Annotated in this window: 47 protein-coding genes and 1 pseudogene (2 of these 48 only partly in view); 23 read left to right on the top strand and 25 right to left on the bottom strand. The window is 70.6% G+C overall.

Features of this window, described 5'->3' with window-relative positions:
- A protein-coding gene (locus M4V62_RS24315; RefSeq protein ID WP_344646337.1) for a tetratricopeptide repeat protein crosses the window boundary here: on the bottom strand, positions 1–682 show its 5' portion. 2,711 nt of this gene lie to the left of the window's left edge; the window shows 682 of its 3,393 coding nt (coding positions 1–682); the start codon lies at positions 680–682; the stop codon falls past the left edge of the window.
- Positions 683–865: 183 nt separating this feature from the next.
- On the opposite strand from M4V62_RS24315, the gene M4V62_RS24310 reads away from it, so the two are divergent.
- Both M4V62_RS24310 and M4V62_RS24305 read left to right on the top strand, forming a co-directional pair.
- Positions 866–1,966: a tyrosine-protein phosphatase gene (locus M4V62_RS24310; RefSeq protein ID WP_249589342.1), complete on the top strand. Its 1,101-nt coding sequence runs from the start codon at positions 866–868 to the stop codon at positions 1,964–1,966.
- A gap of 170 nt (positions 1,967–2,136) precedes the next feature.
- On the top strand, positions 2,137–3,543 hold the full coding sequence (locus M4V62_RS24305; protein WP_249589341.1) for an FG-GAP-like repeat-containing protein: 1,407 nt from the start codon (positions 2,137–2,139) through the stop codon (positions 3,541–3,543).
- Positions 3,544–3,604: 61 nt separating this feature from the next.
- Here the strand turns inward: M4V62_RS24305 and M4V62_RS24300 are convergent, their stop codons facing one another.
- From M4V62_RS24300 to M4V62_RS24290, 3 genes are all read right to left on the bottom strand, one after another.
- Positions 3,605–6,238, bottom strand: coding sequence for a bifunctional FO biosynthesis protein CofGH (locus M4V62_RS24300; RefSeq protein ID WP_249589340.1), 2,634 nt, complete (start codon positions 6,236–6,238; stop codon positions 3,605–3,607).
- A 36-nt stretch (positions 6,239–6,274) separates the two neighbouring features.
- Positions 6,275–7,177, bottom strand: coding sequence for an LLM class F420-dependent oxidoreductase (locus M4V62_RS24295; protein ID WP_249589339.1), 903 nt, complete (start codon positions 7,175–7,177; stop codon positions 6,275–6,277).
- A gap of 72 nt (positions 7,178–7,249) precedes the next feature.
- On the bottom strand, positions 7,250–7,807 hold the full coding sequence (locus tag M4V62_RS24290; RefSeq protein WP_249589338.1) for a hypothetical protein: 558 nt from the start codon (positions 7,805–7,807) through the stop codon (positions 7,250–7,252).
- 132 nt (positions 7,808–7,939) lie between these two features.
- Here M4V62_RS24290 and M4V62_RS24285 point away from each other — a divergent pair, with 132 nt between their 5' ends.
- The 3 genes from M4V62_RS24285 (at position 7,940) to M4V62_RS24275 (ending at position 10,411) form a co-directional block, all read left to right on the top strand.
- Positions 7,940–8,356 (top strand): ankyrin repeat domain-containing protein, encoded by a 417-nt coding sequence (locus M4V62_RS24285; RefSeq protein ID WP_249589337.1) that lies wholly within the window; start codon positions 7,940–7,942, stop codon positions 8,354–8,356.
- A gap of 59 nt (positions 8,357–8,415) precedes the next feature.
- Positions 8,416–8,763: a hypothetical protein gene (locus M4V62_RS24280; protein ID WP_249589336.1), complete on the top strand. Its 348-nt coding sequence runs from the start codon at positions 8,416–8,418 to the stop codon at positions 8,761–8,763.
- Positions 8,764–8,869: 106 nt separating this feature from the next.
- Positions 8,870–10,411, top strand: a complete 1,542-nt coding sequence (locus M4V62_RS24275; RefSeq protein ID WP_249589335.1) for a CehA/McbA family metallohydrolase — start codon at positions 8,870–8,872, stop codon at positions 10,409–10,411.
- Between the two features lie 198 nt (positions 10,412–10,609).
- Here the strand turns inward: M4V62_RS24275 and M4V62_RS24270 are convergent, their stop codons facing one another.
- The 7 genes from M4V62_RS24270 to M4V62_RS24240 form a co-directional block, all read right to left on the bottom strand.
- The gene (locus tag M4V62_RS24270) at positions 10,610–12,169 is read right to left on the bottom strand and encodes an APC family permease (protein WP_249589334.1); all 1,560 of its coding nucleotides are present in this window, start codon (positions 12,167–12,169) and stop codon (positions 10,610–10,612) included.
- A 266-nt stretch (positions 12,170–12,435) separates the two neighbouring features.
- Complete coding sequence (locus M4V62_RS24265; RefSeq protein WP_249589333.1) at positions 12,436–13,917, bottom strand: aldehyde dehydrogenase family protein; 1,482 nt, start codon at positions 13,915–13,917, stop codon at positions 12,436–12,438.
- Positions 13,914–15,653: an N-acyl-D-amino-acid deacylase family protein gene (locus M4V62_RS24260; RefSeq protein ID WP_249589332.1), complete on the bottom strand. Its 1,740-nt coding sequence runs from the start codon at positions 15,651–15,653 to the stop codon at positions 13,914–13,916. Before M4V62_RS24260 ends, M4V62_RS24265 begins: the two co-directional genes overlap by 4 nt.
- Positions 15,654–15,794: 141 nt before the next feature.
- Positions 15,795–16,922 carry an LLM class flavin-dependent oxidoreductase gene (locus tag M4V62_RS24255; RefSeq protein WP_249589331.1) on the bottom strand — a complete coding sequence of 376 codons (1,128 nt, stop codon included), beginning with the start codon at positions 16,920–16,922 and terminating at the stop codon, positions 15,795–15,797.
- Positions 16,923–17,049: 127 nt separating this feature from the next.
- On the bottom strand, positions 17,050–17,835 hold the full coding sequence (locus M4V62_RS24250; RefSeq protein WP_249589330.1) for an SDR family NAD(P)-dependent oxidoreductase: 786 nt from the start codon (positions 17,833–17,835) through the stop codon (positions 17,050–17,052).
- A 129-nt stretch (positions 17,836–17,964) separates the two neighbouring features.
- The gene (locus M4V62_RS24245) at positions 17,965–18,924 is read right to left on the bottom strand and encodes an LLM class F420-dependent oxidoreductase (protein ID WP_249589329.1); all 960 of its coding nucleotides are present in this window, start codon (positions 18,922–18,924) and stop codon (positions 17,965–17,967) included.
- Positions 18,925–19,102: 178 nt separating this feature from the next.
- Complete coding sequence (locus M4V62_RS24240; RefSeq protein ID WP_249592966.1) at positions 19,103–20,329, bottom strand: amidohydrolase family protein; 1,227 nt, start codon at positions 20,327–20,329, stop codon at positions 19,103–19,105.
- Positions 20,330–20,635: 306 nt separating this feature from the next.
- Here M4V62_RS24240 and afsR point away from each other — a divergent pair, with 306 nt between their 5' ends.
- From afsR to M4V62_RS24225, 3 genes are all read left to right on the top strand, one after another.
- Complete coding sequence (gene afsR, locus M4V62_RS24235) at positions 20,636–23,587, top strand: SARP-family global regulator AfsR (protein WP_249589328.1); 2,952 nt, start codon at positions 20,636–20,638, stop codon at positions 23,585–23,587.
- A 209-nt stretch (positions 23,588–23,796) separates the two neighbouring features.
- Entirely contained in the window at positions 23,797–23,973 is a 177-nt protein-coding gene (locus tag M4V62_RS24230) for a hypothetical protein (RefSeq protein ID WP_249589327.1), read from the top strand.
- A 228-nt stretch (positions 23,974–24,201) separates the two neighbouring features.
- Complete coding sequence (locus M4V62_RS24225; RefSeq protein ID WP_249589326.1) at positions 24,202–24,828, top strand: DJ-1/PfpI family protein; 627 nt, start codon at positions 24,202–24,204, stop codon at positions 24,826–24,828.
- Here the strand turns inward: M4V62_RS24225 and M4V62_RS24220 are convergent, their stop codons facing one another.
- Positions 24,829–25,182, bottom strand: a complete 354-nt coding sequence (locus tag M4V62_RS24220) for a Uma2 family endonuclease (protein WP_249589325.1) — start codon at positions 25,180–25,182, stop codon at positions 24,829–24,831.
- 23 nt (positions 25,183–25,205) lie between these two features.
- On the opposite strand from M4V62_RS24220, the gene M4V62_RS24215 reads away from it, so the two are divergent.
- Positions 25,206–25,817, top strand: coding sequence for a hypothetical protein (locus tag M4V62_RS24215; RefSeq protein WP_249589324.1), 612 nt, complete (start codon positions 25,206–25,208; stop codon positions 25,815–25,817).
- 24 nt (positions 25,818–25,841) lie between these two features.
- Here the strand turns inward: M4V62_RS24215 and M4V62_RS24210 are convergent, their stop codons facing one another.
- From M4V62_RS24210 to M4V62_RS24200, 3 genes are all read right to left on the bottom strand, one after another.
- Positions 25,842–26,825 (bottom strand): alpha/beta fold hydrolase, encoded by a 984-nt coding sequence (locus M4V62_RS24210; RefSeq protein ID WP_249589323.1) that lies wholly within the window; start codon positions 26,823–26,825, stop codon positions 25,842–25,844.
- 198 nt (positions 26,826–27,023) lie between these two features.
- Positions 27,024–30,587 (bottom strand): DNA polymerase III subunit alpha, encoded by a 3,564-nt coding sequence (gene dnaE / locus M4V62_RS24205; protein ID WP_249589322.1) that lies wholly within the window; start codon positions 30,585–30,587, stop codon positions 27,024–27,026.
- Positions 30,588–30,626: 39 nt separating this feature from the next.
- Positions 30,627–31,226, bottom strand: coding sequence for a TetR/AcrR family transcriptional regulator (locus M4V62_RS24200; protein ID WP_249589321.1), 600 nt, complete (start codon positions 31,224–31,226; stop codon positions 30,627–30,629).
- A 147-nt stretch (positions 31,227–31,373) separates the two neighbouring features.
- On the opposite strand from M4V62_RS24200, the gene M4V62_RS24195 reads away from it, so the two are divergent.
- Positions 31,374–31,754 carry a VOC family protein gene (locus M4V62_RS24195; protein WP_249589320.1) on the top strand — a complete coding sequence of 127 codons (381 nt, stop codon included), beginning with the start codon at positions 31,374–31,376 and terminating at the stop codon, positions 31,752–31,754.
- Here the strand turns inward: M4V62_RS24195 and M4V62_RS24190 are convergent.
- Positions 31,751–33,355 carry a FadD3 family acyl-CoA ligase gene (locus tag M4V62_RS24190; protein ID WP_249589319.1) on the bottom strand — a complete coding sequence of 535 codons (1,605 nt, stop codon included), beginning with the start codon at positions 33,353–33,355 and terminating at the stop codon, positions 31,751–31,753. The two genes, M4V62_RS24195 and M4V62_RS24190, sit on opposite strands and share 4 nt — an antisense overlap.
- Before the next feature lie 126 nt (positions 33,356–33,481).
- On the opposite strand from M4V62_RS24190, the gene M4V62_RS24185 reads away from it, so the two are divergent.
- The 3 genes from M4V62_RS24185 to M4V62_RS24175 are packed head-to-tail and all read left to right on the top strand — an operon-like array spanning position 33,482 to position 35,915.
- The gene (locus tag M4V62_RS24185) at positions 33,482–34,633 is read left to right on the top strand and encodes a lipid-transfer protein (RefSeq protein WP_249589318.1); all 1,152 of its coding nucleotides are present in this window, start codon (positions 33,482–33,484) and stop codon (positions 34,631–34,633) included.
- A 59-nt stretch (positions 34,634–34,692) separates the two neighbouring features.
- Positions 34,693–35,142: a Zn-ribbon domain-containing OB-fold protein gene (locus M4V62_RS24180; RefSeq protein WP_249589317.1), complete on the top strand. Its 450-nt coding sequence runs from the start codon at positions 34,693–34,695 to the stop codon at positions 35,140–35,142.
- Complete coding sequence (locus tag M4V62_RS24175) at positions 35,139–35,915, top strand: enoyl-CoA hydratase/isomerase family protein (RefSeq protein ID WP_249589316.1); 777 nt, start codon at positions 35,139–35,141, stop codon at positions 35,913–35,915. Before M4V62_RS24180 ends, M4V62_RS24175 begins: the two co-directional genes overlap by 4 nt.
- Before the next feature lie 147 nt (positions 35,916–36,062).
- On the opposite strand, the gene afsK is transcribed toward M4V62_RS24175, so the two are convergent.
- Complete coding sequence (afsK, locus tag M4V62_RS24170; RefSeq protein ID WP_344646338.1) at positions 36,063–38,423, bottom strand: protein serine/threonine kinase AfsK; 2,361 nt, start codon at positions 38,421–38,423, stop codon at positions 36,063–36,065.
- 327 nt (positions 38,424–38,750) lie between these two features.
- Between afsK and M4V62_RS24165 the strand changes: the two genes are divergently transcribed.
- Positions 38,751–39,398 (top strand): TetR family transcriptional regulator, encoded by a 648-nt coding sequence (locus M4V62_RS24165; RefSeq protein WP_249589315.1) that lies wholly within the window; start codon positions 38,751–38,753, stop codon positions 39,396–39,398.
- A gap of 115 nt (positions 39,399–39,513) precedes the next feature.
- On the opposite strand, the gene M4V62_RS24160 is transcribed toward M4V62_RS24165, so the two are convergent.
- Both M4V62_RS24160 and M4V62_RS24155 read right to left on the bottom strand, forming a co-directional pair.
- Positions 39,514–39,990, bottom strand: coding sequence for a nitroreductase family deazaflavin-dependent oxidoreductase (locus tag M4V62_RS24160; RefSeq protein WP_249589314.1), 477 nt, complete (start codon positions 39,988–39,990; stop codon positions 39,514–39,516).
- Complete coding sequence (locus tag M4V62_RS24155; RefSeq protein WP_249589313.1) at positions 39,990–41,207, bottom strand: acyl-CoA dehydrogenase family protein; 1,218 nt, start codon at positions 41,205–41,207, stop codon at positions 39,990–39,992. Before M4V62_RS24155 ends, M4V62_RS24160 begins: the two co-directional genes overlap by 1 nt.
- Positions 41,208–41,402: 195 nt before the next feature.
- Here M4V62_RS24155 and M4V62_RS24150 point away from each other — a divergent pair, with 195 nt between their 5' ends.
- Complete coding sequence (locus M4V62_RS24150; RefSeq protein WP_249589312.1) at positions 41,403–42,647, top strand: thiolase C-terminal domain-containing protein; 1,245 nt, start codon at positions 41,403–41,405, stop codon at positions 42,645–42,647.
- A gap of 53 nt (positions 42,648–42,700) precedes the next feature.
- Positions 42,701–43,432: a pyridoxine/pyridoxamine 5'-phosphate oxidase gene (locus M4V62_RS24145; RefSeq protein WP_249589311.1), complete on the top strand. Its 732-nt coding sequence runs from the start codon at positions 42,701–42,703 to the stop codon at positions 43,430–43,432.
- A gap of 26 nt (positions 43,433–43,458) precedes the next feature.
- On the opposite strand, the gene M4V62_RS24140 is transcribed toward M4V62_RS24145, so the two are convergent.
- Positions 43,459–44,133 (bottom strand): GNAT family N-acetyltransferase, encoded by a 675-nt coding sequence (locus M4V62_RS24140; RefSeq protein ID WP_249589310.1) that lies wholly within the window; start codon positions 44,131–44,133, stop codon positions 43,459–43,461.
- On the opposite strand from M4V62_RS24140, the gene M4V62_RS44075 reads away from it, so the two are divergent.
- Positions 44,101–44,610: a hypothetical protein gene (locus M4V62_RS44075; protein ID WP_488212578.1), complete on the top strand. Its 510-nt coding sequence runs from the start codon at positions 44,101–44,103 to the stop codon at positions 44,608–44,610. The two genes, M4V62_RS24140 and M4V62_RS44075, sit on opposite strands and share 33 nt — an antisense overlap.
- A gap of 30 nt (positions 44,611–44,640) precedes the next feature.
- On the opposite strand, the gene M4V62_RS24135 is transcribed toward M4V62_RS44075, so the two are convergent.
- Complete coding sequence (locus M4V62_RS24135; protein WP_249589309.1) at positions 44,641–45,087, bottom strand: Zn-ribbon domain-containing OB-fold protein; 447 nt, start codon at positions 45,085–45,087, stop codon at positions 44,641–44,643.
- Between the two features lie 232 nt (positions 45,088–45,319).
- Between M4V62_RS24135 and M4V62_RS24130 the strand changes: the two genes are divergently transcribed.
- The 4 genes from M4V62_RS24130 (at position 45,320) to M4V62_RS24115 (ending at position 50,618) form a co-directional block, all read left to right on the top strand.
- The gene (locus M4V62_RS24130; protein WP_249589308.1) at positions 45,320–46,495 is read left to right on the top strand and encodes a flavin-containing monooxygenase; all 1,176 of its coding nucleotides are present in this window, start codon (positions 45,320–45,322) and stop codon (positions 46,493–46,495) included.
- 297 nt (positions 46,496–46,792) lie between these two features.
- Positions 46,793–49,018: an acetate--CoA ligase family protein gene (locus M4V62_RS24125; protein ID WP_249589307.1), complete on the top strand. Its 2,226-nt coding sequence runs from the start codon at positions 46,793–46,795 to the stop codon at positions 49,016–49,018.
- A gap of 85 nt (positions 49,019–49,103) precedes the next feature.
- Positions 49,104–49,925, top strand: a complete 822-nt coding sequence (locus tag M4V62_RS24120; protein ID WP_249589306.1) for an enoyl-CoA hydratase/isomerase family protein — start codon at positions 49,104–49,106, stop codon at positions 49,923–49,925.
- 69 nt (positions 49,926–49,994) lie between these two features.
- The gene (locus M4V62_RS24115; protein WP_249589305.1) at positions 49,995–50,618 is read left to right on the top strand and encodes a flavin reductase family protein; all 624 of its coding nucleotides are present in this window, start codon (positions 49,995–49,997) and stop codon (positions 50,616–50,618) included.
- Here the strand turns inward: M4V62_RS24115 and M4V62_RS24110 are convergent.
- Positions 50,611–51,981, bottom strand: coding sequence for an MFS transporter (locus tag M4V62_RS24110; RefSeq protein WP_425575126.1), 1,371 nt, complete (start codon positions 51,979–51,981; stop codon positions 50,611–50,613). The genes M4V62_RS24115 and M4V62_RS24110 overlap by 8 nt on opposite strands.
- A gap of 16 nt (positions 51,982–51,997) precedes the next feature.
- On the opposite strand from M4V62_RS24110, the gene M4V62_RS24105 reads away from it, so the two are divergent.
- Positions 51,998–53,035, top strand: coding sequence for a GlxA family transcriptional regulator (locus M4V62_RS24105; protein ID WP_249589304.1), 1,038 nt, complete (start codon positions 51,998–52,000; stop codon positions 53,033–53,035).
- Positions 53,036–53,663: 628 nt separating this feature from the next.
- On the opposite strand, the gene M4V62_RS24100 is transcribed toward M4V62_RS24105, so the two are convergent.
- From M4V62_RS24100 to M4V62_RS24090, 3 genes and pseudogenes are all read right to left on the bottom strand, one after another.
- Positions 53,664–54,734, bottom strand: coding sequence for a Zn-dependent alcohol dehydrogenase (locus tag M4V62_RS24100; protein ID WP_249589303.1), 1,071 nt, complete (start codon positions 54,732–54,734; stop codon positions 53,664–53,666).
- Positions 54,731–55,992 (bottom strand): annotated as a pseudogene (locus M4V62_RS24095) (acyl-CoA dehydrogenase family protein). Before M4V62_RS24095 ends, M4V62_RS24100 begins: the two are co-directional and overlap by 4 nt.
- A gap of 11 nt (positions 55,993–56,003) precedes the next feature.
- Entirely contained in the window at positions 56,004–56,915 is a 912-nt protein-coding gene (locus tag M4V62_RS24090) for an SDR family oxidoreductase (RefSeq protein ID WP_249589302.1), read from the bottom strand.
- An 84-nt stretch (positions 56,916–56,999) separates the two neighbouring features.
- Here M4V62_RS24090 and M4V62_RS24085 point away from each other — a divergent pair, with 84 nt between their 5' ends.
- Positions 57,000–57,313, top strand: the 5' end (the start) of a protein-coding gene (locus M4V62_RS24085; RefSeq protein WP_249589301.1) for a cyclase family protein. Its footprint extends 649 nt past the window's final position; only the first 314 of its 963 coding nucleotides appear in the window; its start codon is at positions 57,000–57,002; the stop codon falls past the right edge of the window.

Below are 57,313 nucleotides of genomic sequence, written 5' to 3'. Positions count from 1 at the left end.
ACGGTGCGGCCTTCGCGGCATCCGACAGCTCGGTCAGGAGGACCGGCGTGAGGACCCGCTCCGGAGACAGGACCAGTTGGACGTCCTCCTGGTTACCGAGGCGCGCGCTGAGGCCGGCACGCAGCCGGTCGGCACCCTGTGCCAGTTGGGCCGGGTCCATCGCGCCTGCGAGGGCTCCGACGCCCGGCAGCATCCCCAGACCGACCAGGCTCGCGCGGGCCGCCGTCATGCTGCCTGCCGAGGGAGGACTGGGCATGGCCGGAGCAGGTTCCTGCTGCGGATCGAGCGCCGCAGCCAGGGACGCCGATTCCGCCTCGTGGCGTCGCTCCCGGTGAGCCGCGAGGAGCCGGTTGAGTTCCTTGCAGCGGCGCCCCTGCAGCGCGAACTGCGCACTGATCGCCGCCATCGCCTCGGGCACGCTGCCGACCGCCTCGTCGACGTACGCCGTCAGAGCATCCCGCTCGCGCGACACCTGCTCCAACTCCCGTACCAGGGAGGTCTTTCCGACCCCACCGATCCCGTGGATGTGGAACAGGAAGCTGTGGCGCTCATCGCCCGGCGGCAGGTCGAAGTTGTCGCGGAACGCGTCCAGTTCGCTACGGCGCCCGACGAACCCGGCTCGCCTTCGGCGACGTATCAGCTCCTGCATGGACGGCTGCTCCGAGCCTGCCGACGCCGCCACCGGCCCCACCTCCCCGCTGCCCTGCGCCCAGTCTTCCACCGGCCGCCCTCCGGCGGGTGAGTTCCTCGACGCCGCTGAAGGCTGAGCCCTTCCAGCGGCCAAGGGCCACCCTTCAGATCGCCTTCGGCCTGCGTTCACCGAGCCGTTCCGCGCAACCCCCCGTAACCGCCAACCATCCGTCCCATGACTCACGTGACTCGTGTAAGGGCCGCCGCGTACACCCTCTCCGCGGCCCTCCTGGCCGCCGCCGCGGCGGCCCCCGCGGCGACCGCCGCCCCGCACCACTCCTCGCACCGCCCCTCGCACCACTCCACGCACCGGATCCCCTTCACCCAGGCCGTCGTCACCGCGACCGGCACCCCGGGTACGTACACGCTGAAGTGGTCCGCCCCCGGCGTCCGGCACGTCGCCGTCCGGACCGAGGACGGCCGCACCGTCGCCGCCGGTGGCTCCTCCGGTGACGTCACCGTTCGCGGGCTCTCCGCCGGCGTCGACCGGCAGTGGTTCGACTTCGTGCCCTCGCGGGGTGGCTCCCTGCGGCTCGCCGATCGGCTCGTCAAGCTGGACGGAGCGGTCAACTTCCGTGACGCGGGCGGCTATCGCACCCGTACCGGGCAGTGGGTGAAGATGGGCGAGATATACCGCTCCGACTCGCTCGACAAGCTCACCGCCGCCGACCAGGCCAAGCTCCGGCGTCTCGGCCTCGGCACGGACTTCGATCTCCGGATGACGTCCGAGCGGGAGGCGGCTCCGGACAAGGTGCCTTCCGGCGTCGACTACCGCGTCGCCGACGTGCTCGCCGGGTCGGACACCTTCACCGGGATGCCGAAGACGGCGGACGAGGCCGCCACCATGATGGCCGACGGCGAGCGGTTCATGGTCAGCGGCGGCAGTGCTAGGACCGCTTACGCCGACGTCTTTTCCGGCATGACGGACGACGACGACCGCGGTCTCCTCTTCCACTGCACCGCGGGCAAGGACCGCACCGGCTGGGCCAACGCCGCGCTCCTGACCGCGATCGGCGTCCCGCGCGAGACCGTCATGGCGGACTACCTCGCGTCGAACCACTACCGCGCCGAGGCCAACGCCGCCGCGCTCGCGGCGATGCCGCCGGAGCAGGCGAAGGTGTACAAGCCCATGCTCGACGTACGCGCCGAGTACCTGAACGCCGGGTTCGACGAGGTGCGGGACGAGTTCGGATCGTTCCGGGCCTATGAGGCACAGGCGTTGAAGATCAGCGGGCGTGAACTCCAGCAGCTGAAAGCGGAGTTGCTGGTCGGGTAGCTGCGCCGTCCGCCGCGCCCTCCCGGCGCCGGGGCCTGTGGCACGAGGGAAACGGCAGGCCCTGTAACGGAAATGTCCGGGCGTCGTAACGATGAACCTGTGGTGTACAACCGCTTGCCTCAGGCGCCCGTCTCCTCTGGTGTCACAGCAATTTCCCCACAGGAGGACCAGTGCGCCGCTCCCTTATGGCAGCCGTCGCGGTTGCCGCGCTCGCGACCCCGTTCGCCGTCGTCGCCACGGCCGGTTCCGCCGCCGCCGCGCCCGCCGCAGCCGCGGCGAGCAAGCCCGTGACCGACTTCAACCACGACGGATATGCCGACCTCGCCGTCTCCGCGTACCGCGGCGCCGTCGACGGCGTGTCCGGCGCGGGCTACGTCTCGATCGTGTACGGCTCGGCGTCCGGCGCCGACACCGCGCACGCCAAGCAGATCAGCCGCACCACCGCCGGCGTACCCGGCGACCCCGAGGTGGACGGCGGCTTCGGCGCGAGCACCGAGGCGGCCGACCTGGACGGCGACGGATACACCGACCTCACCGTGAACAACGGCTCCAAGGACGTCGTGATCTGGGGCTCCGCGAACGGCCTGACCCAGGGCAGCGAGCTGCCGGGCGAGTACGTGCAGACGCTGAAGGCCGGTGACTTCAACGGCGACGGCAAGACCGACCTCGTCGCCAACTCCTCGTCCACCATGGAAGTTCGCTACGGCCCGTTCACCCGCGACGGGAAGCCCGCCTCCACCTCCTCCGTCGAGAACGGCGACGACGGCCCCAAGGAGCTCATGGTGGGCGACGTGACCGGTGACGGCGCCGACGACCTCGTCACCAGCCACGACTTCGAGGAGATGCAGTACTCCTCGCGCCTGTGGAAGGGCAGCAAGGACGGCCTCGCCAAGACGTCGACGGCGACCAAGAAGTTCACGACGAACGGCGTCATCGCCGACGTGGACAAGGACGGCTACGGCGACCTGGTCGCCCGCGAGGTCGACGAGGTCTCCGAGACCCAGGTCTACGACGCGGGCGCCGTCCGGGTCATCTACGGCTCCGCGTCCGGCTTCTCCAGCCGCACCGCGAAGATCGACCAGGACACCGCGGGCGTCCCCGGCGCCAGTGAGGCGGCGGAGATCAACGGGCCCGAGCGAGGCGACCAGTTCGGCTACTCCGTGTCCGCGGGCGACGTCACCGGCGACGGTTACGCGGACATCGTTGTCGGCGTGCCCGGCGAGAACCTCGGCAACGTCGCGGACACCGGCGCGGTCGTCCTGCTCAAGGGCGGCGCGAACGGCCTGACCGGCACCGGCGCCCAGGCGTTCAACCAGGACACGGCAGCCGTCCCCGGCGTCTCGGAGAAGGGCGACAACTTCGGTGAGGAGGTCAAGCTCACCGACGTGAACAAGGACGGCCTCGCCGACCTGACCGTGGGCGTGCCCCAGGAGGACGGCACCACCAAGGACTCGGGCGCCGCCTGGCTGTTCCGTGGCACCAAGACGGGCCTGACGACGACCGGCATCACGTCGTTCAGCCCGTCCTCGCTCGGCACCCCGGAGGCGGGGGCCCGCTTCGGCGGCGAGCTCGCCTGACCCGCCGTCGGGCGAACTCGCCCGACGGCCCCGCCCCCGCCGGACTGACCTTTCCCCCGAGTCAGTCCAGGACGGGAAGCAGCTCCGGGAGGTGGCCGTCCGAAGCGGCGGCCGCCTCCTGGCGCTCCAGAGGCACCTCTCCGTACAACGTCGTCCGCGGTTTCGCCGGACGCCCCGCCTCCTCCGCGATCGCGATCAGGTCCTTGACCGAGCGGTACGAGCCGTAACTGGAGCCCGCCATCCGGGAGATGGTCTCCTCCATCAGCGTCCCGCCCAGGTCGTTCGCGCCCGAGCGCAGCATCTCCGCCGCACCCTCCGTGCCCAGCTTCACCCAACTGGTCTGGATGTTCGGGATGTGGGGGTGGAGCAGGAGCCGCGCCATCGCGACCACCGCGCGGTTGTCGCGGGTCGTCGGTCCCGGGCGGGCGATGCCCGCCAGATACACCGGGGCGTTCGTGTGGATGAAGGGCAGCGTCACGAACTCCGTGAAGCCCTCCACCCCCTTGGCCAGCGCCTCCTGCTGGATCGCGGCCAGCGTGCGGAAGTGCCCGAGCCAGTGCCGCGGCTGGTCCACATGTCCGTACATCATCGTGGACGAGGAGCGGATGCCCAGCTCGTGGGCCGTCTTGACCACCTCGATCCACGTAGCCGTCGGCAGCTTGCCCTTGGTCAGGACCCAGCGCACCTCGTCGTCGAGAATCTCCGCTGCCGTGCCGGGGATGGAGTCCAGGCCCGCTTCCTTCGCGGTGCTGAGCCAGTCCCGTATCGAAAGACCCGTGCGCGTCGCGCCGTTCACGACCTCCATCGGCGAGAACGCGTGCACATGCATGCCCGGCACGCGCTCCTTCACAGCCCGCGCGATGTCGAAGTACGCGGTGCCCGGCAGGTCCGGGTGGATGCCGCCCTGCATGCACACCTCGGTCGCGCCCACCTCCCACGCCTGCGCGGCCCGGTCCGCGACCTGGTCCAGGGAGAGCGTGTACGCGTCGGCGTCCGTGCGGCGCTGGGCGAACGCGCAGAAGCGGCAGCCGGTGTAACAGACGTTCGTGAAGTTGATGTTGCGCGTGACGATGTACGTGACGTCGTCGCCGACCATGGACTTGCGTACGTCGTCCGCGATGCCGCACAGCGCGTCCAGCGCGGGCCCGTCCGCGTGCAGCAGGGCAAGGGCCTGCTCGTCCGTCAGGCGCGTCGGGTCGTCGGCGGCCGTCTTCAGGGCCGCGCGCACGTCGCCGTCGATGCGCGAGGGGACCATGCCGGGCGCGGCCTGCTCGCGCAGGGCCTCCCAGTCGCCGTACACCTCGTCGAAGTCGTCGCGGCGGTCGGAGGTGCGGCCGGTCGTGTCGATGGTGCGGTGCAGGTCCGTGCGGCCGGACGAGGCGACGTACCCCTCGTCCGGTTCCTGCCAGGGCAGTCCGCTCGGCCGTGCGTCCTCGTTCGCCAGGCCCGTCTCCGGGTCGACGAGCGCGCGCACGTGCGGCAGCAGGCGCGGGTCGAGCCAGGGCTCGCCGCGCTCGATGAACTCCGGGTAGATCGTGAGCCGTTCGCGCAGCGTGAAGCCCGCCTCCGCGGTCTTGGCCGCCAGCTCGTCGATGTGCGGCCAGGGGCGCTCGGGGTTCACGTGGTCGGGCGTGAGGGGCGATACGCCGCCCCAGTCGTCGATGCCCGCGCCGATGAGCAGCGCGTACTCCGCGTCCACCAGGTTCGGCGGCGCCTGGATGCGGGCGCTCGGGCCGAGGATGTGCCGGGCCACCGCGATGCACGCGGCGAGCTCCTCCAGCTCGGCGTCCGGCATGCCGCGCATGGCCGTGTCCGGCTTGGCGCGGAAGTTCTGGACGATGACTTCCTGGATGCCGTGGTACGAACGCTGCGTCGAGCGGAGGCGGAAGAGCGCGTCCGCCCGCTCCTCGTACGACTCGCCGATCCCGATCAGGACCCCGGTGGTGAAGGGGACGTTCGAGCGCCCCGCGTCCTCCAGGACCCGCAGCCTGACCGCGGGCTCCTTGTCGGGCGACCCGTGGTGCGGACCGCCCGGCTCGCTCCACAGCCGCGTCGCCGTCGTCTCCAGCATCATGCCCATGGACGGCGCGACGGGCTTGAGCCGCTGGAGGTCGGTCCAGGTCATGACGCCGGGGTTGAGGTGCGGGAGCAGGCCCGTCTCCTCCAGGACCCGGATCGCCATCGCGCGGACGTAGGCGAGCGTGTCGTCGTAGCCCTCCGCCTCCAGCCACTCGCGCGCCTCGGGCCAGCGGTCCTCGGGCCGGTCGCCGAGCGTGAACAGGGCTTCCTTGCAGCCCATTTCCGCCCCGCGCCGTGCGATGTCGACGACCTCGTCCGGCGAGAGGAACATCCCGTGCCCCTCGCGCCGCAGCTTGCCGGGGACGGTCACGAAGGTGCAGTAGTGGCACTTGTCCCGGCACAGCCGGGTCAGCGGGATGAAGACCTTCTTCGAGTACGTGATGACGCCCGGCCGCCCCACCGCCGCGAGCCCCGCGTCACGCACCCGCGCGGCGGACGTGGCGAGGTCCTTCAGGTCGTCGCCGCGCGCCTGGAGCAGCACGGCGGCCTCGGCGGTGTCGAGCGCGACGCCGTCCCTGGCCCGTTTGAGGGCGCGGCGCATGGCGTTGGCGGTGGGTCGGGCCGGCGCGGGGGCCGACTCCTGATGGCCTGGGTCCTGCGGCGCGCTGTTGGTCATGCGTCCGAGCATACGAGCGACCTCCCGGAGAAACAGCTACAGGTCAGTGCTGGTTCGGTCCTGCCCGGCGGGGGCGGGTGTGAGGTGCACGTATCGCTCGAACCCGTCGAGCACCCGGAGCACCTCCGTTTCCCCGCCCGCCGGAAGCTGCACGACGACCTCGTCCACGCCGAGCTCCTCGTAGTGCGCGAGCTTGCCCTCGGTCGGCTCGACGGCGGACAGCGCCACGTACAGGCCGGCGGGGTCGCGGCCCGCGTCCGCCCAGGCGGTGCGCAGCGCGGGGAGCGTCTCGCGCAGTCCGCCGCCCCCGATGGGCAGCCAGCCGTCGGCGTACTCCGCGATGTGCGCGAACAGCTTGGGGCCCGCGGCTCCGCCGATGAGGGTGCGGGGGCCGTGGAGCGGGCCCTCCTTGCGCGGGCGGGGCGCACGCACCGGCTTCGGGTGGGCCTCACTGGCCCGCACACTCCCGAACTCACCCTCGTACGAGGTCGGTTGCTCGGCCCACAGCGCCCTCATGACCGCCATCCGGTCGCGCACGAGCGCGCGCCGCGTGCGCCACTCGACGCCGTGGTCGGCGGCCTCCTCCTTGTTCCAGCCGTAGCCGATGCCGAGGGTGAGACGGCCGCCGGAGAGGTGGTCGAGGGTCGCGATCTGCTTGGCGAGGTCGATCGGGTCGTGCTGCCCGACGAGCGTGATGTTCGTGCCGAGTCCGAGCCGGTCGGTGACGGCGGCGGCCTGGGCGAGGGCGACGAAGGGGCTCAGCATGCGGGCGCACTCGGGCGGGAGTTCACCGCCGGGGTAGGGCGTCTCGCGGGAGACGGGGATGTGGGAGTGCTCGGGGAGGTAGAGCGCCGCGAACCCTCGCTGCTCCAGCTCACGGGCCAGGCGGATCGGGGCGATGGTCTCGTCGGTGAGGTAGAGGGTGGCGGCAACTCGCATGTGGTGGCCTCCGGTCACGTCGTCGTACGTCGCCGTGCCGCTCGCGCACGGACTCCCGTACGCGAGCGGGGCTCACTTACTAGCCGCCGGCGCCGCAGGAGTCCATGCCGCGCCCGCACCTCCCCTCCGCCTCCGGTAGTACGCGGCCGTCACCGCGACGAGCAGCGGGGCCCACAGGACGAGCGGCGCATAACAGGCCACGAGGACCGCCTCCTTGGCCGCGCTGCCGGTGACACCCGGACCCAGGCCCGCGTACTGGGCGTAGGCGAACCAGCCCATGATCGCGAAGAGACCGGCCGCCCCGAGCAGGGCCGGGACCACCGCGGCGAGCGGCCGCACCCTGCGCCCGCCGAGCAGCGGTATCCACCCCGGCACGACCTCGCCCCACCCCCGCACCAGGCCGAGCGTCAGCAGGGCCAGGCCCTCGGACACGACGCTGAGCCCCAGGACGTAGAGCACCGCCGCCCAGCCCCTGACGGGCTCGTCGGCCACCGGGAGCCCGGCGACGAGGGCGATCCGCCACAACGCGGAGGGGAGGGTGGCCAGGGGGACGGCATGGGCGGCGAGCACGGCCCAGCGGGGCACGTCGGGCAGCGCGGTCGTCTTCAGCACGTTCAGCACGTTCAGCATGCGGGCCATGCTGGCCGCGGGCCCGTGCCTCTCACATCGGCGTACGGGCCGAGCGCGGGCCGCGGTCCTCCGCCGCACGGGGGAGCGGAAAATCCGACCACCTCGCACACCCGCCGAACTACCCTGCCCCTCATGAGCAGACGGCGCCACAAGAAGCAGACGAAGAAGCTGGTCCTGGCAGCGCAGCTGGGCTGCACGACCCAGGCGAAGGCTCTGCTGCGAGCGGGCGCGGACCCGCGGGCCGCCGACCCCGACGGCACGACCCCGCTGTACGGAGCGTCCGTCCACGGCACGGCGCCCATCGTCCGGGCGCTCCTGGCGGCAGGCGCCGACCCCGACACCGAGAGCGGCCACGGCGACCAGGGGACACCGCTGTGTGCGGCGGCCTGCTGGGGCCACACCGAAGCCGTGCGCGAACTCCTCGCCCACGGCGCGGACCCCAACCTCCGCGAGGACGGCGGCACGGGCAACACCCCGCTGTACTGGGCGACGCAGGGATCGCACGAGGAGACGGCCGCCGTGCTTCGTGCGGCGGGCGCGAGCACCTAGGCGCGGGGCTCCGCATGCCCTAGGATCCGCCGGAATCGAAGGAATCGGGGGGTTTCCTCATGCGACTTCGCTTCGCGACCGTACTGCTGCTGCTCGGCGCGCTACTGGGCGGCACGGCGTCGGCGGGGGCCTACGCGGCCACTCCACGGACGGCGGCGGCATCGGCATCGGCATCGGCATCGGCAGCCGCTTCGACGACGCTCGCGACAGGTGCCGCTGCCGCGAGGACGGACACCAGGGCGGCGGACGAGTCACCGACCAAGCCCAAGGCCAAGCCCAAGAAGAAGAAAAAGAAGAAGTCCAAGGGCGGGGCCGGGCTGATCATCGGGATCATCGCCGTCATCGCGATCGTCGTCATCGTCCTGTACGCCCTGCGCCGCGTGCGCAAGGCCCGCCGTAACGGCTGAGCGACACCGGGCGTAAGTCTGTCAATTGCCTTCCCTTGCCGGAGAGTTCACGGCTCAATACCAGGGTTGCCCTGCAGTCCCTTCCGACACCCTGGGGAGCCGACACATGTGCGAGGACGAACACCACCGGGCCAGACCCGCCAACACACCCCTCAACCGGCGCGGTCTGCTCGTGACGGGAGCCGCCGCCGCGCTTACGTTGAACAGCGTGAGCTTCGCGAGCGCCTCGGGGCGCGCATCCGGAAGTGACGACGAGACCAAGGTGGTGCGCGGCACGCTGCCCACCGGGTCACCCGACTTCGTGTATCTGCCGGTCGAAGTCCCGGACGGCGTACGGGAGATCCACGTCGCGTACACCTACGAGAAGGTCACGGTCCCGGCGGGCACCCAGGGCAACGCGCTCGACATCGGCATCTTCGACCAGCGCGGCACCGCACTCGGCGGCAAGGGATTCCGCGGCTGGTCGGGCGGCGCGCGCACGGAGTTCTTCATCCGCGCCGACGACGCGACCCCCGGCTACATCCCGGGACCGGTCAAGGCGGGCACCTGGAACATCGCGCTCGGCCCGTACACGGTCGCCCCGCAGGGCCTGCCCTACGAGGTCACGATCACCCTCAAGTACGGGGCGCCCGGCAAGACGGTCCGGCCCATCTATCCGCCGGAGCGGGCGAAGGGGCGGGGCCGCGCCTGGTACCGCGGCGACTGCCACCTGCACTCCTGGTACTCCGACGGCAGGCGCACCCCGGCCGAGATCGCGGCCCTCGCGCGCGCGGCGGGCCTCGACTTCATCAACTCCTCCGACCACAACACGCACTCCGCGCACGCCCATTGGGCCGACGAGGCGGGCGACGACCTGCTCGTCATGCTGGGCGAGGAGGTCACCACGCGCAACGGCCACGTGGTCGCGCTCGGCACGGACCCCGGCACGTTCATCGACTGGCGCTACCGCGCCCGCGACAACCGCTTCGGCAAGTACGCCCGCGAGGTCCGCGACGCGGGCGGCCTCGTGGTCCCCGCCCACCCGCACGCCACCTGCATCGGCTGCAACTGGAAGTTCGGCTTCGGGGAAGCGGACGCGGTGGAGGTGTGGAACGGCACCTACACCCCGGACGACGAGATCTCCCTCGCCGACTGGGACAGCACCCTGGTCGCCTCCGTCCGGGGCCGCAAGCCGTGGATCCCGGCCATGGGCAACAGCGACGCCCACCGCGACCCCGACCCCATCGGCACCCCGCAGACGGTGGTCCTCGCGGACGACCTGACCCGCGACGCCATCCAGGCGGGCATCCGCGCGGGCCACAGCTACGTCGCCGAGAACAAGAACGTCACCCTCAAGTTCACGGCCACGGGCGGCAAGGGCAAACAAGCAGGCATCGGCGAGCGCCTCTACGTCGAGCAGGACGCCCCGGTGACGATCCGCCTGGACGTCACGGGCGCCCCCGGCTGCACGATCCGCTTCGTGACGGACCAGGGCGTCCTGTTCACGTCACCGGCACTGCCCGCCTCCGGATCGGGCACGGCGGAGTGGCGGACGACGCCGTCGTACTCAGCCTACGTACGAGCCGAGGTCCGCCACGCCCCGACGGTGCCGAGCCTCCCGGGCCCCCTGACGGCGTTCACGAACCCGGTGTTCCTGGGCCGGAGCTAGCAGGGCGACGACGGCTTCCCCTACCCCTTCGGTTCGGGTGCGCCGCCGACCGCGGGTGCGTCGTGGTTGCTCGCGCAGTTCCCCGCGCCCCTGAAAGGCGCACTGCGTGCGCCTTCATGAGGCGCGGCGAAGCCGCTGCCTCAGGGGCGCGGGGAACTGCGCCGCCAGCCCCCACCGGCGGTCAGGCGGGGCCAGGGCTCAGTCCGCGACGACCAGCGCCGGCGTGTCCCGCTTCAGGACCTCGCCCCGGAAGAACGCCGGGCTCTTGCGGCCCATCACCAGCATGATCACCACGCCGAGCAGCAGCAGGCCCACGCCGATCACGAAGACCGAGCCGACGCCGAAGACGGAGGAGCCGCTGCCGTAGGCGGGGTTCCACATGTCCACAAGGGTCTTGACGAAGACCGCGGTCAACAGGATGCCGCCGAACACCGGGAAGAAGCCCTTGAAGGCGAAGTCGCGCGCGGACGAGAACAGCTCGCGGCGGAAGTACCAGGCGCAGGCGAAGGCCGTCAGCGCGTAGTAGAAGCAGATCATGAGGCCGAGCGCGTAGATCGTGTCGACCAGGACGTGCTCGGAGACCAGCGTCATGACTGTGTAGAAGACGCCGGTCGCGACGCCCGCGACGACGGTCGCGCGGCCCGGGGTCTTGAACCGGGGGTGCACGCGCGCGTAGGACGGCGGCAGTGCCTCGTACGTCGACATCGCGAGGACCGTGCGGGCCACCGGGATGAACGTGGTCTGCAGGCTCGCGGCGGCCGAGGCGAGGACGGCGACGAAGAGCAGGATGCCCAGGCCGCTGCCCATGATGGGCCCGGCGAGCGCGGCGAAGACGTTGTCGGAGGTGTCCGGGTTGGCGAGGCCGAGGCCCTTGTCGCCGGAGCCGACGGCCATCTGGGCGGCGATTCCGGTGGCGAGGTAGGAGCCGATCAGGACGACCATCGAGATGAGCGCCGCGCGGCCCGGGGTCTTCTCGCTGCCGGTGGTCTCCTCATTGGCGGTCAGGCACGCGTCCCATCCCCAGAACATGAAGATCGACAGGGAGAGACCGGCCGTGAAGGCGCCGAAGGACTGGACGGAGAACGGGTTCAGCCAGGACCAGGAGAAGTCCATGGATCCGGCGATGTCCCCGCTGCGGGCCTTGCCCAGGGCCATCACGACGAAGAGCGCGAGGACCACCAGCTGAAGGCCGACCAGGAGGTACTGCACCCCCTTCGTGGCCGTCATCCCCCGATAACTGATCGCCGTCGCCGCGGCGATCAGGGCCAGGCACGTGAGGATGTGCACGGCCTTGTTGTCGTCCAGGGCCGCCACCGAGTCGTTGCCCGTGATCTCGCCCGCCAGGAGCCAGAAGTACGAGGTCGCCACGCCCGCCAGGTTCGACAGGACGATGATCGTGGCGATGACCAGGCCCCAGCCGCACATCCAGCCGATCCGGGGGCCGAAGGCCTTGACCGTCCAGGTGAAGGACGTGCCGCAGTCCGGCATGGCCTTGTTGAGCTCGCGGTAGGCGAAGGCCACCAGGAGCATCGGCAGGAAGCCCGCGAGGAAGACCGCGGGCATGGCCAGGCCGACCTCGCCGGCCGTGGAGCCGAGGGTCGACGTCAGGCAGTAGACGGGGGCGACGGTGGAGATGCCGATGACGGCGCTGCCCATGAGCCCGACGGAGTTCCCGCCGAGGCCTTTGGCGCGTACGCCCCCGTCGGGGGCGCCGTTTACCGTGTCTCCGGCCTGGGGCCGTACGTCCAACTGGGTCATGAACAGGACGTTAAGGGCTGCGGTTTCCACATGCGGAGGATGAACATCCGGATCTACCGGCTTGCAATCCATGGGCGAATCGGGGCATGACCCATTGATTGCTTCACCAGTCAACCGAATCGGTTACTCATTGCCAGGCAAAAGCCAGACCGTCCGGTATGCGGGAACCGCAGCACTGTCCGTTTTGCCCCACTTCAAAATTTTCCCGAGCATCCCTCCAGGGTCCACATACCGGACATCAGCCGGACCGCATCACCCGGGCCGCATCACCCGGGCCACACGATCGACTGCAGCTCGCTGTACGCGTGCAGCGCGTACGAGCCCACGTCCCGGCCCACCCCGCTCTTCTTGAACCCTCCGAACGGCGCCTCCATGTTCCTGCCGATCGTGTTCACGCCGACCCCGCCCGCCCGCAGCCGCCGCGCGACGCGGAAGGCGCGGGCCACGTCGCCCGACCAGACGTAGTCGAGAAGGCCGTAGTCGCTGTCGTTGGCCAGGGCGATGCCCTCCTCCTCGTCCTCGAAGGGGACCACCACCACGACCGGGCCGAAGATCTCCTCCCGGACCACCCTCATGTCGTTCGTGCAGTCCGCGAGCAGCGTCGGGGCGACGTAGAAGCCCTTCTCGAACGAGGCCGGGCGCTCGCCGCCCGCGACGACCCGCGCGCCTTCCTTGCGGCCGAGCTCCACGTACGACTCGATGCGGTCCCGGTGCGCCGCCGAGATCACCGGGCCGACGACCGTCCCCTTCTCCCGGGGGTCGCCGACCTTCATGTAGCCGATGTAGCCCGTCAACTTCTCGATCAGGGCGTCGTAGATCGCGCGGTGCGCGATGACCCTCGTCGGGGCCGTGCAGATCTGTCCGCTGTAGAAGGAGAACGTCGTGCCGATCCCCGCCACCGCCGAGTCCAGGTCCGCGTCCTCGAAGACGAGCGCCGCGCCCTTGCCGCCCAGCTCCATCAGCTGCCGCTTCATGTCGCGGCCGCACACCTCGGCGATCCGCTGCCCCACCGACGTCGAGCCGGTGAAGCTCACCATGTCGACGTCCCGAGAGTCCACGGCCGCCTCGCCCACCTCCGGGCGCGCGCCGCTCACCACGTTCACCACTCCCGGCGGCGCCCCGGCCTCCTCAAGGGCCGCCGCCATCCGGTACACCGACAGCGGGTCCTGCGGTGCGGGCTTCACGACGACCGTGTTGCCCATGGCCAGGGCGGGTGCCACCTTGCCCGCCGGGTTGGCCCACGGGTTGTTGTACGAGGTGACGCAGGTGACGACTCCCACCGGCTGGCGGACGGTGAGCGCCCCCACGACGCCCGCTTTGCCCATCGGGCCCGCCTCGTTGATCTGCGGGGGAAGGCCCGCCTCGACCGGCTCCAGGGCGCCCTTCGCGTACCGCTTGAAGCGCGCCACCGACACCGCGACCTGCATCCCACGCGCCGTGCCGGTCGTCGCGCCGCTCTCGGCCTGGGCGAGTTCCGCGTACGCGGCGAAGTCGCGCTCCATGATCGACGCGGCGCGGTCGAGGACCGTGGCCCGCTCCTCGGGCGTCGTGCGCGACCAGGTGGCGAAGGCCTCACGGGCCGCGCCGGCCGCCGCGTGCACCTGCTCGCGGCTCGCCTCGGGGGCCAGGCCCACGACGTCTTCGGTGGCCGGGTTGATCACCTCATAGTGACCACCGCCGGGCTCTGTCCACTCGCCGCCGATGAACAGCCGCTGCTCCTGCGGGAGTTGGCCACGTCGGCTGCTCACTTGGTGCTCACCGTCCGCGTGTCCCGGCCCGACCGCAGGACCGTGCCGGGCGTCGCGCCCGTCACCCGGTCCTCCCGGATCGCCTCGACTCCGTTCACCCAGACGGCGTTGATGCCGATCGCCTTCGAGTCGAGGCGCGGGCTGTCGCCCGGCAGGTCGTGCACCAGCGTGGCCTTGCCCGCGTCGATGCGCTCGGGGTCGAAGAGGACGAGGTCGGCGTGGAAGCCCTCCTCGATACGGCCCCTCTCCCGCAGCCCGAAGAGCTGCGCGGGGTCGTCGGTGAGCATCTTGACCGCCTGCTCCAGGCCGACCAGCTTGCGGCCCCGCAGGCAGTCCCCGATGAACCGGGTCGTGTACGGGGCGCCGCACATCCGGTCCAGGTGCGCGCCCGCGTCGGAGCCGCCCAGCATGACGTCCTCGTGCTGCCAGGTCTCCTGGCGCAGGGCCCACGAGTCGGGGTCGTTGTCCGAGGGCATGGGCCAGAGCACCGTACGCAGATCGTCGTTGGCGCAGATCTCGACGAGGCACTGGAAGGCCTCCTGGCCGCGCTCGGCGGCGATGTCACCGACGACGCGGCCGGTGAGGCCTTCGTTCTCCTTGGAGTACGTGTCCCCGATGACGTACCGGTCGAAGTGCGTGAGCCGCCGGAAGACCCCGGCTTCCTTGCTGTCGGCGCGCCGCAGCATCTCGCCCCTGACGTCGGGGTCGCGCAGCTTGGCGATGCGCTCGGGGACCGGGAGGCCGAGCACGTCGCCCCACCCCGGGATGAGGTTCAGCGCGCAGAAGGTGCCCAGCGACATGTTCATGGGGGTGAGGATCGGCATGGTCAGGGCCACGATGCGGCCACCGGCCTCGCGGGCGCGCTCGCTGGCGCTCAGCTGGCGCGGTACGCGTTCGGGCACTGCGGAGTCGATGGTGAGGACGTTCCAGTTCAGCGGCCGCCCGGCGGCGGCGCTCATCTCGACGAACAGATCGATCTCGTCGTCGCTGAACTGATCGAGACATCCCGCGACGATGGCCTCCAGCTGGGTGCCCTCGTGCTCGGCGACGGCCCGGCTGAGGGCGAGCAGCTCGTCGGGCTTCGCGTGCCGTGAGGCCACGGGCTCGCCGTCGCCGTCGGAGTGCGTGGACGACTGCGTGGTGGACAGGCCCCAGGCACCCGCGTCCATGGCGTCATGGAAGAGCCGCAGCATCTCCTCGAGTTGCTCGGGAGAGGGCTGCCCACCCACGGCATCCGCGCCCATGACGTACCGCCGCAGCGCGCAATGCCCCACCATGAAGCCCGCGTTGACGGCGACGCGCCCGTCCAGGGCGTCCAGATACTCGCCGAACGAGCTCCACGTCCAGGGCGCGCCCTCTTCGAGGGCCACCAGCGACATGCCCTCGACCTTGGACATCATCCGCCGCGTGTAGTCGGCGTCTTCGGGCCGAGCGGGGTTCAACGGAGCAAGCGTGAAGCCGCAGTTGCCGCCCGCGACGGTGGTGACGCCGTGGTTCAGGGAGGGGGTCGCGTAGGGGTCCCAGAAGAGCTGGGCGTCGTAGTGCGTGTGCGGGTCGACGAACCCGGGTGCGAGGACGCGCCCTTGGGCGTCCTCGCTGGTGGTGGCGGACTCCTGGATGGTGCCGGGTTCGGCGACGACGGCTATGCGCCCGTCCCTGATGCCGACGTCGGCGGTAAATGCGGGGGCGCCGGTTCCGTCGACTACGGTCGCGCCTTTGATCAGGTGGTCGAGCATGGCGGGTGTGGTCCCCCTTCGGAGAGCGGGTGGGTGGGCGGGAGAAAGCCCGTCCGGCGTTTGAGGACACGCCCGAAGGGCGAAGAGGGTGCCCCGACCTCCGTCCGGGAAGGGAAGGCCGGGGCAGCAAGAGGGGGCGGCTCAACCGCCGGAGGCACCCCGCATACGCGTGGTCCGGTGCACAGGATCCGTATCGATCTTCGGAATCACGTGCTCACCGATCAGCTTGATCGTGTTCTTCGTGTCCTCGGGCGAGATCCCGATCGGAAGCCCGAAGCTGAGCTGATCGGCCCCGGCCTGCTCCCACCGCTTGCACTGCGTGAGCACCTCGTCCGGGTCACCGCAGATCATCAGCTCCTCGGCGATGAGCAGCTCGATGATCTCCTCGCTGTACTCGGGCAGCAGCTCGGGCCATTCGGGGATGCCCTCGGGCCGCGGGAAGGTGTCGTGGTAGCGGAAGAGCAGCGACTGGAGGTAGTTGAGACCCCCGCTCACCGCGATCTCGACCGCCTTCTTGTGCGTCTCCGCGCAGATCGCGGTCGAGGTCACCATGACGTTGTCGTTGACGAAGGCGCCGACCGGCTCGGCGTCCTTCACGGCCGTCTTGTACGACTCCAGGACCCACTCCATGTCGGAGACCTTCTGCACGCTGAAGCCCAGTACCCCGAGCCCCTTCTTTCCTGCCATCGCATACGAGGGCGGGGACCCGGCGGCGTACCACATCGCCGGGTGCGCCTTGCCGTACGGCTTGGGCAGGATCTTGCGGGGCGGCAGCGACCAGTGTTTGCCCTGGAAGCCGACGTACTCGTCCTGGAGCCACATCTTGGGGAACTCGGCGATGGTCTCTTCCCAGAGTTCCTTGGTGTGGTTCATGTCGGTGATGCCCGGCATGAAACCCAATATCTCGTGCGACCCGGCGCCTCGCCCGGACCCGAACTCGAAGCGTCCTTCGGAGAGATGGTCGAGCATGGCGACCTTCTCGGCGACCTTGACCGGGTGGTTCACCGGGGCGAGCGGGTTGAAGATGCCGGAGCCCAGGTGGATGCGGTCGGTGGCGTGGGCGAGATAGCCGAGGAAGACGTCATTGGCGGAGAGGTGCGAGTACTCCTCCAGGAAGTGGTGCTCGGAGGCCCAGGCGTACTTGAAGCCGGACTTGTCCGCCTGGATGACGTACTCGGTCTCCTCGATGAGCGCCTTGTGCTCGGCTTCGGGGTCGACCTTGGCCCGCTTGGCGGGCACATATCCCTGTACAAAGAGACCGAATTCCAAGGAGGTTCACCATCCTCGTGAGTTTCTGACGAACGAGTTTCTGACGAACCGTCAGATTGCGATGCGTCGACTGTTCCACCGGCCGCGAGGACCGTCAATACCTGGGCGCCCACCTACTGACGCGACGTCAGACAATGCTGACCCCCGCGAGCCACCCTCCGTCGATGACGAACGGCTGCCCGGTGATGTACGCCGAGTCGTCCCCGGTCAGGAAGAGGGCGAGGGCGGCGACCTCCTCGGGCTTCCCGATCCGCCCCAGCGGCACGAGCTTCTTGTACAGCTCGGCGACGGCCTCCTGCGCCTCGGTGGGGTCGGCGGTCGGGTCGAGCTGCGCGGGGTTGGTCATCGGGGTGTCGACGGCACCCGGGCAGACGGCGTTGACACGGATGTTCTTGGCGGCGAGCTCCATCGCGGCGACGCGGGTGAGCCCGAGGATGGCGTGCTTGGTCGCGGCGTACGCGCCGACGTACGCCATGCCCGTCATCGCCGTGTACGACGCGGTGTTCACGATGGTCCCGCCGCCGGCGGCCTCGATCTCGGGCGCGACGGTGCGGATGCCGAGGAAGCAGCCGATCTGGTTGACCTGGATGACCTGCTGGAACTCTTCCAGCGGGGTGCTGACCAGCTCGTTGAAGCGCAGGATCCCGGCGTTGTTGACCAGGCCGTCGATCTTCCCGAAGGCGTCCTTGGCGGCGCCGACCGCCGCGGTCCAGTCGGCCTCCTGGCTGACGTCGAGGTGCACGAACCTGGCCACGTCCCCGCCGAGCTCCTTGGCGAGCGCCTCGCCCTGGTCGTCGAGCACGTCGCCGATGACGACCCTCGCCCCCTCGGCCGCGAAGAGCCGCGCCTCCTGCTCACCCTGCCCGCGCGCCCCGCCGGTGACGATGACGACGCGGCCGTCCAGCTTGCCCATACCTGTCTCCTTGAATGAGGTCCGAGAGGTTGCGAGGCCGGTGCGGGGTCTCAGTTGCGGTGCGGGATTTCCGTCGAGATGCGGGGTATCCGTCGAGATGCGGATGCTCAGTGGTCGAGATACGGATGCTCAGTTGAGGTGCGGGGCGACATCGGCGGCGAACGCGGCCATCTGGTCGGTGAGTTCGGTACGGCTGCGCGAGCGGAACCGCACCTGGATCTGCTGCACCCCCATCGCCCCGTACGCGCGCAGCGACTCGGCGAGGGCATCCGGCTTCCCGCTGAGCGTGCGCCGCCCCACGGACCAGCCGGGCTCCCCCACGTACAGGGGCTCGGCGATCGCCCCCACGACGATCGGCTCCGCCACCCCCGCCTCCTCGCGCAGCCGCTTGAGCCTGGCGATCTGCGCGGGCAGCTTGTCGCGCGGGTCGCCCTGCGGCAGCCACCCGTCGCCGCGCACCGCGGCCCTGCGGACGGCCGCGGGCGACGAGCCGCCCACCCAGATGGGCACGCGTTCCTGCACGGGCCGCGGCTGCTGGCCCAGGTCGCTGAAGTCGTAGTGCTCGCCGTGGTGTTCGGGAAATTCCTCGGCGCCGAGCGAGGCCTTCAGCGCGTCGACGGTCTCGTCGAGCACGGGCCCGCGCCGCGCGAAGTCGGCCCCGACGGCGTCGAACTCCTCCTGCACGTGCCCGGCCCCCACCCCCAGGATCAGCCGCCCGCCGCTGAGCCGGTCCAGGGTGGCGTACTGCTTGGCGCTGACCAGCGGATGCCGCAGACCGACGACGGCGACATGACTCATCAGCCGTACGTTCTCGGTGATCCCGGCGAGGAAGGAGAGGGTGGCCACCGGGTCGTACCAGACGGTGCTCATGGTGTCGGCGAGCCGCCGCGGGATGGCCACGTGGTCACAGCTCGCGATGTACGCGAAGCCGCCGCGGTCGGCGGTGCGGGCGATCTCGGCGAGATCCTCGGCGGCGGCGTCCGCCTCCCACGCCTCCGCGTACATGACACTCTGGGACTGGATCGGGAGCTGCATCCCGTAGACCAGTCGCCCTTGCGGGAAGATGTGCGCCAGCGCGTTGGCAGCCATGGGAACCCGACCCCTCACCTTGATCTGACGGTCTGTCATATACGGCGACGGACACATCGTCGTAGCTGACGGTCCGTCAGGCAAGGGTTGAGGGACGGGCAACTCGGCGGGCGACGCGACAAGGACCCGCCGGGCAGCCGCCCTCCCCCAGAGCAGCCACCCGGCAGCACATGAGCACTTACGCCCCGGGCCCCGGCCACAGCCCGTCGTCCGTGAGCCCCAGCAGGTCGATGGCGTTGCCCCGCACGATCCGGTCGACGACGTCCGGCGCGAGGTGCCCCATCTGCGACTCCCCCACCTCCCTGGACTTGGGCCAGGTCGAGTCGGAGTGCGGATAGTCGGTCTCGTACAGGACGTTCCCGACACCGATCGAGTCGAGATTCTTCAGCCCGAAGGCGTCGTCGAAGAAGCAGCCGTAGACGTGCTCGGTGAAGAGCTCGGACGGCGGCCGGTGCACCTTGTCGGCCACCCCGCCCCACCCGCGGTTCTCCTCCCAGACCACGTCGGCGCGCTCAAGGATGTAGGGGATCCACCCGATCTGCCCCTCCGCGTACATGATCCTGAGGTTCGGGAAGCGCTCGAACTTGCCGCTCATCAGCCAGTCGACCATCGAGAAGCAGCAGTTGGCGAAGGTGATGGTGGAACCGACGGCGGGCGGCGCGTCCGCGGACGTGCTCGGCATCTTGCTGCTCGACCCGATGTGCATGGCGATGACGGTGCCGGTCTCGTCGCAGGCCCGCAGGAAGGGATCCCACTCGTCCGTGTGGATGGAGGGCAGGCCCAGGTGCGGCGGTATCTCGGAGAAGGCGACGGCACGCACGCCGCGGGCCGCGTTGCGGCGGACCTCGGCGGCGGCGAGCTCGGCGTCCCAGAGCGGAATGAGAGTGAGGGGGATGAGACGGCCCTGCGCGTCGGGGCCGCACCACTCGTCCACCATCCAGTCGTTGTACGCCCGCACACCGAGCAGGCCGAGTTCGCGGTCCTTGGCCTCGGTGAACGTCTGCCCGCAGAAGCGGGGGAAGGTGGGGAAGCAGAGGGCGGACTGGACGTGGTTGACGTCCATGTCGGCGAGGCGGTCGGGCACGCTGAAGGATCCCGGGCGCATCTGCTCGTACGTGATGACCTCGAGCTTGATCTCGTCCCTGTCGCACCCCACGGAGGTGTCGAGGCGGGTGAGGGGCCGGTGCAGGTCCTCGTAGATCCACCAGTCCCCTATGGGCCCTTCGTCCCCCTTCGCCCCCATCACGGGGGCGAACTTCCCGCCCAGGAAGCTCATCGACTTCAGGGGCGCCCGGACGACGCGGGGCCCGCTGTCCCGGTACTTCGACGGGAGCCGGTCCTGCCAGACATGAGCGGGCTCAACGGTGTGGTCGTCCACCGAGATGATCCTCGGGAACGTCGGCAAGGTCTCAGTGGTCTCCATGTGCTCCACGGTAGCGCTGATCTGACGACCCGTCAGCTCCCCGTCAGCTATCCATCGGTGATCGGCCGGCCGTCCATCCCCCGTCCATTACCGGCCGCCGAGTGCGTGGACCCTGTGAGAGCCGTCTCGCACGGCTGACGTATCCGCCATGAACAAGGCAAACTGGCGGGGAGCAAGGGCCAGGTGGAGAACGGAACCAGGCAAAGAGCGACAATCGCGGGCAGGGCAGACCCGCGCGCACGACCAGACCCGGTGACGGCCGGGCACGGAAGGGCAGCAGGGGGAGCGATGGACGTTGTACCGCGAGTACCGGACCAGCGGCGTCCGGCCCCGGGGAACGCCCCCGAGGGCCTGAGACCGCACTTCAGCGTGCTCGGCCCCGTACGTGCGTGGCACGGCGCCGAGCAGCTGTCCATGGGCTCTCCGCAGCAGCGGGCCCTGCTCGCGGCGCTCCTGCTGCGTGACGGCCGCACGGCGACGGCACACGAACTGATCGACGCCCTCTGGGGCGAGGAACCGCCCTCACAGGCACTGGCCGCGGTCCGTACGTACGCGTCGCGCCTGCGCAAGGTGCTCCCGGCCGGTGTCCTGGTCAGCGAGTCGGGCGGCTACTCGATCGCGGTGGCCGACGGCGCCCTGGACCTGGCACTGGCGGAGGACCTGTGGGCGGAGGCGGAGAAGGCACGAGGGGTGTCCGACCTCTGCCAGGCGCGCTCCCTGGTCAACAAGGCGCTGAGCCTGTGGGACGGCGAACCTCTGGCGAACGTCCCCGGTCCCTACGCGGAGACGGAGCGCACGCGCCTGGAGGAGTGGCGCCTCCAGCTCCTCGAATCCCGTCTGGACATGGACCTGGAGGTCGGCTGCCACGCGGAGGCGGTCTCGGAGCTGACGGCGCTGACGGCCGCACACCCCCTGCGGGAGCGCCTGCGCGAACTCCTGATGCTGGCGCTGTACCGCAGCGGACGCCAGGCGGAGGCGCTCGCGGTCTACGCGGACACGCGCCGCCTGCTGGCCGACGAACTGGGGGTGGACCCGCGCCCGGGTCTGAAGGAACTTCAGCAGCGGATCCTCCAGGCGGACCCGGCGCTCGCGGAACCCTCGGCGGCGGCCCCTGAGCCGGCGGCAGCGGCGGTGCGCCCAGCCCAACTCCCCGCCACCGTCCCTGACTTCACGGGCCGGGCATCTTTCGTCTCCGAGCTGAGCGAGATCCTGTCGGCGGCGGAGGGCCGGGTGATGGCGGTCTCGGCGCTCGCGGGCATCGGGGGCGTGGGCAAGACGACGCTCGCCGTCCACGTGGCGCACGTGGCCCGCACCTACTTCCCCGACGGGCAGTTGTACGTGGACCTTCAGGGCGCGGGTTCGAGGGCGGCGGAACCGGAGACGGTGCTGGGCGCGTTCCTGCGGGCCCTGGGGACGGCCGACTCGGCGATACCGGACTCCCTGGAGGAGAGGGCGGCGCTGTACAGGTCGGTCCTGGACGGCCGTCGGGTCCTCGTGGTCCTGGACAACGCACGTGACGCGGCGCAGGTGAGGCCGCTCCTGCCGGGCATGGAGGGCTGCGCGGCCCTGGTGACGAGCCGGATCCGGATGGTGGACCTCGCCGGGGCCCACCTGGTGGACCTGGACGTCATGTCCCCGGAGGAGGCGCTCCTCCTCTTCACCCGGATCGTCGGCGAGGAAAGAGTCACATCGGAGCGGAAGGCCGCGCTCGACGTGGTGGCGGCGTGCGGCTTCCTGCCCTTGGCGATCCGCATCGCGGCGTCCCGCCTGGCGGCCCGCCGTACGTGGACGGTCTCGACGCTGGCCGCGAAACTGGCGGACGAGCGGCGGCGCCTCGACGAACTCCAGGCGGGCGACCTGGCGGTGAAGGCGACGTTCGAGCTGGGCTACGGCCAGCTGGAGCCGGCGCAGGCCCGGGCGTTCCGTTTGCTGGGCCTGGCGGACGGCCCGGACCTCTCACTGGCGGCGGCGGCCGCGGTCCTCGACCTCCCGACGGAGGAGACGGAGGACCTCCTCGAATCACTGGTCGACACTTCTCTGGTGGAGTCGGCGGCTCCGGGTCGGTACCGCTACCACGACCTGGTTCGGCTCTACGCGCGTGCGTGCGCGGAGCGGGAGCTGCCGCCGGCCGAGCGGGAATCGGCGGTGTCGCGGCTGTTGGACTTCTATCTGGCATCGGCGGCCCGGGTCTACGCGATAGAGCGCCCCGGGGACCGGACGGTGGACCACCTCGAAGTGACCGAGCATGTGGGCCAGGACTTCAGCGACGACGCGAAGGCGCTGGACTGGCTGCACTCGGAGGCGGCCTGCATCCTGGCCTGCGTCCAGCAGTCGCTGGGACCGAGCACGTTGCGGCGGGCGGTCGATCTGCTGCTTGCATCCAAGGACTTGGCGGAGTCGGGGGCGAGTTCGCTGCGCTATGAGTTGGCCACTGTGGCTGCGCGGGATGCCGCTTCGGCTGCAGGCGACTCGTACGCCGAGGGGCGGGCGCGGGTCAGCCTGGCTCAAGTACTCAGCCGGGTCGGAGGACAGTTCGAAGAGGCCGCAGCCGAACTGGAGCAGGCCGCGCAGCTCGCGCTCAAGTCCGATGACCCATGGACCAGCGGAAACGCCCCGAATGAGCAGGGGATCACCGCAGCCTGCATGAATCAGCATGCCGCCAGCGAGAGCTTCTTCCGCAAGGCCATCGAAGCCTTTCGCGCTGATGGCAACGGTCCAGGTGAGGCGAGCGCTCTCTGCAACCTCTCCCGGGTACTCGTCTCCATGGGGTGCACGAGCAAGGCAATTGATCTCGCCCGACAAGGCGTGACCATCTACGACGACCTGGGCCTCACATTCCGGCTGGCCAACGCGAAGTACGCCCTCGGGATCAGCCTCAGCCATGCGGGCCGCCATGCGGAGGCTCTTGATGAACTCGCCGACGCCCTCCAGGTCTTCGTGGAGAACCGTCAGCGCCTTTGGGAAGGCACTACTCACTACCGGATCGCTCAAGTGCATCTCCAGGCCGGCCGCTCGGCCCAGGCAGCCAGGCATGCGGAGCAAGCCCTGGCCACCGGCTGCATGGGTGGTGATTGGATGCGTGCCAACGTACTGATCCTTCTGGGAAGGTCGCTCGACAATCTCGGGCAACTCGACCGCGCACGGGCCTGCTGGACGGAAGCTCTGGCCATTCACGAGGGAGCGGGGGCTCTGGAGGCCGACGAAGTACGGGCCCTCCTCGACCCCGTCGCGGCGGCTTGACCGAGCCACCCGCGGCGTTCATCGAACGTTTATGGGTGCCTGCCACTCTCAACACATCGATCCGTCGCGTCGGGGGGCAGACGGGTCGCCTGGGCCCCACCTATATATCGTGAGCGGCCCCTAGATCGCCCGTTCGGCAACCCTCGGGGGAGTTTCCGAACGGGCGATCTAGTTCCCAGAGCCCCTGCAATTCCATAGGAGTTGTCACCATGAGCGATGCGAAGAAGAAGACAACGATCAAGGACGACGGCCACATGCCCGTCCCGCCGAAGGACAGCGAGATCACGACACTCGGCGACGGCCACATGCCCAGCCCGCCGAAGGACGGCGAAGTGACCACGCTGGGCGACGGTCACATGCCCACCCCGCCGGCGAAGGACGCCTAAGACTCACATCCCGACGGGGGACACGGGGGCACGGGGGATACGGGGGAGCAGGGGGAAACGGGGGTCGACCGCGGTGGCGCGGAGGGGAGCCACCGCGGTCGACGCATGTCTGGGCCCACGTCCGGACGCCTCCCATGGCAGAAAAGGCGGGGAACTCGTCATTGCAGCCATCGGGGTGCGTCTGAAGACTTGGGGGACGGCACGACATCGCCCCGGGAAAGGGACCCCATGCAAATAGCGATCCTGCTCTACGACAAGTTCACCGTTCTCGACGCCGTCGGCCCCTTCCAGACCCTCGCCGGACTCCCCGGCGCCGAAGTCGTCTTCGTCGCCGAGCAGGCCGGTCCCGTACTCGACGACACCCGCGCCCTCTCCCTCGTCGCCACGAAGTCCCTCGCCGAGGTCAGCAGCCCGGACATCGTCGTCGTACCGGGAAGTCCTGAGCCCGATCTCAAGAACGAGGCCCTGCTGAACTGGCTGCGCGCCGTTGATGCCACCACCACCTGGACCACCTCCGTCTGCACCGGGTCCCTCATCCTCGCGGCCGCCGGGCTTCTCAAGGGGCGCCGGGCCACGTCCCATTGGCTCGCCCTTGAGCAGATCAAGCAGTTCGGGGTCGACTCCACGGGGCAGCGCGTCGTGTTCGACGGGAAGTACGTCACCGGGGCGGGCGTCTCCGCCGGGATCGACATGGGGCTCACCCTCGCCGGGAAGATCGCGGGCGACGAGCACGCGCAGACCGTGCAGCTGCTCATCGAGTACGACCCCCAGCCGCCGTACGACGCGGGCTCCCCGGAGAAGGCCCCGCCCGCCCTGGTCGAAAAGTTCCGGGCGCAGCCCGCCGCCCAGGCCTAGTCAGACCTCGATCAGACTCCGCAGGTCGATGTCGATCGGGAAGGGCACCTCGGTGGTGAGCTTGCCGGTGTGGACGGGGCGTTCGGGACTCGGGACGAATACGCCGGACTCGTGGTGCCGCCAGAACTCATGGACGACCGGGGCGATCTCGTCGCCGCGCTCCACACGCCAGTAGTAGGCGATGCCCGCTTCCGCGTACATTCCCGGCTTGAGGAAGCGATCATCCTTCCGTGAGCCGGGGGAGACGACCTCGACCGCCAGGACGACCTTCTCTGCTGGGATGCGGTCCAAGGTGGCGATGTCGAGGCCGGTCTTGTCGAAGACGATGACGTCAGACTTCGGAACGGTGCCCACGAGAACGTGGAAGAGTCATGAACATGGTCACCTCAACCCAGCGGCGGCGCCCCTGCACGATGTCCGCTCTCCTCATAGGCGCCGCCCTCGCAGCATCCCTCACCGGCTGCGGCGAGCAGCGGCACGGCACCACCACCGCTGCCTCCGGCTCCGCCTCCCCAGAGGCGAGCCAGACCCCCGGCCCCGGCGCCTCCCCCTACGTGGAACCCGGTGTCGTCGACGGCGCGCCCCACAACGGTGAGAACAACGCCTACCGCCGCCCCGGCGACATGTCCCCCGCGAGCGAGGAAGCCGCCCAGGCCGAGGCCGCCCGCATCGGGCCCGTCCTCAAGCGGCTCCACAAGGCGAAGAAGTGGGACCCCGAGAGCGTGCGGGCCGCGCTCACCGGAGAGCTCGGATACAAGATCGAGAAGTACGGCAGCAAGGGCAAAGTACTCAGCGGCAACCTCATCGTCAGCGCAATGCGCTCCCGCTACGAGAACGACCAGTACGTCACCCCCGAGGGCACCATGATCGGCCTCCGCGTACGCGACGACGCCTGCGTCACCGCCTTCGTGCAGCCCACCAACTACGAGGCGAAGGCCAACGGCCCCTTCATGGAGACCGGCTGCGTGGAGCCACCCGTCGGCCACTGACGCAGGGCGTCAGGCGTCAGGGCGTCACGCCACGTGGAACGCCCTCAGCCACTCCACCAGGAGCCGGTTCACCTCGAACGCCCGCTCCTGCTGCACCCAGTGCCCGCATCCCTCCAGGATGTGCGAGGACACCAGGCCGGGCAGCGTCCGCGGGTACGCCTTGATCGCGTCCGCCAGCCACGTCGTCGACGCGTCCTGGTCGCCGCCGATGAACAGTGACGGCTGAGTGATGGGGGCGCCGTCCCACGGCGCCAGGTCCTCCCAGTCGCGGTCGACGTTGCGGTAGCGGTTGAGGGCGCCCGTCATCCCCGTCCGCTCGAACTCGCCCGCGTAGACGTCGAGATCGGCCTCCGCCAGCCAGGAGGGCAGCCTCGATGCCGGCCCGAAGCGGTCCGACATCCGTCCGCCCCTGGCCACGAAGTGAAGGCTCGGGTGGTCGGGCGACGGCATCGTGTCCGCCGACAGGCCCGCGTAGAACCCCGCGAGCCAGCCCCGCACATCCGGCTCGATCTCCGCCTCCGCCGTCCCCTCCTCCTGGAAGTAGCTGACGTAGAACTCCTCGTCCCCTCCGCCGATCATGGCGAACGCGTCCGTGGGACGGGGCCCGCCCCGGGGCGCGTAGGGGACGCTCAGCAGGCCCACCGCCGTGAACACGTCCGGCCTCAGCAGTGCCGAGTTCGCCGCGATGGCCGAGCCCCAGTCGTGGCCCACGATCGTCGCGGTCTCCGCGCCCAGGGCGCGGACGACCCCGACGTTGTCGGCGACGTGCGCCAGCATCCGGTACGCGTCCACCTCCCGCGGCTTCGACGAGCGGCCGTAGCCACGCACGTCGATCGCCACCGCGCGAAAGCCCGCCTCGGCGAGCACCGGGAGCTGGTGACGCCACGAGTACCAGGACTCGGGGAAGCCGTGGACCAGGAGGACCAAGGGGCCCGTGCCCTGTTCCACGAGGTGGATCCGGCCGCCGGGGACGTCCACCAGGCGGTGGTGCGGGGCGTGGTGCGACATGTTTCCTCCCGGATCAGGATCAGCGGATGCGCCGGCAGCGGCAGAGCAGATGCGTGCGCAGTCGATACGTACGGAACAAGTACGTACGTCATGATCCTGGGCCCCCGCATCCCCCGCCCGCGAGGAACTTTGCCGACCCGGCAAATGGCGCAGCCCGATCCCTACGCCCGCCCGATCCCTAAGCCCTCCCCCGGATCCCTACGCCCCCCGCGCCACCACCACCGCCGCCTTGAGGTCCGCCCAGAACTCCGGGCGGACCGCGACCCGGAACCCGAGCCGGTACACCGTCGTCCGCTCCCTCCCCCGCACCCGCAGCCGCACCTCCGTGGGGCCCGGGTGCGAGCGGAGGATCTCCTTCAGCTGGGCGACCGAGAGCGGGGTGACCTGGGGCTCGTGCATGTCGAGGAGCACGGGCGCGTCCGCCGCCGCGTGCGAGAGGTCTGGGACCGACAGCTCCATCCCCACCAGGCGCGGGACATCCTCCCGTTTGTCGAGGCGACCCTTCACGAACACCACCGTGTCCTCCACCAGTTGGGTCGACACCAGCTGATACGCCGCCGGAAAGAACATGCACTCCAGCGATCCCGCCAGATCCTCCACCGTGGCGACCGCCCACGCGTTGCCCTGCTTCGTCACCTTGCGCTGGAGCCCGGAGATGATGCCGCCGATGGTCACCACCGCGCCGTCCGCGTGCTCGCCCCCGGTCAGGCTCGCGATCGCCGCGTCGGCCTTCGCCGCCAGGACGTGCTCGACGCCGAAGAGGGGGTGGTCGGAGACGTAGAGGCCGAGCATCTCCCGCTCCTGGGCGAGGAGATACGTCTTCTCCCACTCCCCGGAGGGGAACTCGACGTCGAGCCCGAGCCCGAGCCCGAGCCCGAGTCCGAGCCCCGGATCGGCCGCTTCCCGCTCGCCCCCGAAACGCTCGCCCCCGAAGAGGTCGAACTGGCCCTCCGCCTCCCTCCGCTTCACCTGTACGACATTGTCGATCAAGGGCTCGTAGCAAGCCGTGAGCCCTTTGCGCGTATGGCCCATCTCGTCGAAGGCGCCCGCCTTGATGAGTGACTCGGTCGTGCGTTTGTTGCACGCGGTCGCGTCCACCTTCTCCAGGTAGTCGGGGAATGACTCGTACTTCCCCTTCTCCTTGCGGCACTTGACGATCACGTCGACCACGCTCGCCCCCACATTCCGCACCGCCGTCAGGCCGAAGAGAATGACGTCGTCGCCCTGTGCCGCGAAGTTCGCCACCGACGCGTTCACATTCGGCGGCAGGACCCTGATCCCCATCCGGCGGCACTCGTTGAGATAGACCGCGGACTTGTCCTTGTCGTCACGGACGGAGGTCAGCACGGCGGCCATGTACTCGGCCGGGTAATTCGCCTTCAAGTACGCCGTCCAGTACGAGACCAGTGCGTACGCCGCCGCATGCGCCTTGTTGAACGCGTAGCCCGCGAACGGGACAAGGACGTCCCAGACCGCCTGGATCGCCTCGTCCCCGTAACCCCGCTCCCGGCAGCCGTCACGGAACGGGACGAATTCCTTGTCCAGGACTTCCTTCTTCTTCTTGCCCATGGCCCTGCGCAGCAGATCCGCCTGGCCGAGCGTGTAGCCCGCGAGCACCTGCGCCGCCTTCTGTACCTGCTCCTGGTAGACGACCAGGCCGTACGTCAGGCCGAGCACATCCCGCAGGGGCTCCTCCACCTCCGGGTGAATGGGGATGATCTCCTGCTGGGCGTTCTTCCGCAGTGCGTAGTTCGTGTGCGTATTCATGCCCATCGGTCCCGGCCGGTACAGCGCGGTGACCGCCGTGATGTCCTCGAACTCGTCCGGCTTCATCAGGCGCATCAGCGAACGCATCGGGCCGCCGTCGAACTGGAACACGCCCAATGTGTCGCCGCGGCCGAAGAGTTCGAAGGTGCGGGAATCGTCGAGGGGGATGGTGAGGAGATCGAGATCCACGCCCTTGTTCGCCGCCACCATTTTGACCGCGTCGTCCATGATGGTCAGATTCCTGAGGCCCAGGAAGTCTATCTTGAGCAGGCCGAGCGACTCGCACTGCGGATAGTCCCACTGCGTGATCGTCACGCCGTCGCTGTGCCGCACCCACACCGGCACGTGGTCGGTGATGGTCTCGCTGGACATGATGACGCCTGCCGCGTGCACGCCCATCTGTCTGACCAGGCCCTCCACACCTTTCGCGGTGTCGATGACCTTCTTCACGTCGGGTTCGTTCTCGTACATCCCCCGGATCTCGCCCGCCTCGCCGTGGCGAGGGTGGGAGGGGTCCGTGATGCCGGCGAGCTCGATTCCCTTTCCGCCCGCGTCCGGTGGCATCGCCTTCGTCAGGCGGTCGCCCATCGCGTACGGATATCCGAGGACCCGCGCGGAGTCCTTGATGGCGTTCTTCGCCTTGATCTTCCCGTATGTGCCGATCATGGCGACCTTGTCGGCGCCGTACTTCCGCGTCACATACCGGATCACTTCCACGCGCCTGCGCTCGTCGAAGTCGATGTCGACGTCCGGCATCGAGACGCGCTCGGGATTCAGGAACCGCTCGAAGATGAGGCCGTGCTCGATGGGGTCGAGGTCCGTGATGCCCATCGCGTACGAGACGAGTGAACCGGCTGCCGAACCGCGCCCCGGGCCCACCGCGATGCCGTTGTACTTGGCCCACATGATGAAGTCGGCGACCACGAGGAAATAGCCCGGGAACCCCATCTGGATGATGACGTCCATCTCGTACTCGGCCTGCCGCGCATACGCGTCCCCCACCCCTTCCGGAAACCGCCGCCGCATTCCCGTGGCCACCTCGTCGCGGAACCAACTGACCTCCGTATAACCGTCCGGCACCTCGAATTTGGGCATGAGGTCGCGCTTCTCGAACATCCCGGTGGTGTCGATCTGCTCGGCGACCAGCAGCGTGTTCCTGCACCCCTCCTGCCAGGCGTCCGAGGTGTCGATGGCGTACATCTCGTCCCCGGACTTCAGGTGGTAGCCCGTGCCGTCGAAACGGAAGCGGTCCGGGTCCGAGAGGTTCTTGCCGGTCTGGATGCAGAGCAGGGCGTCGTGGGCGGCGGATTCGTGGGCGTAGGTGTAGTGCGAGTCATTGGTGACGAGCGGAGGGATCCCCAGTTCCTTCCCGATCTCCAACAGACCGTCCCTGACCCGGCGTTCGATCTCGATGCCGTGGTCCATCAGCTCCAGGAAATAGCGGTCCTTGCCGAAGATGTCCTGGTACTCGCCCGCCGCCTTGCGGGCCTCGTCGAACTGCCCGAGGCGAAGACGCGTCTGCAGCTCGCCCGACGGGCATCCGGTGGAGGCGATGATCCCCTCCGACCACGCGGCCAGGGTCTCCTTGTCCATGCGAGGCCACTTCTGCAGCCAGCCCTCGGCATACGCGTCCGACGACAGCCGGAAGAGATTGTGCAGCCCCGTTCTGTCCGCCGCCCAGAGGGTCTTGTGGGTGTACCCACCGGAGCCGGACACGTCGTCCCGCTTCTGGTGCGGCTGCCCCCACCGGACCTTCCGCTTGTCGCGGCGGGACCCCGGCGCCACATACGCCTCGATGCCGATGATCGGCGTGACGCCCGCGCCCTGGGCCTGGTGGAAGAAGTCGTACGCACCGTGCAGATTGCCGTGGTCCGTCATCGCGATGTGCGACATGCCCAGCTCGTCGCAGGCCTTGAACATGTCGCCGAGACGGGCGGCTCCGTCGAGGAGCGAGTACTGGGTGTGGACGTGCAGGTGGGTGAAGGGCTTCGGCACTTCCACTCCCGGGGGTCGATCGGTCGGTCGGCCGGTGGGTCAGTCGGCTGTGGGTGCGGACCCGGCGTCCTCTTCGAGCCGCCGGGCGATGACCCGCAGGCCGACCGCCACGTCGTGCGCGGACGGCGCGTGGTCCGGGTCGATGAGCCACTGCTGGGTCAGGCCCGCGACCAGGGCCATGTGGACCGAGCCGACCGCGCGGGCCGTGTCCGGGTCATCGGCGGCATCGATGCCGTGCAGATGGGCGGCCATCTCGGGGCGCGCGCGCTCGTACGCGGCGGCGATCTGCTCGCGGATCTCGGGGGCACGCTCGGCCTGCGCGAAGGCCTCGGTGCTCGCGACCAGCATGGGCCGGTCCGTGGCCTCGGACCCGATGATGCGGGCCCACATCCGCTCCAGGGTCTCGGGCGCACCGCCCTCCGCGCCCACCGGCCGGTCGACGATCGCTGTGCCCCACTCCATGAGGGTCTCCAGGAGAGCGGCGTTGAGCAGGGCCTCCTTGGAGCCGTAGTGGTAGTTGATCGTCCCTACGGGGGCGTTGTTCGCGGCGGCGGCGATGTCCCGGGAGGTCGTACGGGCGTATCCCCGCTCCTGAAGGCATCGCTTGGCGCCGGTCATCAGCTGTTCTCGGTGTCCCATGGATCCACCGTACAACAGTCTTGAACGTCCGTTCAGAACGTTGGTTCAGAACACACGTTCAAGGGAGGTTTTCGGCCGACGTGAACCCGTCGGCAGTCGCCGGAAACTCGTTGGACAGCCCCGGGCCCCTCCCGGATAGTGCCGCGCATGACCACACTCGTGCGCCACCTCACGTTCGACTGTTCCGACGCCTACCGTCAGGGCACCTTCTGGGCCGAAGTGCTCGGCGGCAAGGTCTCCGACGACGACATCCCCGGTGACCCGGAAGCCCTCGTCGAGGCCGAAGGCATCACCCTGCTCTTCGTGACCGTCCCCGAGACCAAGACCGTCAAGAACCGCGTGCACGTCGACCTGCAGCCGCAGGACCGCACCCGTGACGAGGAAGTCGAGCGGGTCCTTGAGCTGGGCGCCAAGCTCGTGGAGGATCACCGCGTGCCCGACGGGCGGGGCTGGGTCACGCTCAGCGACCCGGAGGGCAACGAGTTCTGCATCGAGCGCAGCCGCGGGGAGCGGGACGCGGCCAACTAGGCTCGGTGGCCTCGCAGTTCGTGTTTGAGGACCTTGCCGCTCGCGTTCCTCGGCAGCTCCGTCACGAACTCGACCTCCCTGGGGACCTTGTAGTTCGCCATTTCGCGGCGTGACCACGCGATCAGGTCGTCCGCCGTGAGCACCGCGGCAGGCCGCCGCACCACGTACGCCTTCCCCACCTCACCGAGCCGCGGATCCGGTACGCCGATCACCGCGACGTCCGCCACCTGCGGGTGCACGCCGATGAGTTGCTCTATCTCCGCGGGGTAGGCGTTGAATCCGCCGACGATGAACATGTCCTTGATCCGGTCCGTGATCCGGAGGTTGCCGGCCCCGTCCAGGACCCCGACATCACCCGTCCGCAGCCAGCCGTCCGGCGTGACCGCCTTCTTCGTCTCCGCCGGGTCCTCGAAATAACCCTGCATGACGTTGTGTCCGCGGACCAGGACCTCTCCCGGGTGGCCCGGCGAAAGCACCTCGCCGCCGGGGCTCACCACCCGCACCTCCGTGTCCGGGATGGCCCGGCCCGAGGTCGACGCGATGGTCTGCGCCGCGTCTCCCTGGCGGCACATCGTGACGATGCCGCTCGCCTCCGAGAGGCCGTACGCCGTCAGGACCGTGGCGATGCGCAGCTCGGTACGCAGGCGCTCGACCAGTTGCAGGGGGACCACCGCCGCGCCCGTCACCACCAGGCGCAGGGCCGACAGGTCGTGCTGGTCGCGGGCGGGGTGGTCGAGGAGGGACTGGTGGAGGGTGGGTGGTCCTGGCAGGACCGAGATCCGTTCCGCGGCCACGTTCGCCAGGACCGTGTCCACGTTGAAGACCGGCTGCGGGATCATCGTCGCGCCGCGCATCAGGCAGGCGATGATCCCCGCCTTGTAGCCGAAGGTGTGGAAGAAGGGGTTGACGATCAGATAGCGGTCGCCTTCGCGCAGGCCCGCGAGTTCGCTCCATACGTCGTAGCAGCGCAGGGTCTGGGCGTGGGTGATGACCGCGCCCTTGGGGCGGCCCGTCGTGCCCGAGGTGTAGATGATGTCCGAGGGCGCCGCCGTCTCGACGCCGTCCGCGCGCTCCCGTACGTCCTGTCCGCTCACCCCGTCGCCGCTGGCCACGAAGTCTTTCCAGGTACGGAAGTCCTCCGGGGCGTCGTCGGAGAGGACCACCACCTGCTCCAGGTGCGGAAGGCCGGGCAGCGGCCCCTCCCCCTCGCCCTCCACGGCCGCGCGGCGCAGCGACGCGACGTACGACGTGCCGAGGAAGGTGCCCGTCACGAAGAGCAGCTTCGCGCGGCTGCGTTGCAGTACGTAGGACGCCTCCGCGCCCTTGAAGCGGGTGTTGAGGGGGACGAGGACCGCGCCCGCGGTCACCGCGCCGAGCGCCGAGACGATCCAGTCGAGGGTGTTGGGGGCCCAGACGGCCACCCGGTCACCGGAGTTGACCCCGTTGGCCATGCACGCGGCGGCGGCCCGCTCCACGCGCCGGCCGAGCTCCTCGTACGAGATGCGGGTGCGGCCGTCGACGACCGCCTCCCGCTCCCCGTACCGCTCGGCCGCCGCCCGGACCAGTCCCGGGATGCTGCCCCACTCCAGGTCGCCGCGCATCGCAAGCCCCTCCGCCGCAGTAGCTGACTATCCGTCAGATTAGCTGTAACCTGACGCGCTGTCAGCAGTCGGGACGACGTATGGCGAAGCCCTGGAGCCTCGCCACTCGCGGAGGTGCCGTTGCCCATGGCTTCACTCAAAGACGCTACAGCGATAGTCGGGATCGGGCAGACCGCGTTCGCCAAACAACTGCCCGAGGACGAGAAGACGTTGGCCTGCCGAGCGATCGTCGCCGCGCTCGACGACGCGGGGATCGCGCCGTCCGAGGTCGACGCGTTCGCCTCGTACACGATGGAGGAGACGGACGAGGTCGAGGTCGCCAAGGCGATCGGCGCGGGCGACGTGACCTTCTTCAGCAAGGTCGGCTACGGCGGCGGCGGTTCCTGCGCGACCATCGCGCACCTCGCGGCCGCCGTGGCCACCGGGCAGGCGAACGTCGGGATCGCCTGGCGCTCCCGCAAGCGCGGCAGCGGCCCGCGCCCGTGGAAGAACACGGCGGTCCAGCTCCCCACCCCCGGCCAGTGGACGCGCCCCTTCGGACTCCTGCGCCCGGCGGACGAGATCGGGATGCTGGCGCGCCGCTACATGCACGAGTACGGGGCGACCCGCGACCACCTGTTCAACGTGGCCCTCGCGTGCAGGAACCGCGCGAACCAGAACCCGGCCGCGATGATGTACGAACGGCCGCTGACCCGCGAGATGTACATGTCCTCGCGCTGGATCAGCGAGCCGCTCTGCCTCTTCGACAACTGCCTGGAGACGGACGGGGCGTTGGCGTGCGTCATCGTCTCGGCCGAACGGGCGCGGGACTGCCGCCAGAAGCCGGTGTACATCCACTCGGTCGCCCAGGGCCTGCCCGCGCAGCACCACGGGATGGTCAACTACTGGAACGACGACCCGCTGACGGGCCCGGCCTGGACGGCGGCCCGCCACCTCTGGAAGCAGGCGGACTTCGCACCACAGGACGTGGACGTGGCCCAGATCTACGACGCGTTCACCCCCCTGATCCCGCTGTCCCTGGAGGGATACGGCTTCTGCGGCCGGGGCGAAGGCGGCGCGTTCACGGAAGGAGGCGCGCTGGAGAGCGGGGGCCGCCTGCCGATCAACACCGGGGGCGGCGGCCTGAGCGAGGCGTACGTCCACGGCTTCAACCTCATCAACGAGGGCGTGAAGCAACTGCGGGGCACGAGCACGGCCCAAGTACCCGACGCGGCCACGTGTTTGGTGACGGCGGGCGAGGGAGTGCCGACGTCGGCAGTACTCCTGCGCGCCCCTTAAGGGGCGCGAGGAACTGCGCGAGCAACCACGACGATCCCGCACCCGGAAGAGGCCAAGACATGGCAGACGCGACCACCGAGCCCCTGCTGTCCCCCACGATTGACACAGACGGTGCCCCGTTCTGGGAGTACGCAGCCCAGGGCGAACTCCGCATACAAGCCTGCACCGCCTGCGGCGAGCTCCGGTGGCCGCCCAGGCCCTGCTGCCCCCACTGCCAGTCCTTCGACAGCGAGTGGCGCCGCATGAGCGGCAGGGGCCGCATCTGGTCCTACGTAAGGCCGCACCCACCCCTGCTCCCCGCGTACGCGGCAGACGCCCCGTACAACGCGATCATCGTCGAACTGGCCGAAGCCCCCCGCATCCGCCTGGTCGGCAACCTCGTCGCCGCCCCGGACGCGCCCCTGAACTCCGTCGACCCCGACCGCCTCCGCATCGGCGCGAAGGTGCAGGTCGCGTTCACCGACGTGAACGGGATCGCGATGCCCCGCTGGCTCCTGGAGCGGCCATGAGCCTGCGCACGGCGTTCGACAAGGACACGGGCGTGGCGGTCGTGACGCTCGACCGCCCAGCCCGCCACAACGCGATCGACCCCGACACGGCCGCCCAACTCACCGCAACATGGCGGGAGTTCCGCTTCGACGACACCGTGCGGGCGATCGTCCTCACCGGGTCCGGGGAGAAGGCGTTCTGCACCGGCATCGACCGTGACACGGACGTGCCGCAGCCCGACTCCCCCTACTCGATGGACGACCCGCTCCTGTCCATCGGCCCCAAGGCCAACGACCTGTGGAAGCCGGTCATCGCCGCCGTCAACGGCATGGCGTGCGGGGGCGCCTTCTATCTCCTGGGCGAGGCGGAGTTCGTGATCGCCGCCGAGCACGCCACGTTCTTCGACCCGCACACCACGTACGGCATGGTCAGCGCGTACGAGGCGATCCTCATGGCACAAAGGATGCCGTTCGGCGAGGTCGCCAGGATGTCGCTGATGGGGACGGCCGAGAGGGTCTCCGCACGGAGGGCGTACGAGACGGGCCTGGTCTCCGAACTCGCGCCCGCGGCCGAGCTGTTGGCGGCGGCGACCAGATCGGCGGCGGTCATCGCGTCCTACCCGACCGAGCCGGTCCAGGGCACGGTACGCGCACTGTGGTCGGCGAAGGAGGCGACCCGCACCCAGGCCCTGTCCCAGGCCCCGCACCTCATCGCCCTGGGCAACCTGCCTCCCGAGCGGCAGGCGGGGCTGTTCACGGGGCGGGGGCGCGAAACCGGCTTCCGGACCAGGTAGGGGCTTGGCCGTCCACCTGGCAGGGTTCACGCACTCGGCGTAACGTCACGAGTGGACGGCCGCCGTCCGGAGCCCCTTCCAAAGCTGGTGCGACGGCCGTCACGAGGCGCGGGCCGACACCCGGGGTGCACACAGACCCGCCCGCGCCTACGACCGGGCGGTGCCGGTCCCCCGCTCCGCGTCCAGCGCGTACACACACCGGTCCTTGCTGCACGCGTACACCACGCCGTCCCGCACCACAGGCGCCCCGGTGATCTCGCCGCCCGTGGCCAGCTTCCAGCGCAGGCGGCCGTCGTCCGCCTTCAGCGTGTACAGCAGGTGGTCCGTCGACCCGAAGTGGATCCGCCGGTCGGCCACGACGGGCGCGCCGACGACCTCGCCGCCGGCCTGGAAACGCCACTTCGGCGTCCCCGTGACCGCGTCAAGCGTGTAGAGCCCCTTGCCGCTGCCCACGTGGACGTGGCCGTCGGCGACGAGCACGGGCTCGATCGACGCCCGGGACTCCGTGGCGATGCGCCAGCGGTCGCGGCCGTCGGCGGCGTCGAGGGCGTACACCGTGCCCAGGTAGTCCGCGAGGTACACGCCACCGCCGGTGACCGCGGGTCCCGGCGCGAACGTGGGCGGACACAGGAACGCGGCGGGTGCCTCGAAGTGCCACCGGACGTGACCGGCCGCGACGTCGATCGCGAGGACGCGTGACCCGGCGGACACGTACACGTACCCGTCCTGCGCGGGCGCGAGCCGCACCGGGACGCCGCCGCAGGAGGCCGCGTCGCCGATGGGGTACGACCACCGCTCGTCGCCCGTGCGGGCCTCCAGGGCGCGCAGGCGCGCGTCCTTCCAGACGTAGACCGTGCCGTCGTGGACGACGGGTCCCGCCTCGGGGGTCTCGAAGTCGGTCTGGGCCCCGGTGATCTCCCAGAGCTTCTCGCCGTTCGCGGCCTCCCAGGCCTGTACGCCGCCGCCGCGCGTCCCGGTGACGACGGTGCCGCGGTCGGCCTGGAGGGAGTACACCCAGGCGTCGGTCGACAGGCGCCACAGGTCGTTGCCGTCGGCGCCGTCCAGGGCGTACAGCGTGGGGCCGTCGGATGCGTGGATACGTCCGTCGGCGACCGCCATGGACCAGGCGACGTCCCGCGTCTTGAAGCTGCGGCGGCCCGTGCCGACGTCCAGGGCGTGGACCTCGAAGGACGTGACGTACACGAGGTTCCCCGCGACGGCGGGCGTCCCCCACACGTCGTTCGACATCCGGAACCGCCACGGCCGCCACGAGGACCCGGCATCCGGCGCGACGGTGGGCGCGGGCACCACGGGGTCGACGCCGTTCGCCGCGGCCTTGGACCGCGACCACGAGGCGGCGAGGCCTCCGTCGGCGGGCGGCAGGCTTACGGCGGCGGCGCGCGCGTCGGCCACCCTCGGCCCTGGACCGATCGGCACCTTCGCCCCGGCCAGGTGCACGGGCCCTGCGTCCGGCACGCCCCCGAAGGGCGGCGGCTGCGTCGGCGGCACCGGCGGTGCGTGCCGCGGAGGCGGCGGTGCGACGGCGGGGGCGCCGCCACGGCCGCCGCTGCGCCCGGAGGAGGCGAGCGCGGCCCGCACGGGCGGACGGCCGCCACGGCGGGCCTCGATCAGCGCGACGGCCCGCTCGGGCAGCCACGCGGACGCCGTGCCGCTGTCGCCGTCCTCGCTCTCGGAGGCGAAGAGGTGCGGGGCGAGCTGGGCCTGGAGGTCGGCGGGGCTCGGCCGCAGGACCGCCTCCATCTGCATGCACGTCTCGATGAGCGGGCGCAGCTCGTCCGGGAGTCCCTCCAGGTCAGGGCCTTCCCGGAGCAGCATGAAGACGGTCTCGACGGGGTTGGCCCCGTGGAAGGGCGCGTGCCCGGTGGCGGCGAAGACGAGCATCGAGCCGAGCGAGAAGACGTCGCTCGCGCCGGTCACGCTGCGTGAGTCCTTCGCCTGCTCGGGCGACATGTACGCGGGGGTGCCCACGGCGACGTTCGTCATGGTCAGCCGGGTGTTGGAGACGCCGGACGCGATGCCGAAGTCGATCACGCGCGGTCCGTCCTCCACCACGAGGACGTTCGACGGCTTGAGGTCACGGTGGACGAGGCCCGCGCCGTGGATGGACTCCAGGGCCTCGGCGACGCCCGCGGCGAGCCAGCGCACGGCCTGCGTGGGCAGCGGCCCGTGTTCATTCACTATTTCTTCGAGCGAGGGAGCGGGCACGTACGCGGTGGCCAGCCACGGCACGGCCGCACGCGGGTCGGCGTCCACGACGGCGGCCGTGTAGAAGCCGGACACGGCCCGTGCCGCCTCGACCTCACGCGTGAAGCGGACGCGGAACAGCTGGTCCTCGGCGAGCTCGGTCCGCACCGTCTTGATCGCCACGCGCCGACCTGACGCGGAGCGCGCGAGGTAGACAAGGCCCATGCCACCGGCTCCGAGCCGGCCGAGCACCTCGAACGGGCCGATCCGCCTCGGATCGTGCTGCGTCAGCTGATCCACCACTTGCCCTGCCACCTCCCCGTACGCGGGCGCCGTATGAGCGGCCCCGTGCAGCGTCTCACCACCGAGCCGCTCCGGCGGCACGCACCCTGATTCTTCCTGTCCGGGGCGGTGGTTGCGAACCCGGGGCGGGATCGGGGTGTTGTGGGACAAAGAAGACGCAAGAAGAGGGAGATATGTGAGCGAAATTTGATTCGAACACGTGAACCATTTAAATGCGGCCTTTCACCGGCGCACGGAATGGAGAGGCATACGCCCCTCAATACGGCCCTCAACCCCATTTGCACTCGGCCGAATCGCGCTCCGATCACCCCTCGGTAAGCTGACGGCATGACAGGACAGGTACGTACCGTCGACGGCCGCGTGGCCGGTCGGCGCGGTCAGGCGACGCGTCAGAAGCTGCTCGACTGCCTCAGCGAGATGCTCAGCTCCTCGCCCTACCGGGACGTCAAAGTCATCGACGTCGCCCGGAAGGCGGGGACTTCACCCGCGACCTTCTATCAGTACTTCCCGGACGTCGAGGGCGCCGTCCTGGAGATCGCCGAGCAAATGGCCGCGGAGGGCGCTGAGTTGACCCAGCTCCTCGACGGCCGCTCATGGGTCGGCAAGGCGGGGTGGCAGACCGCACAGGAACTGGTCGACGGCTTCCTCGACTTCTGGCGGAAGAACGACGCGATCCTCCGGGTCGTCGATCTGGGCGCCGCGGAAGGTGACAAACGCTTCTACAAACTCCGCATGAAGATCCTGAACTCGGTCAACAACTCCCTTACGGACACGGTCAAGGAGCTCCAGGCCAAGGGCAAGGTCGACAAGGACGTCAACCCTGCGGCGATGGCCGGCTCCCTCGTGGCGATGCTCGCCGCGGTCGCCTCGCACCAGCGCGGCTTCCAGTCGTGGGGCGTCAAGCAGACCGAACTGAAGCCGAACCTCGCACTGTTGGTGCATCTGGGCGTAACAGGCAAGAAGCCGACGAAGTAGGGCATCCCATACGTCTTCTCTTCTGACGCTTCCCAAGTCCTGTCACCGCAGCGGCGGATCACGGTGTTCCAGTGATCCGCCGCTGTGTTCGCCATACGACTGCTCCGCCGTACGGCTACTCCGCGCGCCGCTCCAGGCGGAACAGGCGGATCTCCCGCTCTATGCGGGACTGATACGTCGCGTACGGCGGCCAGAACTTCAGCACCGCATCCCATGCCGCGGCCCGCTCCTCCCCCGCCAACAGCCGCGCCCTGACCGGAATGTCCGCACCCTGCCAGTTGACGTCGGCATCCGGATGGGCGATGAGGTTGCCGGTCCAGGCGGGGTGTCCCGGGCGCCCGAAGTTGGAGCCGATGAGGATCCAACTCCCCTTCTCCTCCGGCATACAGGCCAGGGGAGTGCGCCGCGCAAGACCGCTCTTGGCGCCGCGCACCGTCAGGATCACCCCCGGCAGCATCTTCGCGCTGAGCAGCACCTTGCCGCGCGTGAGGCGGTGCACCGTGCGGTCCATCGCGGGGATGAAGTGCGGGGCGATCCTCGCGAAGGTCCGGGTGGACGACATCTTCTGCATCAGACGGACACCGGGCGGCATCAGACGGCCGCCTTCAGCTGGGCAGCGGGCTCCGGTGCCGTCACCGTGGTGAACAGCTCCGCCCGTTCCGCCGCGCGCGCCCGCAGCCGGTGCACGGGCCCGAAGAGCAGCTCGTCGCTCGACGCCCGCTTGAAGTACAGATGCGCCTCGTGCTCCCAGGTGAACCCGATGCCGCCGTGCAGCTGCACAGCCTCGGAGGCGGCGGTCCGCAGCGCGTCCAGCGACTGCGCGAGCGCGAGCCCTCCCGCCTGTTCGGAGCCTGCCCCCGCGGCCCACGCCGCGTAGTACGCCGCCGACCGCGCGGCCTGCACCTGCACATACACATCCGCGAGCCGGTGCTTGACGGCCTGGAACGACCCGATCGCCCGCCCGAACTGCTCGCGCTGCTTGACGTATTCGACGGTCCGCTCCAGCGCCCGGTCCGCCGCGCCCACTGCTTCCGCGGCGAGCACGGTGGCGGCGGTGTCACCGGCCGCGGCCAGCGCGCCCGGCACATCGGCGTCGTCGGCGTCGCCGAGCAACTCCGCTTCCACGTCGCGCAGTTCGACGCGGGCCTGCGGCCGGGTCTCGTCGAGGGAGGTCTGCCGGGTCCGTACGAGCCCCGCGGCGCTCTCGCGCACGAGATAGAGGAGCGTACGGGAACGGGCGAAGCCCCCCGTGTGCGCGGCGACGACGAGCAGCCCCGCGCTGTGCCCGTCCAGGACCTGCTCGGCCTGGCCGTAGAGCCGCCAGACGCCGTCCGAGAGCTTGGCCTGCACGCCGCCCGCACGGCCGCCGCCCGACCAGTCGCCGAGGTTGTCCCCGACGAGGCCGAGCGCGGTGGCGAGCCCGGTGCCGGGCACGGCGAGTGCGGCGGTCAGACCGCCCGCCGCGATGCGGGGCAGCAGCTCCGACCGCTGCTCGTCGGTGCCCAGGCGCTCAAGGAGCGGGACGACAAGGGCCGCGGTGGCGAAGAGGGGCGAGGGGGCGAGGGCCCGGCCGAGCTCCTCGCTGCTGAGGGCGAGCTCCGCCGGGCCGCACCCCACGCCCCCGTACGTCTCGGGGATGGCGATGCCGGGCAGGCCGAGCTGTTCGGCGAGGGCGGACCAGAGGGCCGCGTCGTATCCGGCGGGGGTGCGGACCGCGGCCTTCACCTCGCCCTGACCGCAGCGTTTGGTGACGAGCTCACGAAGCGTGCGGCGGATTTCTTCCTGCTCCGCGGTGAAGGCGGCGTCCATCGGCGGGCTCCTCCCCCGGGTCGCGGCCGTGCCCCTCGGCGCCGTGCACGAGGGCGAGCCGTCCCGGATCTGACGGGCCGTCATGCTAAGACGGGGCCCGCCAGATGCACAGGGCCGCGACGCCACGTAACCCCTCCCTTGCCCTCTCCCTTGCCCCCTCCCTCGGTCAAGCAGATCTGATGTACCGTCAGATTCATGCCAACTCCCCTCCCTTCACGCCCTCGTGAGACGTCGGCCCCTGGTGAGACGTCGGCCGGTGCGGGCGCGGCGGCGACCCGCCCGCGCAAGGTGGCCGTCGTCGGCATATCCCTCTCCGACTGCGGCCGCGTCGACGAGGCCACTCCCTACGCCCTGCACGCCCAGGCGGCCCGCCGCGCCCTGGCCGACTCGGGCCTCGGCCGCGAGGTCATCGACGGCATCGCGTCCGCGGGCCTGGGCACCCTCGCCCCGGTCGAGGTCGCCGAGTACCTCGGCCTGAAGCCACGCTGGGTCGACTCCACCTCCGTCGGCGGCTCCACCTGGGAGGTCATGGCGGCCCACGCGGCGGACGCGATCGCCGCGGGGCGCGCCAACGCCGTACTGCTCGTGTACGGATCGACGGCCAGGGCGGACATCAAGGCGAGGCGGCGCACGTCGAACCTGTCGTTCGGCGCGCGCGGACCCCTCCAGTTCGAGGTCCCCTACGGCCACTCCCTGATCTCCAAGTACGCGATGGCGGCCCGCCGCCACATGCACGAGTACGGCACGACCCTCGAACAGCTCGCCTCGGTCGCGGTCCAGGCACGGGCGAACGCCGCCACCAACCCCGACGCGATGTACCGCGACCCGATCACGGTCGACGAGGTCCTGGCAGGCCCGATGATCGCGGACCCGTTCACCAAGCTGCACTGCTGCATACGTTCCGACGGCGGATGCGCGGTGCTCCTCGCGGCGGAGGAGTACGTGGCCGACTGCGCCTCGGCACCGGTCTGGGTCCTCGGCACCGGCGAGCACGTCTCGCACACGACCATGTCGGAGTGGGAGGACTTCACGGTCTCCCCGGCGGCTGTGAGCGGACGCCTGGCGTTCGAGCGGGCGGGGGTGCGCCCCGAGGACGTCGACGTGGCGGAGATCTACGACGCCTTCACCTACATGACCCTGGTGACCCTTGAGGATCTCGGGTTCTGCGCGAAGGGCGAGGGGGGCGCGTTCGTGGAGAAGGGCCGCCTGCTGCGGGACGGCGAACTTCCGACGAACACGGACGGCGGCGGCCTCTCCGCCCAACACCCGGGAATGCGGGGCCTGTTCCTGCTGGTGGAGGCGGTACGGCAGCTGCGCGGCGAGGCGGGCGAAGGCCGCCAGGTGCACAAGGCCGGAGGGAGACTCCCGGAAGTGGCGGTCGCGTCGGGGACGGGCGGCTGGTTCTGCTCGTCGGGGACGGTGGTCCTTGGCCGGGGGTAGTACGGCCGCCCCTGTGCCCGCCGGGCTCGCGGCCGCTCCCGTAGATTCGCCGGATGGACGACTCCGACACCAGGCCCGATGACGCCAGGCCCGACGACGCCAGGCCCGACGACACCAGGCCCAACGACACCACCCACGGCCGCGCCCTCCTGCGCGCCCTCCGCGTCTGGGACACCGAGCTGCCCGCCTTCGACCCGTCGACCGCCCCCGCCGACCCGCTCCCCCTGTTCTGGCAGTGGTTCGTGGACGTGGCCGAGGCGGGCCAGGTGGAGCCGCACACGATGACCCTGGCCACGGCGGACGAGTCGGGCCGCCCCGACGTACGGACGCTGATGCTGCACGACGCGGACGCCGCGGGCTGGCACTTCGGCTCGCACGCGGGCAGCGCGAAGGGCCGCCAGCTCGCGGCTCGCCCCGAGGCCGCGCTCGGGTTCTACTGGCCCGTGCAGGGCCGCCAGGTCCGGGTGCGGGGCCGGGTCACGACGGCGAGCGCCATCGAGAGCCGCGAGGACCTCGCACGGCGTTCGCCCGGAGCGCTGGCGTCGGCGCTGGTCGGCAGGCAGAGCGAAGTACTCCCGTCGTACGGGGACCTGGTGGCCGCCAGCCAGGCCGCATGGGAGCACGCGCAGGCGGAACCGGACGCCCCGGCGCCGAGCTGGACCCTGTACGTGCTGGAACCGGCGGAGGTCGAGTTCTTCCAGGGCGAGGCGCGACGCCGGCACGTGCGGCTGCGGTACCGCCGGGAGACGGACGGAAGCTGGGCCAAGGAGCTGCTGTGGCCGTGAGGGCCGGAGCGTGACGATGAAGAGGGTCAGCGCGTGAAGCTGTACTGCGTGAAGTCCCGCACCGGGCGGAAGCCGAGCCGCTGGTAGAGCTCGTTGCTCGTGGGGTTGCCGACGTCGGTGAAGAGCAGCACCTCGTCCGCGCCCGCCGCAAGCGCGGCGCGGCTCACCGCGACGGTGACCGCGCCCGCGTAGCCACGCCCGCGCAGGCCGACGGGGGTGAAGACGGGGGCGATCCGGACCTGGCCCGCGACCTTGCGGGTGTTGCCCGCCATGGCGACGGGGGTGCCGTCGGGGCTCTCCCAGAGGGTGACGCCTCCGTAGGCGATGCGGGCGTCGGCCCACTCGCCCGCGTCCATCGCGCCCTTCTCGCCGATGGCCTCGTGGAACTCCCCGTGCCAGCGCGCGAGCAGCGCCCGGTCGGCGCCGGTGGCCACGCGCGCGCTGCCTGCCGGTGAGGGCTCGGATGGGGTGAGGGTGCCGAGCCGGTACAGCCGCTGGGGGAAGCTGACGGCAGCCCTGACGTGCGTCCGCCGCTGCCAGGCGGCCGAGAACGTGGCGGCGGTGGCGCTCTCGGCGCCGACCCCGGGCAGTTCGAGGCCCGCGTCGGCGAGCACCCCGGCGAGTTCCTCGGCGGCGGCGTCGTCGGCGAGCGGGCTCAGCGCGAGGAGGTGCGGCGGGGTCCACAGAAAGGCACCACTCACGCCTCCGCCACCGCTCGCCCCGCCTGTGCCGTCGCCATCACTCGCCCCACCTGTGCCGCCGCCACCGCTCGCCCCGCCTGTGCCGTCGCCACCGCTCGCCCCACCTATGCCATCGCCACCGCTCCCCCCACCCACACCATCGCCACCGCTCGCCCCGCCTATACCGCCGCCATCGCTCGTCCCACCTATGCCGTCGCCATCGCTCGCCCCACCTGTGCCATCGCTACCGCTCGCCCCACCCACACCATCGCCACCGCTCCCCCCACCCACGCCATCGCCACCGGTGCGGATCCCGAAGAGGGGATCTTCCGCCCCGTACACATGGAGCCCGCGCGTACGCAGCGTGTCGGTGACGCTGAGCAGCGCGGTGTGCAGGGCGGGCGCCGAGTGCAGGAAGGTCGCCGCGCGGGAGTGGAACTCGTCGAGGTCGGAGATCAACTGCCAGCCGGGACGCGGAGAGGAGGCCATGGGCCATGATCCCTCGTACGGCACCTCAGCAGAAGCGGATTACGACGCACTCCGGAACACCGGCACCGTCACACCCGCGCCCTCCCGCTCCCCCACCTCGCGAAACGCGACCTCCAGCGCCATCCCGATCCGCAGTTCGCCCTCCTCGCAGTCGACGATCTCGGTCATCATGCGCGGGCCTTCGGCGAGGTCGACGACGGCGGCGACATACGGGACGCGGGAGCCGAACGGCGGCAGGTCGTTCCGGTGCACCACGGACCAGGTGTAGAGCGTGGCGTGGCCGCTCGCCCGCTCCCAGCCGCCCTCCTCGCTCCAGCAGTGCGGGCAGAACTCGCGCGGGTAGTGGTGCGCCTTGCCGCAGCCGCCGCAGCGGCGGATCAGGAGGTGCCCCTCGGCCGCCGCGTCCCAGTAGGGGCGGGTGAAGGCGTCGGGCTCGGGGAGGTCGTAGCGGGGGCTCGAAGGGCTCGCGGGGCTCGTAGTGCTCACAGGGGTAGTCCCATCGCGTCTCCGGACAAAGGTTTCTGATGGTACGTCAGTTCAGCGCATGCCCGGCACGTGCGCAAGAGACGTACGCAAGAGGCCGTACGCCGCGTGGGCCCCGCGACGTGGCGCGTAGCCCACGGACGGAGGGCTCGCCGCGTACACCCGTGATCAATTCGCAACCGGTTTGGGGCTTGACCGTCCCCCATCAAGTGACCACGTGATTACTCTCAGGTTCATGGCCGACACCACTCCCCCACAAACGCCACAGCAGGACCGCCCCGTGTACGTCGTCGGCGGCGGACCCGGCGGGCTCTCCGTGGCGGCCGCTCTGCGTGCGCGCGGCGTTCGCGCGGTCGTCCTCGAGAAGTCCGACCGGGTCGGCGCCTCCTGGCGCACGCACTACGACCGCCTGCGCCTGCACACGACGCGCCGCCTCTCCGCACTGCCGGGGCTCGCGATACCGCGCTCCTTCGGACGGTGGGTGTCACGTGACAACGTCCTGCGCTACCTGGAGAAGTACGCCGAGTTCCACGAACTGGAGATCGTCACCGGCGTCGAGGTCTCCCGCCTGGAGCGGTCGGCCGACGGCACCGGCTGGCTGCTGCACGCGAGCGGCGGCCGGGAGTTGACCGGCAGCGCGGTCGTGATCGCCACCGGCTACAACCACACGCCCCACCTGCCGGACTGGCCCGGCCGCGACACCTACACGGGCGAGCTCCTGCACGCGAGCTCCTACCGCGACCCGCGCCCCTACGAGGGCAAGGACGTCCTGGTCGTGGGCGTCGGCAACACCGGCGCCGAGATCGCCGTCGACCTCGTCGAGGGCGGCGCCGCGCGCGTCCGCCTTGCGGTGCGCACCGCGCCGCACATCGTCCGCCGCTCCACGGCGGGGTGGCCCGCGCAGCGCACGGGCATCCTCTGCCGCAGGCTGCCCGTCTCTCTCGTGGACCGGCTCGCGGGCCCGATCGCCAGGATCAGCGTCCCCGACCTGTCGGCGCGGGGGCTGCCCCGCCCCGGCACCGGCCTGTACTCCCGGGTCAAGGAGGGCGCGATCCCGGTGCAGGACGTCGGACTGATCGACGCGGTGCGCAAGGGCAAGGTCGAACCGGTCGCGGCCGTCGAGTCCTTCGAGGACGGCAAGGTCGTCCTTGCCGACGGCACGCTGATCGCCCCCGACGCCGTCATCGCCGCCACGGGCTACCGCCGCGCCCTGGAGCCGCTCATCGGCGACCTCGGCGTACTCGACGCGAAGGGCGCCCCCGTCGTCCGCGGCGCCCGCACCCCAAAGTCGGCCCCCGGCCTCTACTTCACCGGGTTCACGAACCCCATCAGCGGAATGCTGCGCGAGATGGCGCGGGACGCGGAGAAGATCGCGAAGGCGGTGGCGAGGACACTGAGCGCGGGCCACTGACAAGGCCGAGCGAAGTCCGCCGCGGCCAGGAAAGTGCCCCGAAGGGGCGCGGGGAACTGCGCGACCAGCCACGACGGCCCCGCAGACACCCAACGACCTTCACAGGGCGCCCCGTTGGCCGGTACTACCCCCTTCCGGAATCCCGCCCCCCGGAAGGGGGAGTAACGCCCCACGGCACCTGGGTACCGCTAAAGGGTCGCCCCACTCTTTGCGTGCAGCACTGTTCCTGACACAGCGTCAGTTAAGTAATCTGACTATGCGTCAGTTGCATTCCTTCACCCAGGAGCGGGCGGACCGATGCTTGGATCGACATACGGCACCTTCACCACCGACCCCCGCCGCGCGCGTGTCGTGGCCTGCGGCGAAGCCCCGGCACCCGCCGTCCACGGACGGGCCGCCACCGCGGACGACCTGGACGTGAGCGGTCGCCCCCTGCACGCCGAAGTACCTGATCTGGACCGGTTCTTCCGCCCCGAGTCCGTCGCCGTCATCGGCGCGTCGGACGCCGAGGGGCGGCCGAACACCGGCATCACGCGGCAGCTCATGGACTGGGCCGAGCGAGTCGGCGCCCGGCTGCATCCCGTGCACCCCACCCGGCAGTCCGTCTTCGGCACACCCTGCTTCCCCTCCGTCGCGGACCTGCCGGAACAGGTCGATCTGGCCGTACTGCTCGTCAGTGACCCCCTTCCCCTGATCGAGGAACTCGCCGAGTCCAAGGTGAAGTTCGCCGTCGCGTTCGCCTCCGGCTTCGCCGAGACCGGCGAGGAGGGCGCGGCCGCACAGGCCCGCCTGGCCGCCGCCGTGGAGCGCTCGGGGCTGCGGCTGCTCGGGCCCAACACCAACCTCAACGCCTTCGAGAAGTTCCGCGACGACCTCGAAGGACCGGCGATCGCCCTGATCACCCAGTCCGGCCACCAGGGCCGCCCCGTCTTCACGATGCAGGAGATCGGCGTACGCCTCTCGCACTGGGCGCCCACCGGCAACGAAGCCGACCTGGAGACCTCCGACTTCATCTCCTACTTCGCCGAGCGCCCCGAGGTCGGCGCCATCGCCTGCTACGTCGAGGGCCTCAAGGACGGCCGCTCCTTCCTGCTCGCCGCCGACCGCGCCGCCCAGCGCGGCGTGCCCGTCGTCGCGGTCAAGGTCGGCCGCACCGAGACCGGCGCCCGCATGGCCGCCTCACATACCGGCAAGCTCACCGGCGCCGACACGGTCGTCGACGCGGCGATGCGGCAGTACGGCGTGATCCGCGTGGACGGGCTCGACGAACTCCAGGACACGTCCGCCCTGTTGGCGCGCGCAAGGCCGCCGCGGGCCGAGGGCGTCGTCGTCTATTCGATCTCGGGCGGCACGGGCGCGCACTTCTCGGACCTGGCGACCGAGGCGGGGCTGCCGCTGCCCGCCCTCTCGGACGCCAAGCAGGCTCAGCTGCACCAGTGGATACCGGACTACCTGAACGTCGCCAACCCCGTCGACAACGGCGGCCACCCGGTGGGCGACTGGCGCGGCCGCAAAATCATCGACGCGATCCTCGACGACCCGGAGGTGGGGGTGCTGATCTGTCCCATCACCGGACCCTTCCCGCCGATGAGCGACAAGCTGGCGCAGGACCTGGTGGACGCGGCGGAGCAGACGGACAAGCTGGTGTGCGTGGTGTGGGGCTCGCCCGTGGGCACCGAGGATGCCTACCGCACGACGCTGCTCGGCTCCTCGCGCGTCGCCACCTTCCGCACCTTCGCCAACTGCATCACGGCGGTGCGCGCCTATCTGGACCACCACCGGTTCACGACCCGCTACCGCTCCCCCTTCGCCGATGCACCGCGCACGGCCTCGCCCTCCTTCCGCAAGGCCCAGGCCCTGATGCGGTCCGGTCAGCAGCTGAGCGAGCACGCGGCGAAGCAGCTGCTGCGCGCGTACGGGATTCGCGTACCGCGCGAGCAGTTGGTGACCAGTGCGGCGGCTGCCGTGCGGGCGGCGGGGCTCGTCGGCTACCCGGTGGTGATGAAGGCGTCCGGGGCGCACCTTGCCCACAAGAGTGAACTGGGCCTGGTGAAGATCGGCCTGACCTCGGCCAGCCAGGTCCGCGACGCCTATCGGGAGCTGACCGACATCGCGCGCTACGAAGGGATCGCGCTGGACGGCGTACTCGTCTGCCAGATGGTGGAGCGGGGCGTCGAGATGGTGGTCGGGGTCACCCAGGACGAGCTGTTCGGACCGACGGTGACCGTCGGGCTCGGGGGTGTCCTCGTCGAGGTGCTGCGGGACGTGGCCGTGCGGGTGCCGCCCTTCGGGGAGGACCAGGCGTTGACGATGCTCTCTGAGCTGCGCGGAAGGCCGTTGCTCGACGGGGTCCGTGGGGCGCCCCCCGCCGACATCGATGCGCTCGTCGAAGTCGTCTTGCGGGTACAGAGGATGGCCCTTGAGCTTGGCGATGAGCTGGCGGAGCTGGATATCAACCCCCTGATGGTGTTGCCGCGGGGGCAGGGGGCTGTCGCGCTGGACGCCTTGGCCGTCTGCCGGTGAGTTGGTTCTCAGGACGCCGCTTCGTGGCGAGTCCTTCCCGCCCACCCACCCGAATACCCCGCAGCGAAATGGAGTCCGTACCCCCATGACACCCTCCCCCGAAGCCGGAACTGATCCCCTCGACTCATTGGTACTCCACACCACTGACAACGCCGTCTCGTGGATCACCCTCAACCGCCCCGAAGCCATGAACGCCGTCACCTGGGACCAGCGCGAACGCGTCATCTCGCTCCTCGCCGCCGCCTCCGCGGACCCCGCCGTCCGCGCCGTCGTCATCACCGCCACCGGCAAGGGCTTCTGCGCGGGCGCCGACCTGCGCGGAGCGCCGAGCACCGCCGAGCGCGTGCCCGGTGACGTGGCTCGCACGATCAGGCTCGGTGCCCAGCGCCTCATCGCTGCCGTCCTCGACTGCGAGAAGCCGGTGATCGCCGCGGTGAACGGGACCGCGGCCGGGATCGGCGCCCATCTCGCGTTCGCCTGCGATCTCGTCATCGCCGCCGAACAGGCCAAGTTCATCGAGGTGTTCGTGCGCCGCGGCCTGGTGCCCGACGGCGGCGGTGCCTATCTGCTGCCCCGGCTCATCGGGCCGCAGCGGGCCAAGGAGCTGATGTTCTTCGGGGATTCCGTGCCGGCTGCGGACGCCGAACGGCTCGGGCTCGTCAACCGCGTCGTACCCGCCGGCGAACTGGAGAAGACGGCCCGCGCCTGGGCGGAGCGCCTCGCGGCAGGGCCGACCCGCGCCATCGCCATGACCAAGCAACTGGTCAACGCCGCCCTCGAATCGGACCGCGCGACGGCCTTCGCCGCCGAGGCCGCGGCGCAGGAGATCAACATGACGACGGCCGACGCGAACGAGGGCGTGGCCAGCTTCGTGGAGCGCCGTTCACCTTCGTACGAGGGCCGCTGAGGCGTACGCCGATGGGCCGCGTCCCCGCCCTTCCAATCTGACGAACCGTCAGCTTCAATGGCTGATGTGATGGGACATGCAGGAATGGCGGCCACCGCCCTCCGATACCTCAGGTCGGTCGGCGAACCGACCACCACAGGCCCGGTCGAAGCCCTGCCGCGCCCGCAGCTGCGGGCCGTCGGCGAGGACGAGCGTGCGCCGCTCGACGCGGGCGAATTCCGGCGCGTACTGGGGAACTTCGCGACCGGCGTGACCGTGATCACGGCACCGGCGTGCGAAGGCGAGCCGGGCCCGGCCGGGTTCGCCTGCCAGTCCTTCTCCTCGCTCTCCCTCGACCCGCCCCTCGTTTCGTTCATGGTCGCGCGTACGTCGACGACGTGGCCGCGCATCGCGCGCGCGGGCGTCTTCTGCGTCAACGTCCTGGGCGCCGACCAGGGCGCGCTCTGCCGAGGCTTCGCGGTGAGCGGCGCCGACAAGTTCGCCGGGGTGGTCTACGACGCCGCGCCCGTCACCGGCTCGCCCCGCCTGACCGGCGTACCGGCTTGGATCGACTGCACGATCCAGGCGGTGCACACCGGGGGCGACCACTTGATCGTGGTCGGCCGGGTGGACGCCCTCGGCGCCACCGACGACGGCGATCCGCTCCTGTTCCACCGGGGCACGTTCGGCAGGTTCGACACGTCCGCTACGTGAGCGCGGACGCCACCACCTTCTCCTCGCCCGTCCGCCGGATGACCAGGGCCATCAGCGCGGCCGCCGCGCACAGCGCCCCCGAGGCTACCCACATCACGTCGTACGTCCCGAACTTGTCCCGCGCGACGCCGCCGATGACGGCCACGAGCGCGGCACCCACCTGGTGCGATGCGAGCACCCAGCCGAAGACGATGGCGCTGTCCTCGCCGTACTGCTCGCGGCACAGGGCCAGGGTCGGCGGCACGGTCGCCACCCAGTCGAGGCCGTAGAAGACGATGAAGAAGATCATCGACGGGTGCACGGTCGACGTGAGCAGCAGCGGCAGGAAGAGCAGCGAGACGCCGCGCAGCGCGTAGTACACGGCGAGCAGCCGCCGCGCGTCGAAGCGGTCCGTGAACCAGCCGGACGCGATCGTGCCCACGATGTCGAAGACGCCGATGACGGCGAGCAGCGACGCGGCCGCCGGGACCGGCATGCCCTCGTCGTGCGCGGCGGGCACGAAGTGCGTCTGGATCAGGCCGTTCGTCGAGGCGCCGCAGATGGCGAAGGTCCCGGCGAGCAGCCAGAACGGTCCGGTGCGGGCCGCCTTGAACAGCACGGTGACCGCACGCCGCGCGGCCCCCGTGGCGGGCGGCGGCTTCTCCACGAACTCCTCGGATCCGTACGGCTTCAGACCCACGTCCGCCGGATGGTCGCGCAGCAGCAGCCACACGAACGGGACGACGACGAGCGCCGCCAGGGCGACGGTCACCGCGGCGGGCCGCCACTCGTAGGCCTCCACCATCCAGGCGAGCACCGGCAGGAAGATCAGCTGCCCGGAGGCTGAGGCCGCGGTCAGGATGCCGGTGACGAGTCCGCGCCGCGTGGTGAACCACCGGTTGGTGACGGTGGCGGCGAAGGCGAGCGCCATGGACCCCGAGCCGAGCCCGACGAGCAGCCCCCAGCACAGCAGTAGCTGCCAGGCGGACTCCATCCACACGGTGAGCCCGGACCCGAGCGCGATCACGACGAGAGCGACCGCCACCACCCGCCGGATGCCGAAGCGGTCCATCAGCGCGGCGGCGAACGGCGCGGTGAGCCCGTACAGCGCGAGGTTGATAGAGACCGCGAGGCCGATCGTGCCGCGCGACCAGTCGAACTCCTCGTGCAGCGGGTCGATGAGCAGGCCCGGCAGGGAGCGGAACGCCGCCGCGCCGATGATCGTCACGAAGGTCACGGCGGCGACGAACCATGCCCGGTGGATACGGTGCCGCGGTCGCGGCACCTCCACGAGGGCTTCGACCGGCTGATTCACGTCTGTCTGGTTCACGACAACAGCATCCGGCCCTTGCCGCGCCCGATCGAGTGGCCCAAAGGACAGCATTAGCTAGAATCGGGCCATGGCAGCCCCCGCGACCGACACCTCCAGGCCCGCCCGGACCACCGGGACCACGCGCCACCGAGTGGTGGTCCTGGCCCTGGACGGCGTCATCCCCTTCGAGCTCGGCATCCCGCAGCGGATCTTCGGCCGCGCGCGCACGGCCGGCCACGAGCCCCTGTACGAAGTCGTCACGGCGTCCATCCGGCCCCCGGGCCCGGTGCGCACCGACGCCGACTTCGCGATCCTCGTGGAGAACGGCCCGGAGTGCCTGGCCGACGCCGACACGGTCGTGGTCCCGGCATCGTACGAACTGGGTCCGGTCTACGAGGAAGGCCGCCTGACCCCCGACCTCGCGGCGGCCCTCGCCCACATCAAGCCGGGCACACGCCTGATCTCCATCTGCACGGGCGGGTACGTCCTGGCCGCCGCGGGCTACCTCGACGGCCGCACCGCGACGACGCACTGGTCGTCGGCGGAGCACTTCCAGCGTCTCTTCCCGCGGATCACGGTGGACCCGGACGTCCTGTTCATCGACGACGGAGACGTCCTGACGTCGGCGGGCGTGGCGGCGGGCCTCGACCTCTGCCTCCATGTCGTACGCGGCGACCACGGGTCGGCGGTCGCCAACGAGGTCGCCCGCCGTACGGTGGTGCCGCCGCACCGGGACGGCGGCCAGGCGCAGTACATCCAACGCCCGGTCCCGGAACCGCAGTTGGCGACGACGACATCGGCGCGTGCGTGGGCGCTCGGTCACCTCCACGAGCCGATCCAGCTGCGCGACATGGCGGATCAGGAATCCATGTCCGTACGCACCTTCACGCGCCGTTTCCGTGAGGAGGCGGGGGTCAGCCCCGGGCAGTGGCTGGCGCGGCAGCGGGTCGAGCGGGCCCGCCACCTTCTGGAGTCCAGCGACCTGTCCGTCGACCAGGTCGCCCGTGACGCCGGCTTCGGCACGGCCCAGTCCATGCGGGCGCACTTGCAGGCGGCCCTGGGCGTGACCCCCACGGCCTACCGCCGAACGTTCCGCGAAGGCGTGCCCGCCGGGCCTGCGCGGTAACCCTCTCCCCCCGCATCCACTCACCCCCGAACAAGCCTCTCCCACCCACCCGCCCGTAACCCCGCATCCGCCCCTTGCCGAACAGGCCTTTCCCGCCCACCCGCCCGATTGCCCCGTGGTGACAAGGGGTGGGTGGGTGAACGACACAGGCGGGGGTGGGTGGCGTGGGGATCTGTGCTGTGGGGCTGGGCATGGACGTGTTGCAAACCGGGGTGCCGGCGTGGACGCGTTGCAAACCGGGGTGCCGACGTCGACGTGTTGCAAACCCGGGTGCCGGCGTCGACGTGTCGCGAACCCGGGTGCCGGCGTCGACGTGTCGCGAACCCGGGTGCCGGCGTGGGTGGTTCGCTCAGGTGGGGGCGGGCCCCGGCCGGGGAGGTCGGCCCTCACGTACCCGCAGTCGGGAGCGCTCGTGAGGGGACGTGCCGGTATGTCCGCCCGGAGCACGGTTCGCGGCGCTCCAGCAGCGAAGCAACCGCTCGGCCACCGGACGATAGCGAGGACGGACATACCGGCGCGGCCCCGCCCCACAGACGGACCAACACCGCACCGGCACCGGCACCGGCACCGGCACCCGCACCCGCACCCGCACCCGCACCCGCCAGGCAGGCAGGCAGGCAGGCAGGACTCAGAACGTCAACACCCCCCGCGCCACCCGCCCCGCCTCCGCATCCCCCACCGCCTTCGCGAAGTCCTCCACCGGGTACGTCTCCGTCACCAATTCGTCGAGCAGCAGCCGCCCCTCCCGGTACAGCTCCGCGTACAGCGCGAAGTCCCGCTGCGGCCGCGCCGAACCGTAGCGGCAGCCCAGGATCGACTTGTCCAGGAACAGGGACGAGACCAGGAACGACGCCTCGGCCGTGGCCGGCGGCACGCCGAGCAGCACCGCCTGCCCATGCCGGTCAAGGAGGTCGATCGCCTGGCGGATCAGCTCGACCCGGCCCACGCACTCGAAGACGTGGTCCGCCCCCGTCGGCAGAAGCTCCCGCACACCCTCAGCCTCCGCCGACGAGAAGAAGTGCGTGGCCCCGAACTGCCGCGCCACCCCCTCCTTCTCAGGGTTCGCATCCACGGCCACGATCCGCGTCGCCCCGCCGATCCTCGCCCCCTGCAACACGTTGAGCCCGATCCCCCCGGTCCCGATCACCACCACGCTGTCCCCGCGGTCCACCTTCGCGCGGTTCAAGGCGGCACCGACCCCCGTCACCACCCCGCATCCGATCAACGCCGCCGACGTCAGCGGAATGTCCTCCGGGATCTTCACGGCCTGCACGGCCTTCACCACCGTGCGTTCCGCGAAGGCGGAGTTCGCCGCGAACTGATGGATCGGCCTACCGCCCCGCGAGAACGGCTGCTCCGGCATCCCGATCGCGCGCCGGCACATCGTCGGCCGCCCCCGGTTGCACTCCCCGCAGGTCCCGCAGCTGGCGATGGTCGAAAGCGCCACGTGATCCCCGACCCCCACATGCGTCACCCCCGCACCGACGGCCTCCACCACCCCCGCCCCTTCATGCCCGAGCACCACCGGCGAAGGGAAGGGAATGGTCCCGTCGATCACCGAGAGGTCGCTGTGGCACAGCCCCGCGGCCTTGATCCCGACCAGCACCTCCCCCGGCCCCGGATCCCGTATCTCAAGGTCGTCGACGACCTCGACCCTGCTCCCCTCGGCCCTGCTCCTGTCGAAAACGACACCCCTCATCGCGCCTCCCTCGGCAGGCCGAGCACACGCTCGGCGATGATGTTCCGCTGAATCTCGTCCGAGCCGCCGTAGATGGTGTCGGCCCGCGTGAAGAGGAAGAGCCGCTGCAGGGCGTCCAGTTCGTACGGAGCGCTCTCGCTCCAGTCCCCGGGGCCGACGGCACCCACGGCCCCCCGCACCCCCATGGCCAGCTCCCCCAGCCGCTGATGCCACCCGCCCCACAGCAGCTTGGCCACACTCGGCGCGCCCACGCCGTCACCCGAACCACCCGAACTGCCCGAGCCTCCCGAACTTCCCAACGTACGCAGCGCGTTCCACCGCATGACCCGCAACTCCGCCCACTGGCGTACGAGCCGATCCCGCAGCACGGGATCCTCGACGGCCCCACGCTCGACCGCCTCCCGCACAACGCCCCCCAGCTCCTCCGCGAACCCGATCTGCTGCACGAGCGTGGAGACCCCCCGCTCGAACCCGAGCAGCCCCATGGCCACGCGCCACCCGTTGCCGACGCCGCCCACCACGTGCGAGGCACGCGCGACCGCCCCGTCGAAGAAGACTTCGTTGAACTCGCTCGTGCCCGTCAACTGCCGTATGGGCCGCACCTCGACACGCCCTGGCTGGTCCATCGGGACCAGCAGGAAGGAGATTCCCCGGTGCCCGACGGACCCCGCCTCGGTCCGCGCAAGCACAAAGCACCAGTCCGCCTCATGGGCCAGCGAAGTCCAGATCTTCTGCCCGGTAACCCGGTACGCGTCACCCTCCCGCACCGCCACCGTCCGCAGCCCCGCCAGGTCCGACCCGGCCCCGGGCTCGCTGTACCCCTGGCACCACAGCGTCTCCCCGCGTGCGATGGGCGGCAGGAACTCGTCCCGCTGCTCCTGTGTGCCGTGAGCCAGGAGCGTGGGGGCCAGCAGGTTCTCGCCGATGTGGCCGTAGCGTCCGGGGGCCCGTGCCCGCGCGTACTCCTCGGCCCACACGACCTGCTGGGTCAGAGTCGCCCGCCGATTCCCGTACTCCCCCGAGCCCGCACCCGAACCCAGACCCGCACCCGAATCAACACCCCCTCCCACCCGATCCCGATCCACCCACCCCGCCCCAACTCCCGCTCCCAGGCCCGCCGTTCCCCCGCCCCCTCGTGCTCACTCCCAGGCCCGCCCCGCCCCACCGCACCGGCGAACACCCCCGCCAGATGCTCGCCGAGCCAGGAGCGCGCCTCCGCGCGGAACTCCTCGTCCTCAGGGCCGAATCCGAACTCCACCGCCCCGCCGCCTACGCGTTCGGCCGGTCTTTGGCGGCGGCGGCCTTCGCCATCGCCTCCAGCTGCGCCAGCATCGGCATCGGGTCGACCCCCACCGTCCCCGGCAGGAAGTCGGCGATCTTCTCCGGGGTCCAGCCGCCCTCGACGTACCCGGCCCGCAGCTCACGCGGCTGCGCCCACACGGCGATCTTCGGGCCCGCGACCGTGTAGACCTGCCCGGTGATCCTCTCCTCCCGCGCCCGGTCGCTCAGCAGATACGTGACCAGCGCGGCCACGTCCTCCGGCTCCCCGATCTCCTTCAGCTCCATGGGCACGTTCGCCGACATCCGCGTCCGCGCGACGGGCGCGACCGCGTTCGCCGTCACCCCGTACTTGTTCAGGCCGAGGGCCGCGCTGCGCACCAGCGAGATGATCCCGCCCTTGGCCGCGCTGTAGTTGGCCTGCGCGACCGACCCCTGGTGGTTGCCGCTGGTGAAGCCGATCAGCGTGCCCGTGCCCTGCTTGCGCATGACCGCCGATGCGGCACGGAAGACGGTGAACGTGCCCTTCAGGTGCGTGGCGAGAACCGGGTCCCACTCCTGCTCGGACATGTTGAAGAGCATCCGCTCGCGCAGGATCCCGGCGACGCACACGACGCCGTCGATGCGTCCGTACTCCGCGAGCGCGACGTCCACGATCCGCTGCCCGCCCGCCATGGTCGAGATGTCGTCGGCCACGGCGACGGCCTCGCCGCCCGCCGCCTGGATCTCCTTGACCACGCCGTCGGCTATCTCACTGGTCGGTTCGACACCCTCCATGGAGACGCCGTAGTCGTTCACGATCACCTTCGCGCCCTCGGCTGCGGCGGCCAGCGCGACCGCCCTGCCGATGCCGCGCCCGGCACCGGTCACGGCAACCACCTTGCCTGCCAAGAAGTTCCCCACGTCCGGCCCCTTCCCGCGGTTTCTGACGGACCGTTATATTCTATGACCCGTCAGATACCCAAAGACAAGCCCCGGGGAGGACCCATGTCAGACTCGGCAACCACAGACACCACCACCCCCTCCGCCCTGCCGCCCGAGTTCCACGACATCGCCAAACGCGTGAACAACTGGGGCCGTTGGGGCCCGGACGACGAGATCGGCACGCTCAACCTCATCACCGACGAGGTCGTACGCGAGGCCGCCGCCGGCATCCGCACCGGCCGCCGCATCCCGCTCGCCCTGCCCCTCAAGGAGGACGGCGTCCAGACGGGCCTGATACCCGGCAGGATCAACCCCCTCCACACGATGGTGCAGATCAACCAGGAGCTCTTCGGCCCCGGCACGGTCGCCACCAGCGA

The organism is Streptomyces durmitorensis (assembly GCF_023498005.1).
In the GTDB taxonomy this organism is placed as follows: domain Bacteria; phylum Actinomycetota; class Actinomycetes; order Streptomycetales; family Streptomycetaceae; genus Streptomyces; species Streptomyces durmitorensis.
The sequence above is the reverse complement of the archived record's forward strand: the minus strand, read 5'-3'. Positions and strand labels throughout refer to the sequence as shown.

Excerpts from the sequence above, each read along its gene's own strand:
- M4V62_RS24145 (WP_249589311.1), top strand. The coding sequence starts at position 42,701 with ATGGACGACTCCGACACCAGGCCCGATGACGCCAGGCCCGACGACGCC.
- M4V62_RS24165 (WP_249589315.1), top strand. The coding sequence starts at position 38,751 with ATGACAGGACAGGTACGTACCGTCGACGGCCGCGTGGCCGGTCGGCGC.
- M4V62_RS24260 (WP_249589332.1), bottom strand. The coding sequence starts at position 15,653 with ATGCTCGACCACCTGATCAAAGGCGCGACCGTAGTCGACGGAACCGGC.
- M4V62_RS24250 (WP_249589330.1), bottom strand. The coding sequence starts at position 17,835 with ATGGGCAAGCTGGACGGCCGCGTCGTCATCGTCACCGGCGGGGCGCGC.
- M4V62_RS24190 (WP_249589319.1), bottom strand. The coding sequence starts at position 33,355 with ATGCGCGGCGACCTGGAGTGGGGCAGCATCCCGGGACTGGTCCGGGCG.
- M4V62_RS24100 (WP_249589303.1), bottom strand. The coding sequence starts at position 54,734 with ATGAGGGGTGTCGTTTTCGACAGGAGCAGGGCCGAGGGGAGCAGGGTC.
- M4V62_RS24105 (WP_249589304.1), top strand. The coding sequence starts at position 51,998 with ATGGCAGCCCCCGCGACCGACACCTCCAGGCCCGCCCGGACCACCGGG.
- M4V62_RS24215 (WP_249589324.1), top strand. The coding sequence starts at position 25,206 with ATGGTCACCTCAACCCAGCGGCGGCGCCCCTGCACGATGTCCGCTCTC.
- M4V62_RS24270 (WP_249589334.1), bottom strand. The coding sequence starts at position 12,169 with ATGACCCAGTTGGACGTACGGCCCCAGGCCGGAGACACGGTAAACGGC.
- M4V62_RS24245 (WP_249589329.1), bottom strand. The coding sequence starts at position 18,924 with ATGGCTGCCAACGCGCTGGCGCACATCTTCCCGCAAGGGCGACTGGTC.
- M4V62_RS24130 (WP_249589308.1), top strand. The coding sequence starts at position 45,320 with ATGGCCGACACCACTCCCCCACAAACGCCACAGCAGGACCGCCCCGTG.
- M4V62_RS24125 (WP_249589307.1), top strand. The coding sequence starts at position 46,793 with ATGCTTGGATCGACATACGGCACCTTCACCACCGACCCCCGCCGCGCG.
- M4V62_RS24155 (WP_249589313.1), bottom strand. The coding sequence starts at position 41,207 with ATGGACGCCGCCTTCACCGCGGAGCAGGAAGAAATCCGCCGCACGCTT.
- M4V62_RS24175 (WP_249589316.1), top strand. The coding sequence starts at position 35,139 with ATGAGCCTGCGCACGGCGTTCGACAAGGACACGGGCGTGGCGGTCGTG.
- M4V62_RS24300 (WP_249589340.1), bottom strand. The coding sequence starts at position 6,238 with ATGACCAACAGCGCGCCGCAGGACCCAGGCCATCAGGAGTCGGCCCCC.
- M4V62_RS24275 (WP_249589335.1), top strand. The coding sequence starts at position 8,870 with ATGTGCGAGGACGAACACCACCGGGCCAGACCCGCCAACACACCCCTC.
- M4V62_RS24150 (WP_249589312.1), top strand. The coding sequence starts at position 41,403 with ATGCCAACTCCCCTCCCTTCACGCCCTCGTGAGACGTCGGCCCCTGGT.
- afsR (WP_249589328.1), top strand. The coding sequence starts at position 20,636 with ATGGACGTTGTACCGCGAGTACCGGACCAGCGGCGTCCGGCCCCGGGG.
- M4V62_RS24230 (WP_249589327.1), top strand. The coding sequence starts at position 23,797 with ATGAGCGATGCGAAGAAGAAGACAACGATCAAGGACGACGGCCACATG.
- M4V62_RS24185 (WP_249589318.1), top strand. The coding sequence starts at position 33,482 with ATGGCTTCACTCAAAGACGCTACAGCGATAGTCGGGATCGGGCAGACC.
- M4V62_RS24120 (WP_249589306.1), top strand. The coding sequence starts at position 49,104 with ATGACACCCTCCCCCGAAGCCGGAACTGATCCCCTCGACTCATTGGTA.
- M4V62_RS24280 (WP_249589336.1), top strand. The coding sequence starts at position 8,416 with ATGCGACTTCGCTTCGCGACCGTACTGCTGCTGCTCGGCGCGCTACTG.
- M4V62_RS24225 (WP_249589326.1), top strand. The coding sequence starts at position 24,202 with ATGCAAATAGCGATCCTGCTCTACGACAAGTTCACCGTTCTCGACGCC.
- M4V62_RS24210 (WP_249589323.1), bottom strand. The coding sequence starts at position 26,825 with ATGTCGCACCACGCCCCGCACCACCGCCTGGTGGACGTCCCCGGCGGC.
- M4V62_RS24195 (WP_249589320.1), top strand. The coding sequence starts at position 31,374 with ATGACCACACTCGTGCGCCACCTCACGTTCGACTGTTCCGACGCCTAC.
- M4V62_RS24110 (WP_425575126.1), bottom strand. The coding sequence starts at position 51,981 with ATGCTGTCCTTTGGGCCACTCGATCGGGCGCGGCAAGGGCCGGATGCT.
- M4V62_RS24285 (WP_249589337.1), top strand. The coding sequence starts at position 7,940 with ATGAGCAGACGGCGCCACAAGAAGCAGACGAAGAAGCTGGTCCTGGCA.
- M4V62_RS24295 (WP_249589339.1), bottom strand. The coding sequence starts at position 7,177 with ATGCGAGTTGCCGCCACCCTCTACCTCACCGACGAGACCATCGCCCCG.
- M4V62_RS24290 (WP_249589338.1), bottom strand. The coding sequence starts at position 7,807 with ATGCTGAACGTGCTGAACGTGCTGAAGACGACCGCGCTGCCCGACGTG.
- M4V62_RS24160 (WP_249589314.1), bottom strand. The coding sequence starts at position 39,990 with ATGCCGCCCGGTGTCCGTCTGATGCAGAAGATGTCGTCCACCCGGACC.
- M4V62_RS24310 (WP_249589342.1), top strand. The coding sequence starts at position 866 with ATGACTCACGTGACTCGTGTAAGGGCCGCCGCGTACACCCTCTCCGCG.
- M4V62_RS24180 (WP_249589317.1), top strand. The coding sequence starts at position 34,693 with ATGGCAGACGCGACCACCGAGCCCCTGCTGTCCCCCACGATTGACACA.
- M4V62_RS24200 (WP_249589321.1), bottom strand. The coding sequence starts at position 31,226 with ATGGGACACCGAGAACAGCTGATGACCGGCGCCAAGCGATGCCTTCAG.
- M4V62_RS24115 (WP_249589305.1), top strand. The coding sequence starts at position 49,995 with ATGGGACATGCAGGAATGGCGGCCACCGCCCTCCGATACCTCAGGTCG.